We start from the raw sequence: 43,882 nt of genomic DNA on the forward strand, positions 1-43,882 counted from the left end.
TTTTGGTCGATTTGCTGTCTTACCTGGAGCCTCGCACCCATCGATCAGCACCCCCTGCCTACCGGAGCTGACCTGCAAGATCAGGTTGGAAAAGGCTCACTCTGGTGTCGGAGCTGAGCGGCAGCCCGAAGCCGGCCTGGTCGGTGCCGCGCAGAGTCACCTCACCGAGGTCGCGTCCACGGTTGCCGGGCGCAGGAAGCCGGATCCGGGCATCGCGGCAACGGCGGCGCCGCGTCAGCATCGCTGACCTGGAACCAAGGGTCCCCGTGGCAGCCGGCGCGGTCCAGAGCGACCAGGACATCGGCGACGGTGGGCAGAGGCACGGGGGTGGGCAGCGTGCTGGGGAATCCTCGTGAATGAGTGGCTGCTGCCTCCCATTCCATGACGCCGTCGTGGGCCGCCTGGTGCAGGGGGATCACGAACAAGGACCAGCTCACCGCTGGAGTCCGTCATCGTCCAGCAGGTCGAGCCATTCCTGTGGCAGGTCGCCGGTGCGCCACAGGTCGATGGTGAACTCTTCGGTGTGCGGCTCGTCGGTCGGCTGTGAGGGGGACTCTGCGCGGTCTGGAGGCTGCCGTCGGCGCGCTACTCGTACCGAATAGGTGCCGGCTCCCTCGGGCAGGGGCTCGGGCAGGCTTTGGGAGGGATCTGGAGCGGACTCGACGTAAAGGCGCGCGGACGGGCATTCCAGCCGCAAGATTTCGGTGTGCCGGAAATCCTGAACCGGGGATCGAAGGCCGGGGTCTGCGTTCCACACCGCGACATTCACCAGCGCCGTCCGCACTGACCAGCAGTACATGAGCAGCTCGCGGCCGTTCGACACGGCTACCGCGTCCTTGCCGGAAATCAGCAGCTGGTGGGTCTCGTGCGGAGGTTCCTCCACCAGCTCGTCGCGCATCGCGAGGTTGGAGTAGGAGATCGGCTGGCGGAAATCGTGGTTCAGAAGTCGAGTAGCCACCTCGACGGCGGCGACGGTCAGGACCAAGGGGAACTCCTTGTCCATCTGGCCGAGGAGCAGCGTGATGATGCGCCCCTCGTGCCGCCAAGCCGGAAACGGCTCGCCGCTGGTGAACATGGCGAGGTCGTATTCGAGGCTGGAGACGCTCTCGTCACCGGCCACCACGCGTTCGTATTCGGCATGGAACGAGTGCGGCTCCGGCGGCCGCCATCTCGTCGTCAACGCCGCGACGACGTCGCGCCGAAACTGCTCGAAGCTCTGGTACGCCTCGTCCAGCAGCCGCCACGCCGTCCCGTCATGGTCGGCGGTCGTTTCGTGGAGGCTCGCGAAGACCGCGATCGGCACGAAATGGGCCTGCGACCCGCTCTGCGCCGCGCCCTCCAGCCAGTCGCTGGAGTCCGCCGATCCGTCCAGAAACGGTCGCGCCAGCAGTTCCTCCGCCGCCGCGACCACGCCGCCGATATCCACGGCCGGATCGTAGCGGCCACCTACGCGACTCGTCCGGCTGGTGAGCGCGCTGAGCCAGGATCGCTCCAGCAGCCGGGACTGGCGGTGGCTCCGCGTTTCTTCTATTCGGGAGTGCAACTGCTGGCCCAGCCGTCCTGGCCCTGGCCGTTCACCTCCAGGATGTAGTTGGTGGATTCTGAGCCGGACGACGGAATGGCGAAGTGGACGAACTGGCCGTCCATTTTCGTGAAGTAGCAGTTGATGCCGGTGGCCGCTCTCGTCGTCCCAGGGGGAACCGCGGAGTTGGGTCTCGCCTGCCATCCGTCCCGCACCAGCGCGGCCTCGTAGAAGGCGACGATCTCGGTGCGAGCAAGCGGGCTGCGATAACTCCGGTTCGCGTAGGCCTGACCGTTCGAAGCGTCACAACCGCTGCCGCTCTTCGTGGGAGTGGCCGACTCGGGACGCGCATCCAGGATCGGCAGGTCGTTCAGCTGTTCGGCGAGCTGGCCGTCGCGCTTCGAACAGATGTCAGAGCTGTCGTCCTCGGCCGCGCAACCGGCGAGAGCACCCACGAAGAGCGACGCTGACACGGCAATCCGGGCCATGCGGTTCACATGTCGGCCGGAAAGAACGGCTCGGTGTTCGCCGTCAGCCAGTCGGTCAACGGGTCGCCGGCCGGGCGGAGTACCACCGTGTCGACCGGGAACGGCGAGGTGACGCGGGCGGTCACCTCGCGCACCGCGGCGAAGACCTGATCCATGTCCTCCTCGGCGCGCAGCCGCACCCCGATCAGCAGCGCCGGGGGCTGGTCGCCGACCTTGCCGAGCGCCAGCCTGGCCTCGAGCACGGCGGGCAGCACAGCGAACGCGCCGGCCAGAGCGGCGAGCAGCTCGTGCGGCTCCTCGACGGGCAGGCCGAGGCGCATCCGGGAACCGGCGGCGACCCGCCTCTCCCCGCCCCGGATCTCGTCGACGCCGGACGCCCGGATGGGCAGGCCGATCGCGCCGCCGGGGTTGACCGCGAGGCCGAGCTCGGGCGACAGCAGGGCGGCCAGTTCCCGGCCGGGCAGCACCATGTGCGCCTCCCCGGCCGCGGCCAGCCCGAACTGCTCGGCGGAGGTGAACACCGCCACGTACGGCCCGTCCGGCAGGGTCATGATCGGCAGGGCGGTGTCGCCGCCGGGCTGCGCTCCGGCGGGCAGCGGCACCCACAGGTCGTTCTCGCGCAGGGCGTGCAGCAGCTGCTCACCGGTCGCCGTCCCGGCGCGGGTGTCGGCGAGCACCGACTCGAGAGTGTTGGCCGGGAAAGTCATGCCGGGATGCTATCCGTGCGCGGAATCGGGCCCGAACGGCACGTCACGCACCAGTCATCGGTGGCCTTGCAGGAAGGCGGCGATGTCGGCGCGGGTCGGGTAGTCCGGCAGCGGGGCGGGTTGGTCGGCGAGGAACGCGGTGATGACGGCGGCGGCGCGCTGGTTGTTGTCGTCGAGGCCGTTCCACATGTGGTGGCCGACCCCGGGCAGGTACTGGGTGCGCCGGATGGCGGGATCGGCCGCCAGCACCGCGGTCTGCCACTGACGGACCTGCGCGGAACATTCCGCGATCATCAACATCGCGGGGGTACGGGAGCGGCTCAGCTGCGGTGCGATCGAGGGGGAGTCGATGAGCGTCTCCTGTACGCGGAGGCTGGCGGCGGCGTTGAAGGAGAAGTTCTGCGGGCTGTCCTCGACGGGGATGCGGAGCGCGTCGCGGGCGCAGTAGGCGGACGCGGTGTCGCTGCCGAGGTCGGCGGCGGTGAACGCGTTGACTCCTTCGGCTTGGCCGATCAGGCCGTTGTCGAGCTTGAGCAGGCCGAGGCGCATGAGGCCGAAGGTCACGCCGTAGCGGGGCAGGTACGTGGACCTGGCGCCCGGCGGTGCCGCAGCGGAGTCGCGGGCGGACGGCCGGCCCGCGGGACCGTCGATCCGGCTGGTGGGGCCGTCCATCGGGCCCGGCTCGGCGATGATCGCGCGGTGCACGCGGGCGGCCACGCCGGGGTCGGTCAGGGCGCGGGTGAGCACGATCGCGCCGGAGGAGAATCCGAGCACGTCGACCGGCCCCCGGCCCAGGTGATCGATGAACGCGCCGAGGTCGGTGGTCAGCCGGTCGACGGTGTACTGCGGCATGGGCAGCAGGTCGCTGCGTCCGCCGCCGGCCTGCTCGTACGAATAAACGTCGTAGCCCTGACCGGCGAGCTGTCGCAGGAACGTGTGGTCGAGCAGCGCGATGCCGCGGATCGGGCCGCCGTGGAGATAGACCAGGGGCGTCGCGCGGTGCGGGGCGCCGGCGGCGGGCGGGTAGTGGTAGACCGCGACCCGGCTTCCGGTGGCGAGGCGCCAGTGCTGTGTGACGACGAACGGCAGGTCAGCGGGGTAGCGCCGCTCGGCGGGGACGGTGGGAATGCACACCGTGACGGTCAGCGCGGCGGCGGTCGCGACCGCCAGCAGCCGGCCTCGCCTGCGTTTTCGGCTGTATCGGAGCGTGGCGGCGGTGGCCAGCAGGAAGGTCGTCAGCCAGGCGACGAGGCCGCGTCCGGCGCCGCCGGTGGCGACGATCAGTGCGAGGAAGCCGAGGATCGATCCGGTGGCGGTGGCGAGGTTTCTGCCCATCGGCATTCCTTCCGATCAGTTTCAGAACATCGTTTCAAAACACTGTACCAAAACCGGTCCGCCCGGCGGGCCAAGCGGGGCGAGCAGGGCTTTAGGCTGGACATCGTGGGCAGACCGAGAACCAACGACGACGCGGTGAAGGACCGGCTGGTGCAGACCGCGACCGAGATGCTGGCGACCCGGCCCCGCGAGTCGCTCAGCATCCGCGCCCTCGCCGCGGCCGCCGGGACCGCGACCGCGGCGGTCTACACGTTGTTCGGCAGTAAGGACGCATTGATCGGCGAGGTGCGCACCAGGGCGGTCAGTGGGTTGTTCGCGTTCTTGTCCGCGGTTCCGGCCAGCAGTGATCCGCTCGCCGACGTCTCCGCGCTGGCGGAGGGATACCGGCGGTGGGCCCTCGGGCACCCGCACCTGTACGCGGTCCTGTTCGGCGGCCTCCAGTCGTTCGACCCGTCGGGGACGGCCGGAACGGGTGACCCGATCGGCCTGCTCCTCGACGCGATCAACCGGGGGCGGGTGGCGTCGGTCCTCGCCGGCGACCCGGCGGACATCGCGCTGTCGCTCTGGGTCGCGTTGCACGGGCTCGTGACGTTGGAACTGGCCGGGGCGCTCGACAGCGCCACCGCCGACCGCACGTTCGCCTCAACCGTGCCCGCGACGCTGCGCGGCTGGGCGTGCTCAGAGGTCTGACACGTTGTGCGAGTGGAGACCATGCCCGTCGGCGTTGGCCCTCGCCTCGAAGCTGCGCCGGCGGGCGTCCGAAGACAAACCACAACCAAGGATTTGTACGATGTGAGCTGCGCGCGTCCAGCGTGGCGACCGCCTCCCGCTCCTGCGCGACGTCGTCCTGCGCCCCGCCGGCCGCCCGGTACAACACCTTGACCCGGCCAGGGCGAGCGCCAGGACCAGGGCTGTCGCGACCGCTCTCAACGCATCTCCAGGCGCTAGTTGACCGCCGCGAAGTGCTGGCGCTCGACGGTGAGATCCTGCCCTGGCTTGCAGGTGAGTTCGGTGGTGGCGTTGCGGTAGCGGACGCGGGTGGTTGTGGCCGTGTCGGAGAGGATCCGGGCGGCCAAAAGCTCGCCGTCCCGCCAGGTCAGGTCGACCGTGAAGCCGCCGCGCGCACGTAGCCCGCGCACCGACCCGTCCCGCCACGTCGACGGCAGCGCCGGGAGCAGCTCGATCTCCTCCCCGTCCGACTGCAGCAGCATCTCGGCGATCGCGCCGGTCCCGCCCGCGTTGCCGTCGAACGAGTAGATGTTCTGCGGGGCGCCGGCGATCCCCCCGGCCGAGTAGCTGAGCAGGTTCGCCTCGCTGGTGTCGGCGATCAGCCGGGTGACGTGCACCAGGGCCTGGTCGCCGTCGAGCAGGCGGGCGTGGAAGGCGGCGAAGTTGGCCTCCACCCACTCGGTCTGCTCCCAGCCGGGCGCTTGCTGGCGGCGTTCCAGGGTGACCGCGGCGGCGCGGGCCAGCTCCGGGGTACGGCGCGGGCTGATCTGCCGTTCCGGGAAGACCGCGACCAGGTGGGCGGTGTGCCGGTGTGCCGGGTCCGCCTCGTCGAAGTCGTCCAGCCACTCCTGTAGCTGGCCGTGCCGTCCGATCCGGAACTCGGAGAGCCGCTCACGGGCCGCCGAGATCCGGTCGCGCAGGTCGGCGTCGACGCCGAGGATGGTGGCGGCCTGCGCGCAGATCCGCAGGATCGCCTCGGTCAGGACCCGGTCGGAGGTGGCGCCCATCGCGACCGAGCACGGCGTGCCGTCCGGCGCCAGATACCAGTTCTCCGGTGACTCGGCGGGTCCGGGCACCAACCAGCCGTGGGTCGGCTCGGGCGTCAGATAGGAGAGCAGGAACAGCGCGGCGTCGCGCAGGACCGGGTACGCCTCGTCGCGCAGGTAGTCCTCGTCCGGCTGGTATTCGTAGTGCTCCCACAGCTGCAGGGCGATCCAGGCCCCGCCGGTGACGTTCATACCCCAGCCGATGCCGCTGCCGGGTGCGGTGTAGCCCCAGGCATTGGTGACGGTGTGCGCGACCCAGCCGTCCGCGTCGTACATTTCTCGCGCGGTGCGACGACCGGCGGAGGCGAGGCGCTGGACGAATCGGATCAGCGGAGCGTGGCACTCGGCGAGGTTCGTCGACTCGGTGGCCCAGTAGTTCTGCTGGGTGTTGATGTCGAGGTGGAAGTCGTTGCTCCAGCCCATGCTGCTGGCGAACCCGTCGTTCCACACGCCCTGCAACGCGAGCGGCAGCGGCGAGTCCTCGCGGGAGCCCGCGATGGTCAGGTAGCGGCCGTACTGGAAGTACAAAGCGATCAGGTCGTCGTCGCGGTGGCCCTCGGCGAGGCGGTTCCGGCGTACGTCGGTGGGCAGCGCGACCGGCTCACCGAGGTCGATCGACACCCGCCGCATCAGCCGCTGATGGTCCGCGATGTGCGCGGAGCGCAGCACGTCGTAGCCGGCTGCGGGGAACACCAGCTGCGCGGAACCTGCCCAGTCGGTGCCGGCGGCGATCAGCACCACGACCGCGTCCGCGCCGGTGACCGTGATCGTGTCGCCGTCACGGGACAGCGTGCCGCCGTCGAGCTGGAACCGGGCGCGGATCTCCACGGCGACGCCGTCGCGTCCGTTGCTGTGCAGCGATTCCACCGCCCGGCCGCTGAACGCGAGGCCGTCCTCGGTGGTCGTGGTCGCGCCCGGCAGCACGGTGTCGTCGAGCGTTGCGGAGAAGCTGATGGCGGCCGGTCGGCTCGAGCTCAGCCGCATGGCGATCACGCCGTGCGGGTGCGAGGCGAAGACCTCCCGTACAAAATGGCCGATTTTGATCGTGGCGAGGCCGGTGTCGAGGTCGAGGGAACGCCGGTAGTCACCGGCCGCGTGCTCGGCGAAGTCCAGGCGCAGCCGGGGGAGGGGGACGTTGGTGCCGAAGTTGGTCGGCCGGCCGGGCAGGTGCTCGGTGGCCAGCTGCTGGGCCTCGGCGAACTTTCCGTCGAAGAGCAGCCGGCGGATGGCCGGGAGTTCACGCAGCGCGGTCGGGCTCACGTCACCGTCGGTGGGTGCGCCGGACCACGCGGTCGACTCGGAGAGCCGGATGATCTCGGTGCCGATCCCGCCGTGGACCATGCCGCCGAGCCGGCCGTTGCCGATCGGCAGCGCCTCGAACCAGCGTTCCGCCGGCCGGTCGTAGTACAGAACGCTGGAAGACATGGCGTGATCCTTTTCAGGTGAGCTGGTCGCGGAGCCAGGGGAGCTGCACCGGGGCTTGCTGGCTGCCGCCGCCCTCGTGCCGGTTGTAGGGCCAGACCTGGATCGTCTTGGGTCCCGCGTAGTGGTTGTAGGCGGCGAACACCGTCGACGGCGGGCACACGTCGTCCATCAGACCGACCGAGTACAACGCCGGCGCCGTGCCCCGCGCGGCCAGGTGCACGCCGTCGAAGTAACCCAGCGTCGCGAAGGCGTCGGCGATCCGGTCACGGTTGGTGGCGAGGAAAACCGAGATCTCCTGGTACGGATACGAGTCGGTGATCTCGGTGGCCCGCCGGAACCAGGTCAGGAACGGCACGTCGATCAGCGCCGCCCGGACCCTGCGATGCAGCCCCGCCACGGCCTGCGCGATGCCGCCACCCTGGCTCGCCCCGGCCACCACGATCCGGTCGGCATCGACGTCGTCCAGCGTGGCCGCCAGGTCCACGGCCCGCACCGCGTCGGTGAACAGCCGCCGGTAGTAGTACAGCTCGGGGTCGAGGATGCCGCGGGTCATCAGCCCCGAGTGGTGCGGCGTGGTGTCGCCGGCCAGGTCGGGGGTGTCGCCGTCACCCTGCCCGCGCGAGTCCATCACCAGCACGGCGTATCCGGCGGCCGGCCACAGCAGCCACTCGTGCGGGCGGCCGCGCCCGCCGCCGTACCCGATGAACTGCACCACGCACGGCACCGGCCCGCTGCGCACCGTGGGCAGAATCAGCCACGCGGCGACCGGCTGGCCGCCGTAACCGCGGAACCGCACGTCGAAGACCTGCACGCCGGGCAGCAGCGCGTCGTACGGTGTGAGGCTCGCCGCCAGGTCGTGCTCGCGGGCCTCGGTCAGCGTGCGGGCCCAGAACGCGTCGAAGTCGGCGGGTTCGTCGAGCGCCGGGCGGTAGTCGTGCAGGGCGGCGAGCGGAAGGTCGAACATGGCCATCGGGGTCAGCCTTTCGCGGCGATGCGGGTGAGGTGGACCAGCACGCTGGCGTGGTCCCCGCGGGGCAGGGTGAGCGGGAGTCCGGCGTGCCGCAGCACGGCGCCGGAGTGCACGGTGCCGGTGTCCTGCTCGCGGTAGTGCGCGTCAGGATCAAGAGCGGTCAGTCGCAGCGGCGCGGGCTCGTGGCCGAACGGCCGCGACGGGCACCAGGCGAGCACCACGAACTGGTCCTCGTGCGCGTAGCCGACCGCGCTCAGCGTGCCGTCGCCGGCCAGCCGGTACGCGGTCCCGTGCTGCACCGCCGGCCGGATCCGCTTGTACGTGGCGATCAGCTCGGCCGCGTCCTTCAGCTCGTCCTCGCTCCAGGTGGCGAGGTCGCCGCCGATCCCGAGCGCGCCGGCCATCGCGACGTGGAACCGGAAGCGCAGCGGCGTTCGCCGGCCGGTGGCGACGTTCGGGTTGTCGGTCACCCACGCCCCCATCACCTGCGCGGGGAACAGCTGGCTGAAGCCGTGCTGGATGCCGATCCGGTCGACGGGGTCGGTGTTGTCCGACGTCCACACCTGGTCGGTGCGGGCCAGGATGCCCAGGTCGGCGCGCCCGCCGCCACCGGAGCAGGCCTCGATGCGCAGCCGCGGATGGTCGGCGCGCAGCCGGTCCATGATCTGGTAGACCGCGCGGGTGTGCTCGAGCCACACCCGGTCCGGGTCGGCGTTGCCGGGCCAACCCGCCTCGGTGAACGGCCGGTTCGCGTCCCACTTGAGGAAGTCGATGTCGTGCTCCTCGACCAGCCGGTCCAGCCAGGCGTGGGTCCAGGCCGCGACGTCGGTCCGAGCCAGATTGAGTACGAGTTGCTGGCGCATCTGCGTACGACCACGGTGCGGCATGTGCAGCACCCAGTCGGGATGTGACCGGTAGAGGTCACTGTCGGGGTTGACCATCTCGGGCTCCACCCACAGGCCGAAGAGCATGCCGAGCCGGTGCACCTCGGCGGCGAGCGGCCGCAGCCCGTGCGGGAAGCGCGCCGGGTTCGGCGTCCAGTCGCCGAGCCCCGCGTGGTCGCTGACCCGCTCGCCGAACCAGCCGTCGTCGACCACGAACAGCTCGACACCGAGCCGGGCGGCGCGGGCGGCCAGCGCGGTCTGCCCGGCCTCGTCGACGGCGAACCCGGTCGCCTCCCACGAGTTGTAGAGCACCGGGCGCAGCTCGCCGGGGTGCGCGAGCACGTGCCCGCTGACGTACGCGTGCCAGGCCCGGCTGGCGGCGCCGAACCCGCCGGAGGTGAACAGGCCGGCGTACACCGGGGTCTCCAGCGTCTCGCCGGGTTCCAGGGACCAGGTGAGCCCCTCGTGCCCGTGCCCGCCGGTCCACCCGACCCGGCCGACCGGGTCGCGGTGCAGGGTGATCCGCCAGCTGCCGCTCCAGGCCAGCGCGGTGCTCCACACCTCGCCGCGGTCCTCGCCGGCGGTGCCGTCGTCCAGCGCCAGCCACGGGTTGGCCTGGTGGCTGGTCATCCCGCGCCGGCTGGTGAAGACCGTCTCGGCGGCCGGCACCTCGCCGCGGCGCAGCTGGAACTCGCTGTTCCAGCCGCCGACCAGGTGACTCATCCGGTAGCCGTCGCGGTGCGGCAGCGTCCAGGCCGCGCTGTCGCAGCGCGACACGGTGATCGGGAGCTGGTCGTCGCGGTTCTCGACGCTGGTCCAGCGCTCGATCACGTCGCTGTCCTGATGAACCCGGTAGTGCAGGGTGACGCGCAGCGGATAATGCCGGTCATGCAGGTGGATGCGCAGGTGCCCCTGGTCGGTGTCGTGCCCGGCGTAGCGCCACTCGACGCCGCGGCTCCCGTCGGCGAACCGCACCTGCAGCCCGGCCGGCCCGAACCGCGTACCACCCTCGGCGGCCAGCTCCGGCACCCCGCCCGCGTCGTCGAAGCTGCTGCCCGCCGCGGGCCGGCGCTCGGCCAGCTCCCGGGCCTGCGCCGGGGACAGTCTCGCCCCCCAGTGCACGTGCTGCACGACGTCGTTCTCGTCGAGCCGGATGGCGTACGACGTCGACGGGGTGTGCAGCAGCCACAGGCGCTGGTCCGGCTGGAACTGCAGGTCGGGCATCTGGATCCTCGAGGTGATCGTCGGAAAGCTTCGGCCGATGAGTGCGGCGAGCGTAGGACCGCCGTCGCGGCTAAATCAATACTTGACGAAGGAAATTATTAAGGGTAGATTTTCATCATGTTTCCCTACGGCGAGGCCGTGGCGCCCGCGGTCACGTCCGTGTTCACCGCGGTGCTGACCGAGGGCCCGATCAGCCGCGTGGCGCTCGCCCGCCGGCTCGACCTGTCCTCGGCCGCCGTCACCAAGGCGGCCCGCCCGCTCATCGAGATGGGCTACCTGGAGGAGCTGGCCGCCACCGAGCGCACCGGCCCCGGTGCCGGCCGCCCGGCCAGCCCCCTGGCGATCCGCGCCGACCGCGAGTTCTTCGTCGGCGTGAAGATCACCCGCGATGAGCTGATCGGCGTGGTCTGCGATCTGCGCGCCGAGGTCCGGGCGTCGGCGCACCGGCGACTGGCCGCCACCGACGTCGACCACGTGCTCACCGAGCTCGGCGAGCTGGTCGACGACCTGCTGGACGGGCCCGGCGACTACCGTTCGCGGACCCGCCGGCTCGGTGTGGCGATCTCCGGGGACGTCGACCACTCCACCGCCCAGGTGCGCTACTCGCCGTTCCTGCGGTGGCGCGACGTGCCGCTGGGGGAGCGCGCCGGGAAGATCACCGGACTGACGACCTCGGTCGAGAACGACGTGAAGGCGCTGACCACCGCCGAGCAGTGGTTCGGCGAGGGGGTGGGCGTCGACTCGTTCGCCCTGGTCACGGTGGGCGCCGGTATCGGCTGCGGCCTGATCGTCAACGGCCGGCTGGTGTCCGGGTCGCACGGCGTGGCCGGGGAGATCGGCCACATCGGCTTCGACGTCGACGGCCCGGAGTGCCACTGCGGCAGTCGCGGCTGCGTCGAGGCGGTCGCGGGGGCGGATGCGATCGTGCGCCAGGCCCGGGAAGGCACCGGCCGCCCGGAGCTCACGTTCGAGGACGCGGTGACGCTGGCCCGCTCCGGCGACGCCGCGGTGGGCGCGGTGTTCGCCCGCGCCGGGACGGCGATCGGCGCGGGCATCGCCGCGGTCGCCAACCTGGTCGGCCCGGCCCGGATCGTGGTCTCCGGCGAGGGCCTGTCGGCGTATGACCTGTTCGAGCCGCACATCCGGGCCAGCTTCCAGCGGCAGGCGTTCGGCGCGGCGGCCGACTGCCCGCTGTCGATCCGCGCGCTGCCGTTCGAGCAGTGGGCCCGCGGCGCGGCCACGGTCAGCATCAAGGACCTGGTCGGTTCCTGACCCGCGGGCGATCGGCGACCTGACGACGGCTGGCCGCGGGCCTGGTCGACGAGGTGCGGATGGACGTCGTCCCCGTGGTGTTCGGGTCCGGCAGGCGCTACTTCGGGTCGGTCGACGCGCAGCACCTGCTGGCGGATCCGGACGTGGTGATCCAGGGCAACCGGGTGCTTCACCTGCGCTACCCGGTGCGCCGCTGACCGGGCTCGGCCGCGACGCGCGGCCGCGGCCGTGAGACACCGTGGTGTCGCGGTGGCCTCACGGGCGGGACGTGGCTCGTAGCCTACGGACGAGCGCCCGGTATTCGTATCAGATGGGGTTGATGATGGCCTCGGCGGCCGCGCGGCCCATCCGCAGCGCACCGTCCACATGCTGGAAGCCCGCGCCGGCGATGTCCGAGCATGCCCAGTGGATCGGGCCGACCGGGGTGCGCACGTCGCTGCCGTAACGCGACAGGCCGCCCAGGTCGAAGCTGGCACCGTAGGCGCCGCGGGTCCATTCCTCGCTGCCCCAGTCCGACTCGTAGTAGACGACCGGTGCGAGGGCCTGGTCGCCGAGGAAGACCGCGATCGACTCCAGGATCCGGCGGCGGCGCTCCGCGGTGTCCAGGGCGAAGAGCTGGTCGGCCTTCTCGTCGGAGATGAAGCCGACCAGGGTGCCGCGGCTGTCGCCGTGGTTGGTGTTGTCGTAGACCTCCTGCACCAGCGAGCCCGAGCCGAAGCCGGTGCCGGACAGGCCGTCGGCGCGCCAGAACGGCGTGTCGTAGACCGCGTGCACCTTGATCACCAGGCCCATCGACAGGTGCTGGTGCATCTGGTGCTGGCGGCGGGGCAGCGGCGGGTCGAAGCTGATCCGGGTGTAGAGCGGCGGCGGCACGGCCACCACGACGTGGCGGGCCCGCACGGTGACCCCGTCGGTGACGACCGTCACGCCGTCCGGTCCGGTTCTGATCGTACGAACGGGAGCACCGAGATGAACGTCCCCGCCGAGCGAAGCCGCGATCCGGAGTGACACCTCCTGCATGCCCCCGACGACGCGCCGGTCGAGGATGTAGTCCTCGTCGGTGAGGTGCGAGAACGACCCGGCGGACGCGGCCATCAGCACCGCCTGCAGGGTGGAGAAGCTGTGCGCGGGCTTGGTCAGCATGCCGCCCGCGATGAACAGGCCGACCGCGTTGCAGGCCTCCTCGTCGCCGGACTGCTGCCGCAGCCAGCTGTGGAACGAGACGGTGTCCAGCTCGCGCGCGAGCGGGTGCGCCCACGGCCGGTCCGCGCCGATCTCGGCGACCAGGCCGTCGAGGATGCCGGTGAGCCGCTCGATCTCGCTGATCGTCTTCTCGCCGGCCGGGAAGACCGACCCGTCGTAGCGGATCCGGGTGCCGTCCGGGGTGAGGTAGACCGAGTCGCCGTCGCGGTGCCGCGGGTACGTCTCCAGGCCCAGCTCGTCGAGCAGGTCGCGCAGCACGTCCTGGTCGGGGGAGACCCACTGGCCGCCGATCTCCAGGAACGCGCCGTCGATGACGTCGCTCCAGGTACGGCCGCCGACGCGGTCGCGGGCCTCCAGGACGGCGACGGTGCGGCCCGCTGCCCGCAGCGTGCGTGCGGCCATGAGTCCGGCCGGTCCGGCGCCGACGATGGCGACGTCCCGGTCGATGATGGTGCTCATTAAAAGTCTCCGTTACTGCGGCCGTGTGCCGACGGTGCGCTGCGTGCGATCTTGGCGGCAGGGTAGAGGATGGTGGTCAACGCCGCCACCTTCCCGCCCTGGTCCGGGCCTCGATCTCGATCTTGAACGTCGATGAAACCGGGGTACCGCCGTTACGTCAATGTGTTGACATAAGCCGGTCGGGTAAGAATCACGGTATGTATGTGATCAGAGAGCGGTTCTTCGCGTTCGGTGACGACTTCGACGTGCTGGACGAGCACGGCACGAAGCTGTACCACGTGGACGGCAAGGTGCTGAGCGTCCGCGACAAGGTGGTCATCGAGGACACCGCCGGTGACGAGGTCGCGAGCGTGCACCGGCAGCTGGTGGCGCTGCGCCAGACGTACGAGATCCGGATCGCCGGGGAGAAGGCGGCCGAGGTCCGCAAGAACCTGTTCACCCCGTTCCGCGACAAGTTCACCATCGACGTGCCCGGCCCGGACGACCTGGAGATGAAGGGCAACCTGCTCGACCACGAGTACGTGATCGAGCAGGGCGGCGACGAGGTCGCCGCGGTCTCCAAGCGCTGGCTGACCATCCGCGACACGTACGCGGTCCGGGTGGCCGAGGGCGTCAACCCGCTGCTGATCATCGGCAGCGTGCTCGCCCTCGACCTGGCCCTGGAGCGCGCCGAGGACAAGAAGGGCAAGGACGACTAGCCGCTGACCAGCTTCTCCAGCGCGGGCACCACGGACTCCGGTGCGGGCATGGCGGCGATCTCGGCCGCCACCTCCCGGGTCGCGGCGTGCAGCGCGGGGTCGGTGAGCAGCCGGTTCAGGTCGGCCGCGGTGATCGCCTTGGCCGGCACGGCAAGACCCGCGCCACGGCGCGCCAACAGGTCCGCGTTGTGCTTGCGGTCCCCGGCACCCGGCGTCGTCATCTGGGGTACGCCCGCAGCCAGGCCCCCGAGCACGCTGCCCGCCCCGGCATGGTGGACGAAACCGGCGGCGTGCGTCAGCGCCCGGTCGAGCGGGATCCGGCCGACGACCCGCACGTTCGGCGGCAACGTCCCGCGTTTCCTGCCCCGGACCAGCACGAACTCGGCGTCCACCGCGTCGGCGGCGGTGATCACGGCGGCGCTCGGGTCGCCGGTGTCCGGCCCGTTCAGGGTGCTGTGGCTGACCAGCACCCGGGGCCGGTCGCCGGGGGCGCCCAGCCAGTCCGGCAGCTCGCCGCCGCCGGAGCAGGGGACCGCCCGCATCATCACCACGTGCTCGGCGCCGATCGGCTCGCGCAGGCTCGGCGGGCACACCGCGATGGTCAGCTCGGGCGCCGGGATGTCCGTGCCGGCCAGCACCGAGCTGGTCGTCACCGACCGGAACAGCTCGGTGGCCGGCCACAGCGTGTTCTCCTGCAGCACCGACGGGATCGACAGCCGCCCGGCCACGATCGCACCTGCCTCGCTGAGCGGCTCGTACACGATCAGATCCGGACGTTCCCGCTCGGCCAGCGCCAGCAGCGGTGCGACGAGGGCCAGGTTGGCCCGGCCGAAGATCTCGCCGACGAAGCTGGTGCCGGCGCCGCCGCGCATCTCGGCGCGGGCCAGGCGCGGGTGCCGCAGCACCGCCCGCAGCGCGCTGCGCTCCAGGCTGAACCGGGCACCGATGTCAGCGGTGCGCAGCCCGAGCACGTCGGGCGGGAACCCGCCACTGGCCAGGATCACCTCGTGCCCGGCGTCCCGGCAGGCGGCGGCGAGGGGGATCAGCGGCATGAGATGGCCCTGCAGCGGGGCCGCCACGAACATGATGCGCATGCACCGCGTTCTATCACGGCGCGGCTGTGTCGCGGCTGAGCCGTGTCGTCAGGGCAGCTTGCCGGGGCGGGCCAGGTGGTAGCCCTGGCCGTACTCGATGCCGATCCCGGTGAGCCGGTCGAGCTCACCGGCGGTCTCGATGCCCTCGGCGATCAGGCTCGCGCCGATCTGGCCGGCGAAGTCGTTCAGGCTGCGGGCCAGGGCCGCCTTGACCACGTCGGTGTCCACGTCGCGGACCAGGCTGATGTCGAGTTTGATCAGGTCGGGGCGCAGCTGCAGGATGTGCTGCAGGCTGGCGTACCCGGCGCCGGCGTCGTCGACGCTCAGCCGGATGCCGGCCCGGCGCAGCGAGTCGAGCGCGCCGGTGAGCGAGGGGTAGTCGCCGACCTGGGTGTGCTCGGTGACCTCGATGGTCAGGCGCGGGCTCGCGTGGGCGAGCAGCGTGTCAAGTACCTCGGCTTCCAGCAGGGCCTCGGCGGACAGGTTGACCGCGAGCCCGAGGTGGCCGGGCAGGTCGGGCAGCCGTTCCAGGGCCTGCCGGACGGCGAGGAGCTCCAGCGGCACGCCGAGCCCGCAGAGCGAGGCCGCGGCAAACGCCCGGTCCGGCCCGGCGAACGCGCCCGGATCGAAGCGGGCCAGCGCCTCGTAACCGACGGTGGCCCGGTCCCGCAGCCGGACGATCGGCTGGAACACCATCCGGACGTCCCGGGCCTCCAGGACCGCCTGCACGGCGCGGCGCGCGGTCGCGACGCTGTGCCGCTGCAGGGCGAGGGGTCCGCCCATGTGGTCGGCGAGCAGGTCGGCGATCAGGGTCAGGTACTGCACCGACCGCTGGTCGAGCGACGGGTCGGGATGCTGGCTGGCGCAGCACAGCAGGCCGGTCGTGAGGCCGTCCGGCGAGCGCCACGGCACACCGGCGTACGAGCCGATCCGCAGCTCACGGGTCACCTCGAGGTCACGGGTGACCGGGTGGCGGCGGGCGTCGTGCACGATGTCCGGCAGGGTCCCGGCCAGGATCCGGGTGCAGAACGAGCCGATCAGGTCCCGGTCACCCAGCTCGAGGTTCATCGCCCGGGTCGCGCCGGTGGCCGCCCAGACGGTCAGCGCGTCCGAGCCCACCGTCGAGATCCAGGCCACCTCTACACCCAGCTGGTCGCGCACCTTGTCGAGCAGCCGCTCGATCTCGGCCAGGCCGGCCTCGTCCGGCCGCGCCGGCGGCGTCCCGGTCGCGAGTTCCGCTGAGACTGTTCGCACGTTCGTTCTCCTTGCCCGGCACGTCACCGCCACCACTGGAGAACTTCGGCGCAACCGTCCCGCCCTTGAGCAAAACGCCGGGATGGTCGCTCCCGGTCAGTGCACGTGGTGCGGGAGATCCTCGCTGAGCCGGGCGACCACCTGGTCGGAGATGGTGGCCAGGGCGGCGAGCTGCTCGGCGGAGAGCACGTCGCCGAAATACCGCCGGACGGCCGCCTCGTGGCAGTCGCGGGCCGCCGCGATCTGCTCCCGGCCCCGGTCGGTCAGGTGGATCACCGCGCCCGGGGCCTTCTCGATCAGGCCGCGCTGCTCCATCCGGCGCAGCTGATGTGACAAGCGTGACTTCTCCCAGGCCAGCCCGCACCGCAGGGCGACCGAGCGCACACTCGTCTCGGCGGACTGCTCGAGGAAGAACAGGATGTCGTAATCGGCCTCCGACAGCCCGGTGGACCGGCCCAGCTCCCGGTTGATCTGGGAGTTCAGGAGCACCCGCATGCGCTGATACGCCTGCCAGGTGGTGAAGACGTCGGGGGTCACGCGTCGAATCCTACGTCGGCCGGTTTGCAGATCAGACGATGGTTGATGTATCAACGAGTTGACACATCAACCCATGGCTGGCCTGGAGGCCGCGATGAAGCATCGGCTGCGATTCGGCGCACTCGTCACCTCGGTGGCCGAGGCGCGCCGGGCCGAGGAACTGGGCTACGACCTGGTCGCGGTCTCGTCGGACGAACTGGACCCGTGGACGCTGCTGAGCTGGATCGCCGGGCACACCGAGCGGGTCGGGCTCGCCGTCACCGGTCTCGCCGCCGCCGACCGCGAGCCGACCGTTCTCGGTCGCGCGGCCGCCAGCCTCGACCTGCTCTCCGGCGGCTGGCTCAGTCTGGCGCTGACCGGCGAGCACCTCGGCGAGGTGACCGATATCGTCCGGGGCGTGCTGGACGCCGACCAGGCCGGTCCGCTGCGCTACCCGGGCGAGCACCACCGGGTCCCGAAGGCGCAGCGCGGTCCGCTGCCCGCTCACCGTATCCCGATCTGGCTGACCGGGACCGATCCCGCGTCGCTGGCACTGGCCGGTCGCACCGCTGACGGGTGGATTGCCGACCTCGAGCAGGTCAGCGCGGATGAGCTGGCCACGGCGTACAAAATCATCGAAACGGCCGCGAGTGAAGCGGACCGGGACGCTGACGAGATCCGCCGGATTCTGATCGTCGATCCGGACCGCTCCGCGGCCGAACTCTCCGCGCTGGGCGCGGACACCTTCCTGTTCCGCGCCGCCGTGCTCCCGGATCTGACCGCGTGGGAGACGCTGCGGGACTCCTCCGGGCCGTCCGTTTTTCGACCGGCTTCGGTACGGTCCAAGCGCCGCGAAGGTATCGCCTACGACGAGCTCCCGGCGAGTCTCGCCGCGACCGCGGTCGAACCCGGTGACCTGGACTACGCGCGGGTCCGCTCGACCTACATGCGCGGCGGCGCGCCCGGCCTGGTGCTGCGGCCCACCACCACTGCGGAAGTCGTCGAGGCCCTGGCGGTCGCCCGCGCGCACCCGGAGCTGCCGTTCGGCCTGCGCAGCGCCGGGCACGGGGTGAGCGGCCGGTCCACGAACGACGGCGGCATCGTGGTCAGCCTGGCCGCGCTGAACACCATCGAGATCCTCGACGAGGCGCGGCGCCTGATCAGAGTCGGTCCCGGCGCCCGCTGGATGGACGTCGCCCACGCCCTGCGCCCGTACGGCTGGGCGCTCAGCTCGGGCGACTACGGCGGTGTCGGCGTCGGCGGGCTGGCCACCGCGGGCGGGGTCGGCTGGCTGGCCCGCAAACACGGTCTCACCATCGACCACCTGCACGCCGTCGAGATGGTCCTGGCCGACGGCAGCGTGGTGCGTGCCTCGGCGACCGAGAACGCCGACCTGTTCTGGGCGGTCCGCGGCGCCGGCGCCAACTTCGGCGCGGTCACCTCGTTCGAGTTCGAGGCGTACGAGGTCGGCGACGTCGGTTTCGCCCAGCTCGTGGTGGCCGCCGACGACCCGGCCGACCTGCTGGTGAAGTGGGGCCGGTCGATCGAGGCCGCGCCCCGTGACCTCAGCGGCCAGCTGATCATGGGGCCGCCGCGGGCCGGTCAGCCGGCGTACGCGCAGCTCATGGCGGTCGTCGACAGCGACGATCCGGAGACCATCATCGAGCAGGTGCAGCCGATCGCCGCGATCGCGCCGCTGTACCAGCAGGAGGTGGTGCTCACGCCGTACGCGGGGGTGATCTCCAACGCCGCCGACGGTGGCTATCACCAGGCTGTCGGTGAGCCGACCTCGCGCTCCGGCCTGATCGAGCACCTGACGCCGGCCTTCGCCCGCGCCGTGGTGAAGCTGCTCGCCAGTGGTGCGGTGCACTGGTTCCAGATCCGCACGGTGGGTGGCGCGGTCGCCGACGTGCCCGCCGATGAGACCGCTTATGCCCACCGTTCCGCGAACTTCTCGGTGATCGTGATGGGCTCGTCGAAGCAGCGGGTCGACGCCGGGTGGGCCGATCTTGCCGAGCACTTCGACGGCCTCTACCTGAGCTTCGAAACCGATCAGAGCCCGGAACGTGTCGCGGACGCGTTCCCGCCGGCCACCCTGGCCCGGCTGCGCGAGCTGAAACTCCGCTACGACCCGGACAACCTCTTCCGCGACAACTTCAACATCAAGGTGGCGGCGCTATGACCGACTACGGCCAGGACCTGCTCTTCGGTACGTTCATCACGCCCACCGCCCAGCCGGTGCACCAGGCGGTCGAGCTGGCCGTCGTCGCCGACCGGGCCGGCCTGGACCTGGCGACGTTCCAGGACCACCCGTACCTGCCGAAGTTCCACGACACGTGGACCCTCATCTCGTACGCCGCGGCGCGCACCACCCGGATCCGCCTCAGCGGCAACGTGCTGAGTCTCCCGCTGCGCCAGCCCGCCGTGCTGGCCCGCAGCCACGCGAGCCTGGACCAGCTGACCGGCGGCCGGATCGAGCTGGGCCTGGGCGCGGGCGCGTTCTGGGACGGCATCGAGGCGATGGGCGCGCGCCGGCTGACCCCGGGCCAGGCGGTCACCGCGCTGGGCGAGGCCATCGAGATCATCCGCGCGGTCTGGTCCTCCGAGCCGGGCCCGGTGCGGGTGAACGGTGAGTTCTACCAGGCCGACGGCGTGAAGCGCGGTCCGGCGCCGGCCCACGACATGAGCATCTGGGTGGGCGCCTACAAGCCGCGGATGCTGCGCCTGATCGGCCGCGCGGCGGACGGGGTGCTGCCGTCGCTGTCATACCTGGGAGGCGGCCCGGCGGACTACGCGGTGATCAACCAGCACATCGACGACAGCGCGGTCGCGGCCGGCCGGGACCCGGCCCGGATCCGTCGCATGCTCAACATCAACGGAACGTTCAGCGGCTTCGGCAAGTCCTTCCTGAACGGCCCGGCCGAGCAGTGGGCGGAGGATCTGGCGGGGGTCGCTCTGGAACACGGCGTGAGCAGTTTCATCCTGGCCAGCGACGACCCGGCGGCGATCGAGGAGTTCGCGGGGGAGGTCGCCCCGGCGGTGCGAGAGCTGGTGGCAGCCGAGCGAGCCCACTGACCCACCGCGATCCGCCACACCCCGGCGCCGCGGCCCTGCCCGCGCGGCCCGGCCGAATCTGGCCCGGCCGAAGCCCTGCCGCGGCCCGGGATCGACCCCGGAACGATAGTTGATCATGATCGCACGGTGTGCCGGTTCAGATACGACACCGGTGTCATGGCGCGAACGAGCGTGGTTCGGGATAACCTAGCGGTATATGGCTACCTTCCGCAGCGCCTCAGTCCTTCTCTCCTCCGACGGCACCCGGACTCCCGGCACCGCCGCGCTCTTCGCCGAGCCGGCCCGCAAGGGTGGTGTCCCGCCGTGGGCGGGGGATTTCCGGCCCGCCAACAGCGCCGGTAACGGCCCCAAGAGCCCGATCGGGAAGACCTTCACGCTGGAGCTGCCCGACGGCAGCACCGGCAAGGTCGTCGTCCAGGGCCTGAAGAGTGGGAAGGGCGGCGTCGTGCTGGCGCTGATGGGCGAGGACGCGCCCCCCTTCTGACCGATTCTGATCGCTCACCGGTTGGCGACTGCCGGTGAGCGTTCTTGACGATGAGCGTGCGCTGCGCCTTCCGTCCCGGCTCTGGCCTGGGCAGCAGGCCGCGCACGGTTCGCATCGGGTCGGCCGTCCAGCGAGGCGAGCACACCCCGAGCACGACAAGCCACACCCCTGGAATACGCCGCCGTGCACCGATCCGGCTGGTTGCCAGGGGTGTCTCGGGTGCTTCGACACACCCCTGACAACCAGCCGGGAACCCGGTTCCGCGCAGCGCTCCAGGGTGGTCACTGGCCTCGCGTGACCCGACGTTCCGGCCGAGCGCGGATTGCGTGACCCGCCGCCCCACGGCGGAGTGCGCACGCTGCCACCGGACGACCGCGGGACCACCCACTCCACGCTGCATCAGTGCGCTACCGCCGCGCACTCGAGGGCGGGACCCGTGCCGGTGTGCTCCCCGGCGTACCGGAAAGGTGATCGGAAGCGGATGCCTGCCTGGGGGTGACAGCGGTCCGGGGGTGGGTTTGGCCCGCTGGCCGGGTCAGATGATGTGGCGGAGGGGGTGGCGGGGGACGCCCGCGGCGGTCAGGGTGTCGGCCAGGGCCATCGACGAGTGGTCGAGGAAGACCGCCACCTGGTGGTCGTCGCCGATCTGGCACGCCGCGACCAGGGTGCCGAGGTTGATCGGGTCGAGTTCGCGGACCTCGGCCAGGTCGAGGACCAGGCGTAACGGGCGGGTCTGGCGGATGGCCTGTACCAGCGTGCGGCGCAGGGCGACCGCGTCCCCGGCGTCCAGGATGCCCCGCGGGTGGATGACGAGAGTGCCGTCGGCGCTCGTGTTGACGTCGACCGTGCTGGCCGTCATCGATTTACCTTCCGTTGCCCGGACCTTCTCTGAACGGTTGAGATTAGGGACCGTTCGGGAGCAGGTCGAGGGTCGCCGGGAAAAGTTCACCAGGTCACGAATCGGTCACCGGCCGCGGCGCGGTCCGGTGCGGCGAGGCGCGTTCCGGCTGGTTCGCAGGGGTGTCTCGCGGGTGCGGAGGCACCCCCGAGAGCCAGCCGAGGGCCGCGAGCCGCGGCACGGTCGGGGGTGGCGGGTGCCTGGCGCGCCCGGCCGGCCCGCGGGCCGACCGGGCCAGAACGGGGTCAGGGGAGGGACTGGGCCAGGTAGACCAGGGCCAGGGTGACGGCGAGCGTGCCGAGCAGTAAGCGGAGCGCGGTCTCCGGGAGATGGGGCTGCAGACGGGCGCCCAGATAGCCGCCGACCAGGCCGCCGGCGCCGCAGAGCACGCCGAGCACCCAGTGCGGGGCGATGTCGCCGCTCGTGGTCAGGGCCAGCACGCCATACGTGGCGGCGCCCGCGATCGAGGTGACGAACGTCGAGGCCAGCGCGGCCGGGGCGATCTCGGCCATCGGCGTGCCGCGCCCGGCCAGGATCGGTCCGAGAATGGACCCGCCGCCGATGCCGTAGACGCCGCCGACCGTCCCGGTGGCGAGACTCAGCCCGAGGACCGTGCGCCGGGACAGCGGCGGCCGATCGGCAACGGCCGGCCGCAGGGCGCGCAGGCACAGCCAGACGCCGAGCGGGAACAGGATCGCGGCGGCGACGAGCCGGAACACCCGGGGGCCGGGGATGGCGAAGACCCGGATCACCGCGCCGAGTGCGACGCCGGGCACGGTACCGGTGATCAGCAGCCGGGCCAGCGGTCCGGTGAGCTGGCCGTTGCGGCGGTAGCGGAGCAGCGCGCCGGGCCCGGCGACCACGTTGAACAGCAGGTTCGTCGGGGTGACCGCCGGGTTCGGCACATGCAGGACGCTGAGCTGGACCGGCAGCAGGAACACCGCACCGGACACGCCGACCGGTGCGGTGACGATCGAGATCACCAGGCCGGCCAGGAACCCGGTCAGGCCGGTCTGCCAGCTCATGGCGGACAGACTAGTAGCGCGCTCTGCCGAGCCCGGTGGTGCGGTGGGCGGCGCGGGCGGCGGCGAGCGCACCGACCAGGCCCGCGAGGATGATCAGCGGACGGCCGGGACCGACGCTGACCTGGGCCATCAGGGCCTGCCCCGAGTGCAGGCCGACGAAGTTCACGACACCGGTGCCGGCCAACGCAATCGCGCAGAGCACGGCCATCGCGGACAGCAGCACGGACACCGCGCCCCGCAGGCGTAACGCCCCGTATCCCAGCACGGCGGCGCCCGGGGCGACGGTGATCCAGCCGTCGCCGCCGTCGGTCCCGGACACCGCGACGCCCGGCGCTGCCGCCGGCGGCTGGTGGTAGGCGGGCATCGCGGTCGGCTGCCGGTAGCCCGCCGGCCCAACGCCTGCTGCCAGGGACTCTGCTCCCCGTGCGGATGGGACGACATCGGCAACTTTCACACCCCAAGGCCTGACGTATCCGTCGGGGGAAAGATCGGTCGCTGTCGCCCTCAGCTGAGCCTGGAACCGACTCATCCCCGGTACGGCGGAGCCACGCCCCAGCCCCAGTGCGGCACGGGTGCCTGGGGCGCCGGCTCGGCACCCGGCTGGGAGTTGGCCTGGGCGAGCCGGGTGCCCCACTCCAGGTAGCCCATGAACGCGGCCCGGAACTCCGGGTCGCCGGGCAGCCCCACCTCGTCGGCCGCGTCGGCGAGCAGGCTCACCCAGCGACGGCGCTGCGGCTCGGTGATCGCCCGGTTCAGGTGCTTGCCGAGCATGTGGGCGTACCCGCCGCGGCCGTGGGTGTAGTCGGCCGGGCCGCCGAAGACCTCGGCCAGCCACATCGCGACGTACCGGGGGTGTCCCGGATCCATGTGCGCGAACATCGGCCCGATCAGCTCGTCGGCCGTGACCGTGTCGTAGAACCGCTCGGTGAGCCGCTCGAACGCGGCCGTACCGCCGGCCCACTCGTAGAGGGTCGGCACCGCGCCGCCGGTGCCGCTCACCGCGGTCGGCCGGTAGTGCCGCATCTCCTCGATGGACTCGATGTAGGGCCGGATCTCGGCCAGGAACACCGGGAACAGCTCGCCGCCGCGGAAGCCGCGCAGGTGGTCGTCGGCCGAGGTCCAGGTGATCCGCAGAACGTACGCGGCGGGGTCGTCGACGCAGCGGCTGAGCTCGTAGTCTCCACACTGCGGCGCCTTGGCCAGCTGCTCGGCGGCTCGGGCGTAGGCCTTCTCGAACTCCCCGTCACGCCCCTCGGGGATGCGGTAGCGGATGTACTCCACGATCACGACGATCCTCCGTAGCCCAGTAACTGTGTAATCAAGTAAGCACTGTAGACGACCGTACGGTATCGCGGTGTTGACGGTACTTCGGATAGCGCAGTACTGTGCCGTGCGTGGATACCACACAGCTCCTCAAAGGAGTGCTGGATCTCGCGGTCCTCGCCGCGCTCCGGGACGGGGACGGCTACGGCTATGACATCCTGCGCCGGCTCCGTGCCGCCGGCCTGCAGGACGTCGGCGACGCCTCCGTCTACGGCACGCTGCGCCGGCTGTTCGCCAACGGCTTCCTGAACACCTACGTGGTTCCCAGTGACGAGGGGCCGCACCGCAAGTACTACGCGCTGAACGCCGCCGGACGGGCCGAACTGGACCGGACCGGCAAGACCTGGCGCGACTTCGCTTCGACGATGGACGACCTGCTTCAGGACCGGGGGACCGTGTGAACGACGTGGTAGCGGACGAGATCACCGGGTACGTCGCCCAGGTGCGGCTGGCGCTCGGCGGCCTGCCGGAGAAGACCCGTGAGGAGCTGCTCGAGGACCTCCCCGAGCACCTGGCCGAGGTCCGCGCCGAGGGCACCGGCACGCTCGTCGAGCGGCTGGGCGAGCCGGCGGCGTATGCGGCCGAGCTGCTCGCCGCGGCCGAGGTCCCCGACGTCAAGGCCGAGAAACCGGACCGCTACGCCGAGCTGAAGGCGGTTCGCGACCAGGTCGTCCGGGGTTTGCGAGAAGCAGACGTACGGGTGGGTCCGGTCCTGGGCTACGCCAAGGCCAGTGAGTTCCTGGCCCTGCTGCGCCCGGCCTGGTGGGTGCTGCGCGGTTACCTGGCCGCCATGGTGCTGGTCTACCTGTTCGACAGCATCGACGCGCGGATCGGCCTGCTGCCCCGGATCGGCGGGAGTGTGCTGCTCGGCCTGGTCCTGCTCGGCGCGTGCGTCGTCGGCTCGATCTGGCTGGGCCGCCGTGGCACGCCGACCGGGTACTGGCCCCGGTACGCGTACTGGTCCGGGACGGCCCTGCTGGTCCTGATCGCGATGATCGGGTTCGTGACCGTCGACGGCCGGTCCCAGGAGACCCCGTCCTACCTGGACGCCACCTACAGCGGCAACTCCGGCTACGAGAACGTCCGGGACGTGTTCGTCTACGACGGTCAGGGCCACCCGGTGGAGAACGCCCAGCTCTACGACCAGAACGGCCAGCCGATCCAGCTCGGCAGCCAGTGGTGCGACGACCCGGACACCGGGGAGTCCGTGCAGAGCTGGCAGCGCGGCTACCCGCGCTGTCCGAAACTGAACCCGTTCGTGGCGCCGAGCCCGACCCCGATGGAGAACGACGAGTGGCCGACCCCCGACCCGCCGGCGCCGTCATCGGTGCCGCCGTCCCTGACGCCTTCGGTGACGCCTTCGGTGACGCCTTCGGCGAAGCCGATCCCGTCCTCCAGCAAATAGCTCAGGAGATCTCCAGCAGGCCCATCCCGGCGGCCGCGTCGACGTCCAGCCCCGCGGCGTCGCCGAGGTCGCCGGAGCGGATCACCGCGCCGGGCGCGGTGCCGCCCTTGTGCCGGCCGTAGATCGCGATGTCCCCGGCGCCGTCACCGACCTCGACCAGGACCGGCACCTCCCGATCGGTCCGGATGTGCCACTGGCTCACGCCGCCGGCCATCCGGATCGGCAGGGTCCGGGTCAGCCGGCCCAGCGTGATGTCGATGGTCTCGGCGCCACCGTCCAGGTCGATCCGGCTGATCGTGGCGCCGGCCAGGTCGAACGTGGCGGTCTTGACCCCGCCGGCCATCCGCAGGCCCCAGACGATCCGGTCACTGAGCTGCACCTCGACCGGGCTGCCGCCACCGGCCGGGGTCACCCGCAGCACCCCGTCGGTGAACGTCGGCTCACCGCCGCGGACCCGGAAGTCCACGTCGTCCAGGGTGGCGCTGCGGACCACGAAGTCGGTGATGCCGGAGACCAGCTCGAACCGGGCGGTGCGGATCCGGGCCGGTGGCGTGGTGGTGGTGATGGCCGAGGTCGGCAGCGGCGGGCGCGGCGCGACGGTGGTCGCGGCCGGGGACGGCGCCGTGGTGGTCGGTGCGGGGCCGACGACCGCCGGGGACTCGGACGGGAGCGCCGGCACGGGGGTGATCGCGCGCTGCCGGATGTCCGCGTCGGTCAGCGGCCGGGCCAGCACCACCGTGCCGCCGATCACGAGCAGGGCCAGCACCCCGGTGAGGATGACCGGACGATGGGGGCGACGGGATGACGGCACTTCCGTCGTACCGGAAAAATCTGGCGAAGCCGGCAGGAATGCCCGCCAACCCGCGGCCCTGGCGGCGGCCTCGACCCGGTGCGGTGCGTCCGGCCAATAATCCGCGATGTTGGGAAGCATCGTCCCCGGCGGGGTGCGGACCGGCTGCGGCCGTGGTGCCGGATCGTCCAGGTAACGGGCGATCCGCAGGGCTGGGGGAGACTCGCGGTCGTCCTCACGGTCCATGGGTGCTCACCTCGCCGATGCTCAACGAACCCGGCCGACGATCGCGTTGAACGCCACGTCCTCGACCGACGGACGCGGCTGCGACGCCTGCTCCGGCCACCAGCGCGACACCGACTGCACGCCCGGCTCGATCAGGTCCAGCCGGCGGAACAGGTGCTCGAGCTGCGCGCCGGTCCGCGCCCGGAACCGCCCGTCGGCGTTCGCGGCCTCCAGCGCCTCGATCGCCCCGGCCGGCAGGTATTCCCAGGTGGAGTGGGAGGCCACCACAAAACTGCCGGGCGGCAGCGCGTCCAGGATGGTGTCGACCACGCCCTGCGGGTCCTCGTCGTCGCGGATGAAGTGCAGGACCGCGACCAGCATCACCGCCATCGGCTTGGTGAAGTCCAGCGTCGCGCGCAGCTCGGGGTCGTCCAGGATGGTGCGCGGCTCGCGCAGGTCCGCGTCGATGTACGCGGTGACACCCTCCGGCGTGCTGGTCAGCAGCGCCCGCGCGTGGGTGAGCACGATCGGGTCGTTGTCGACGTAGACGATCCGGGCCGCCGGGTCGATCCGCTGCGCCACCTGGTGGGTGTTGTCCGCGGTCGGGATGCCGGTGCCGATGTCGAGGAACTGCCGGATGCCCTGCTGCGCCAGGAAGTCCACCGCACGCTGCAGGAACGCGCGGTTCTCCAGGGCGGCGAGCCGGATCGTCGGCATGGCCCGCTCGATCGCCTCGGCCGAGGCACGGTCGGCGGCGAAGTTGTCCTTGCCGCCGAGCAAGTAGTTGTACCGCCGGGCCGGGTGCGCCACCGTGGTGTCGATCCGGTCCAATGCATGCCGCCGGTCAGCCACCGACGCCTCCTCAGGTCGAAGATCCAGAGGCATCGTAGTACCCGCGCGGGAATCCGTTGTGGACGAGGCGTCAGCCGAACCGGGCGCGCAACTCCGTCACCAGATCGTCGGCGCGGCCGTCGAACGTCTCCAGCGCCGTGGAGAACGTGTCGCTCAGCGCCCGCGCCGGGTCCGGATTCGCCGTGTTGAAGATGGTGATCACTGCCATCGGCGCGCGGTCGATGCGTTCCCGCAGGTCGGCGCGCTGCTTCTCGGTGAGGCGATCACCGATCTGGTCCAGCGGCAGACCTGTCGTCGCGGTCACCAGCGCCGCCGCGGAGATCAGCCGGAACACCGCTCGCCGGTCCGGGAACGGCAGCGGATCGCCGCGGTCGAGGGCGTCCAGGGCCGGGCGAGCCCAGTCCAGCTTGTCCAGCCCGGCCATCTCGAACGCGCGCCGGGCCAGCCAGCGGGACACCTCGCGCTGCTTCTCCGGCTGCCACGACGCGAACTCCTTGGCCATCACCCCGGAGGCCGGATGGCTGCTCGCCGGAGCGGTGGTCGGCTCGGTGATCGGCGCGGGCTTTTCGACCGGCGGGGCGGACCTGCGGTCGGCGCTCAGGGCGCACCGGCGCAGCACGACGGCCTGCAGGCTGCGATCACTGTCCTGGATCGCATACGCGGTGCTGAACCGGTCGGAGAGATCCTCGCTGAACGCGGCCGCCGCCACGTCCTGCACCGCGTTCATCCCCTGCAGGTCGCCGGTGACGCGTTCGTGCAGCTCCCGCAGCTGGGCACGGAGCTCCGGCGCGGGCCGTCGGCCGTCCTCGAGCGCCTCCAGGATCGCCACGAGCACCGGTTCGCCGTCCAGGTGCGCGTCCTCGGCGATCAGCCGGGCCCGGAACGCCGCCATCGCCGGCACGTTCTCCATGGTCGGCGACGCCAGCATCCGCTGGACGAACGGGTGCTCCAGCGCGGCAAGACCGCGGCCACCCTCCGGCACAAGATCATCTGGTACGAGGGTCAGCACCACCCCGGGCAGATCCTGCTCCATCAGGTCGAACGGCAGTCGTACGCCGGTGATCCGCTCGGCCAGGGCGAACCCGGCGGCCTCGGGGATGGTGTCGTCCTCATATCCGAACGGCAGCCCGGCCAGCATCGGGTCGAGCAGCTTCGGGTCCTCGCCGGAGCGCCGTTCCGGCCGGATGTGGTCGATCACCGTCTGGGTCCGGTCCCCGCTCAGGTAGCTGAACTCGGAGCGCCCGCTGACGTCGCGGAACACGCTGAGCGCGACCCCGTCACCGGCCGCCGCGGCCCGGCGCAGCACCTCCGGGCGGCTCCCCTGGCAACCGTTGATCTCGATGGCGACCCGCCAGTCGCCGATCGTGGCGACGACCAGGGTGGCCGGCTCCTCGCCGTACCGGAAGCCGTCGAGCACCTGCGCGAGATCGGCCGGCGACCGCGCCCCGGCCGGGTCGCCGCCGAACGCGGCGATCAGCGCGGCGTCGTCGAGACCCCGGACGAAGGTGACACAGAAGGCCTCGCCCCACTCCGCGTCCACCAGCATCCGGTCGTAGTAATCCGCCGCCTCGTCACCCACCCGGTCACCGTACGATCTGCCGCCGCGCCCCGGAGTCGATTCGATCAGCCGTCGCCCGATAGCGTCGCGATCATGGTGTCGGCGCTCTCCGGATTCGTGCTGATCGGTGCGATCGTGCTGGCCGGCTGGGCGCTGCGCCGGTGGGGCGGGCTGCCGGAGAACGCCGAGGCGGTCCTGGCCCGGGTGGTCTGGCTGGTGCTCACCCCGTGCCTGCTGTTCACCGGGGTGGCCGCGAGTGACCTGACCGCCCTGTTCAGCGAGCCGCTGCTGGTGTCGGTGGGCGCCGCGCTGATCTGTTTCGGCCTGCACGCGCTGATCGTCCGCGGCGTCCGGCCGGGCCTGCCCGGCCTGTCTGGCTCGTCCGGTCTGCCCGGATCGCCTGGCTCGTCCGGCTCGGCTTTTCGTCGGGTCGGGTCCGGCGAGTTGGTGCTCGGCGCGCTCGGCGCCGGTTACGTCAACGCCAACTACATCGGCATCCCGGTCGCCACCTACGTCCTCGGCGACGCCACCCTGGTCATCCCGATCATCGTGCTCCAGCTGCTGATCATCACGCCGATCGCGCTCACCCTGCTGGAACTCGCCACCACCGGCCACGCCTCAGCCCGCGCCGCGGTGTCCGTCCCGCTGCGCAACCCCCTGGTCGTAGCCACCCTGCTCGGCGGGATCGTCGCGCTGACCGGCCTGCGACTGCCGTCGATCCTGCTCAACCCGCTGACCACGATCGGTCAGGCCGCCGTACCGATGGTCCTGATCGCCTTCGGCATGTCGCTCTCCGGCCGCCGCGTGCTCGCGCCCGGCCCGGAACGCGCCGGCACGGTCACCGCCGTCCTGCTCAAGACCGCCGCGATGCCGCTCATCGCGTTTCTGCTGGCTGCCGCGTGGCGGTTGACCCCACCCCAGACGTATGCGGTCACCGTCCTGGCCGGCCTGCCCACCGCGCAGAACATCTATCTGTACGCCCAGCGCTTCCGCACCGGCCAGATCCTGGTCCGCGACACGATCTTCCTGACCACCGTGTCGTGCGTCCCTGTCCTCCTGTCGGTGACACTTTTATTCCACCTTTGGTGAGTATGCTTCGGCGTCCCGGCATGGCAGCCTTCTCCGGTGACCGTTCGCCGGATGACGCTTGCCGAGGTGCTCGCCACCTACCGGCCTTCGGTGGGAGGGGACACCTGGAAGTCGGCGATCCCCGACCTGCTCGCCGACGCGGACAGCGCCCAGTGCGTCGAGCTGCTCCGCTCGGAGCTCGTGGTGAACGGCGGCTTCGCCCAGCCGATCCTGGTCGACCCGGAAGCCCGCGAGATCCTCGACGGCATGCACCGGATAGCCGCCGCCCTGAGGAACCGCCACGACTGGCTGAAGGTCGCGGACTCCCCGTCGGACCTCCCGGACCCTCGGCGCGTCCAGGCGACCCTGGGCGCCGCGGCGGTGACGTCGACCCTGGTGGACCGGCTGGCCCGGGTGCTGCGCTCGTTCCCGTTCCCCGGCGGCTGGACCAACTGCGACGGCCTGTTCCCAGGAGATGTGACCGTGACAGGCTGGTGGCAGTGCCCGGAGGGCTTCGACGCGGAACTGGCGTCCGAGCTGATCGCCCGTGCAGCCGCCGACGGCATAGAGCTGGTCCTGCTCTCCCTGACCCCCCTCGACGACCCCACCGCCCTGTAGCCCCCACAACCCCCGCGCACCGCCCGCCCTGGTCACGCCTTGTTACGCGGCTCGCGGCGTGGGTGGCCGGGGCCTTGCCGGGCGGAGGGGCTGCCGTTCCCGGCCCGGCGCGCTGGTCGCGCTGGTCGTGGTTTGTTGCGCGGCTTGGGGTTGGTGGTGGGGGCTCCCTTGCGGGAAGCTGCCGTTCCCGGCCCGGCGCGCTGGTCGCGGCTTGGGGTTGGTGGGTGGCTGGGGGCTTGCCAGGCGGGGTGGCTGCTGGTCGCGGCCCGATGCGCCGCCCGCGACCGCGGCCGTCCCAGAGGCTGGGCGGTGATCCCGGTAGGCGGGCAGCTCCCGGCCCAGCAGGCCCTCACGGCCGCCTACAGGCAGGCATAACGGCCGTCAGCCCCAGCCGGACCGTGCCAGCTGGCCGTGAGTGCCGTTATGACCCCTCCATAAGGGCGCCCAGCGCCAGCCGCCCTGTCCCGGCTGGTCGTGAGTGCCGTTATGACCCCTTCATAAGGGCGCCCAGCGCCAGCCGCCCTGTCCCGGCTGGTCGTGAGTGCCGTTATGACCCCTTCATAAGGGCGCTCAGCGCCAGCCGCGCGGTCCTGGCGAGCGGCAGTGGTTGTTCCGGGTCCGCGATAACCACCACCAGCGCTCGCCGAGTCCGGCTGGTGCTCATGGTGGTATCAGCGGCCGGGATACCGCCATGAGCACCAGCCGGGTTGCGCCGTGCCCAGCAGTTTGCCGGGATTGGGCGCATCGGACCGCGACCAACGGCCACCCCGCCTGGCAAGCCAGCCCCAGCCACCCACCGACCGCGACACACCAGCGACACCAGCCCGCAGCGCCCAGCCCACGACACCAGCCCGCAGTGCCCGGCCCGGCGGTGCCCGGACCGGCGGTGCCCGGACCGGCGGTGCCCGGCCCGGCGGTGCCCGGCCTCGCGGCGGCCGGCGCGGCGGTGCCTGGTGCGCCCGGAAGGGTGTGTCCGTTTTTGAACGGGTGCTGCGGGTGGCTACCATCACGCATGATCATCGGTGGAGTCAGCGGGACCGAGCCGGCCGGAAGCACCGCTGAGCGCCCGCTGCTCCTGGGTGGATACGCCGCCAAGACCTGTCCCCGTGCCGTCCACAACCGGCACGACCGGACCGTGCCGCGCCAGTTCGGGCCGGTGGCCCCGGAACTTCAGCAGCTCTTCGACCTGGGCAACACGTTCGAGTCCGAAGTCCTCGGTGCCTGGGCGGGGCTCAACCTGCCCGGCTACGCGGACCTCAGCGACCTCGACGACGACAAGCCGATGCACATCGGCGCGACCATCGGCGCCATGCGCGCGGGCGCCAGCGTGATCGTCGGCGGGCGGCTCCCCGACGATCTGCCCGGGCACCGTACCGGGAAGCCCGACCTGCTGATCCGGGCGGCCGAGGGCGGTTATCACCCGGCCGACATCAAGGCCCACCGGGTGCTGACCAAGGGGCTGGACGCCCGGGTCAGCCCGCTCCACGCCCCGTCCCTGGCCGCCGCGGTCAGGTTGGAGGACGCGCGGGAGCACGCCGACGAGCGGGACCTGCTCCAGCTCGCGCACTACTGGCGGATGCTGGCCGCGTGCGGTCACCAGGCCGCCGAGCCGTGGGGCGCGATCGTCGGCACCGACGGCGCGCAGCTCGTCTGGTACGACCTGCGCCTGCCCCGGTTCATCACGTTCTCCCGCACCTCGGGCAAGGCCAAGCGCAGTGCCCTGGAACGCTACGACCACGAGCACGACTTCCGGGTGCGGGTCGCCGCGGTGGCCCGGCAGCGGCGCGGACGGCCGGACGATCCGGAGCCCCTGGTCGAGCCGGTCGGGCACGCCGAGTGCACCACCTGCGAGTGGGCGCCGGTCTGCGTCGACGAACTGCCGCCGGCCGACCTCAGCGGGGAGCTGCGCGGGGCACTTAGCGTGCGGGAGTACCTGGCGTTGCGGGAGAGCGGTATTCGTACCATCGAAGGTCTTGCCTCCAGTGACCCGGACGACCTCCTGGCCGGAGCCTACGGTCGTGAGGTCGGGCATCTGCCGCAGCGGCGGCATCGGCTGCGGAAGGCGGCCGTGTCGGCGCAGCTGGCGCGCGACGGCCTGCTGCTGCGGATCAAGGACGGCCCGCTGCCGGTGGTGCCCCGTGCCGACGTGGAGATCGACATCGACGCGGAGTGGGGCGCCGACGACCGGGTCTACCTGTGGGGGCTGCTGGTGACCAGCGGGGGTGCCAGCCGGTACGAGGCGTTCTTCGAGCCGGCGGTGACCGACGAGGCGCGCCTGACAGGACACTGCCTGGCCCGGCTCGACGCGCTCGCCGCCGAGGCCGAGGAGCAGGGGCGCAGTCTGCTGGTCTACCACTACACGCACCCGGAGCGGACCCGGGCGGCCCGGTTCACCCCGGTGCCGCGGGGTGCCGCGCAGCCGGAGCGCTGGGTGGACCTGCACCGGCTGGTCAAGGACGGCGTCGAGTCCCGGGCCGGGCTGGGGCTGAAAGTGATCGCGGTGCACGGCGCCGGTTTCCACTGGCGGGACGACGATCCGGGCGGCCGGCAGTCGCAGGACTGGCATCGGGCGGCCCGCGAGGGTGATCAGCAGGCGGCGCGGCGGCTGCTGGACTACAACGAGGACGACGTACGGGCGAACCTGGCCGTCCGGGACTGGCTGACCGCGAGCTACCGGTGACGCGCGGCGGCCCGGCCCGGGCCGCCGCTCCAACAAAAGGTCAGAAGGGCGCTGGTCCGCGACCGGCGAGCGACATCAGGATCTGTGTCGCGAGCAACCGGCGGACGCCGGTGACGGACACCTCGCCGATCTGGTCATAAGGCAGTTCCAAAACAAGTCCTTCGGCTGCGTTACGTACGTCTGTGCTGATCTGGTCCGGTCGAAAGGTTCCGCCCCACCCGTCGATGCCGCCCCGCTGGTTAGTGCTGAGCGAAGCCATGCCGGATACGCGTGTGCCGTCGACGAGCGTGAGACGCGCCGGACCGGAGTAGGTGGTCATAGTCGTCAACCGTAACCGGCCCGGGTAGCGGGCGGCCCGCTAGGGCGCGCGGTGGCCTGCCTGCTCGTCGCACGGTCACGCATCGGTTACGCACCGCGAACCCTAGCCGATCTTGAGTCGTTCGCAAAGGGCTCGGAGCTCTGTTCCCCCGGCCATCCGCCGGGAACGGTCGAGCAGCGCCCGTGCGGTCTCCTGAACCATCGACGAGGTGTGCACGTGTTGCGGGGCGACCCGCTCGGCCACGATCAGGAAGCGGATCGCCTCGCGGTCCCGGTTCCGCAGCCGGGCCAGGGCGCGCGCGGTGTCGGTGTAGTAGAAGACCTGTCGGAAACCGATCGGCAGGGCGGCCGGGTCGGTGTCCCGGGCGATCTGCGCGGCGCGCCCCGGGTCGTCGCCGTCGATCTCGATGCCGATCCGCCAGATGTCGACGTTGGTGGGGCCGAAGTACAGCCCGAGCGTGCTGGTCTCCCCGGTCCGGCGGGCCAGCGCGGCGGCCTCGGTGGCCCAGGCCCGGCTGTCGTCCAGGCGTTTGGCGCCCCGGCTGGCGTATGCGCAGTTCAGCTGCAGTGAGCCGATCATCTCGGCGGCACCGGGCAGTGCGGCGTGCGGCCGTAGATCGTCGACGGCCTGCTCGGCCAGGGCGTAACCCCGGTCGTAGGACCCGCAGGCGTTGGCGGCGCTGGTCCGCGCGTAGGCGGCGTAGCCGCGCAGGACCGGGTCCTCGGTCGCGGCGGCGGCGTCCCGGCAGCGTTCCGCCCCCAGCCACGCGTCGGCCGGATGTCCGAGATTGCGCAGCACGGACGAGGCGATGAACGTGACGTCGCAGAGCAGGCGCAGCGCTGGTTTTTCGCTGGCAGAGGCATGCAGGCCGCGGAGCAGATCGGGGATCAACCGGCTCGCTCCGGCGTAGTCACAGGCCTGCCGCAGCGTGTCGAGGAGCGCCACGGTCCGTGCCAGCTCGGTCAGCGGTGGTGCCTCGAACGAGCCGGCCACGGACAGGTCGAGATCGACGAGGGCCTGCCGGACGGCGTGCACCGCGGCGTGCGCGGCCACCGCGTCCCGATCACCGGCCGGCACCGCGGTCCCGGCCAGCTCGGCCGGCGAACACTCCAGCGCGGCGGCCAGATCGGCCAGCACGAACCGGTTGTCGGCCGCCTGCAGTCCGCGTTCGATCCTGCTCCAGGTGGCGTGCGAGACCCCGGCCCGGCTCGCGGCGAACCGCATGCTCCAGCCGCGGCGCAGTCGGCGATCCCGGATACGGTCCCCGATCGTCGGGTCCGGCGTCGGTCGTGGCGTCATACCCCGACGCTAAGCCCGCCATCGATACCCGGCGGTACACGCCGGTACCACCACATTCAAAACCCTATTCGGTACGACTACGGAGCGCTCGTCCGCAGGCTACGAGCCGAGTCCCGCCCGTGAGGCCGGCGCGCGACCGCGGCCACTCCCGGCCGAGACGCGCCTCCCGATCCCGGCTGGTCCTCAGGGGTGTCTCCGCGACGCGGAGCCACCCCTGTAAGCCAGCTGGACAGGCCCCTAGTGCGGTCCGACCGCGACGATCTTGATGGCGGCGATGCCGGCCTCGTCGGACTCGGCCAGGTCGATGGTGGCGTCGATGCCCCAGTCGTGGTCGCCGGCCGGGTCCTCGAAGACCTGCCGGACCGTCCACACGGTCGGACCGGCGTCGATGTGCAGCAGCGCCGGGCCACGGGCCGCCGGGCCGGTGCCCATCTCGTCGTACTCGTCGAAGTACTCGTCGACGGCCTTGCGCCAGCGCTCCGCGGTCCAGCCGGACGCCTCCGAGTCCAGCTCGCCGAGCAGGTCGTAGCGGCCCAGCGCGGCCAGCTCCACCCGGCGGAACATGGCGTTGCGGACCAGGACCTTGAACGCGCGCACGTTGCGGGTGACCGCCGGCGGCTTGTCGTCGATCCGGACCTCCTCGATCACGGCGCCCGGGTTGCGCAGCCGCTCCCACTCGTCGAGCAGGCTGGAGTCGACCTGCCGGACCAGCTCGCCGAGCCACTCGATCAGGTCGCCGAGCTCCTCGGTGCGGGCGTCCTCGGGCACCGTCTGGCGCAGCGCGCGGAACGCGTCGGCCAGGTAGCGCAGCACCAGCCCCTCGGAGCGGGACAGGCCGTAGAACGAGATGTACTCGGTGAACGTCATGGCCCGCTCGTACATGTCGCGGACCACGGACTTCGGCTTCAGCTCGTAGTCGGCGACGTACGGGTGACCCTGCCGGTACGTCTCGTACGCGCCCTCGAGCAGTTCCAGCAGCGGCCGGGGCCAGGTCACGTCCTCGAGCAGCGTCATCCGCTCCTCGTACTCGATGCCCTCGGACTTCATCGCGTTGACCGCCTCGCCGCGCGCCTTCTGCCGCTGCGCGGAGAGCACCTGGCGCGGGTCCTCGAGGGTCGCCTCGATCACCGACACCACGTCGAGCGGGTACTCCGGCGCCTCCTTGTCCAGCAGTTCCAGACAGGCCAGGGCGAACGGCGACAGCGCCTGGTTCAGCGCGAAGTCCAGCTGCAGGTCGTCGACGAGCTTGTAGACACCGGCCTCGGAGCGCTCGATCACCCCGCCGGCGATCAGCGCCTTGGCGATGGCGATCGCCCGGCGGATGTGCCGGCGCTGGGCGGCCGGCTCCTCGTGGTTGTCGGTGAGCAGGTGCCGCATCGCCTCGAACGGGTCGGCGTCGCGGGCCAGCACGTTCAGCAGCATGGCGTGCGACACCTGGAACGACGAGGTCAGCGGCTCCGGGTCGGCGCCGACCAGCCGGTCGAAGGTCGGCCGGCTGTAGCCGATCTGCCCCTCCGGCGGCTTCTTGCGCACCACCTTGCGGCGCTTCTTCGGGTCGTCGCCGGCCTTGGCCAGGGCTCGCTCGTTGTCGATCACGTGGTCCGGGGCCTGCACGATCACGGTGCCCAGCGTGTCGAACCCGGCCCGGCCGGCCCGGCCCGCGATCTGGTGGAACTCGCGCGCCTTGAGCAGGCGGGTCTTCACCCCGTCGTACTTGGACAGGCCGGTGAACAGCACGGTGCGGATCGGCACGTTGATGCCGACGCCGAGGGTGTCCGTCCCGCAGATCACCTTGAGCAGCCCGGCCTGGGCCAGGGTCTCCACCAGCCGCCGGTACTTCGGCAGCATGCCCGCGTGGTGCACGCCGATGCCGTGCCGGACCAGGCGGGTCAACGTACGACCGAAGCCCGCGGTGAACCGGAAGCCGCCGATCGCCGCGGCGATCGCCTCCTTCTCGGCCTTGCTGCTCATGTTGATGCTCATCAGCGACTGGGCGCGTTCCAGGGCGGCGGCCTGGGTGAAGTGCACGATGTAGACCGGCGCCTGCTTGGTGGCGAGCAGCTCCTCGATCGTCTCGTGCAGCGGGGTCATCGCGTACTCGAACAGCAGCGGGACCGGCCGCTCGGTGTTGCTGACCACCGAGGTGGACCGGCCGGTGCGCCGGCTCAGGTCGTCGACGAACCGGGTGGTGTCGCCCAGGGTCGCCGACATCAGCAGGAACTGCGCCTGCGGCAGCTCGATCAGCGGCACCTGCCAGGCCCAGCCGCGGTCCGGCTCGGCGTAGAAGTGGAACTCGTCCATCACCACCTGGCCGACGTCGGCCTTCGCGCCCTCGCGCAGCGCGAGGTTGGCCAGGATCTCCGCGGTGCAGCAGATGATCGGCGCGTCCGCGTTGACGCTGGCGTCACCGGTCAGCATGCCCACGTTGTGCGCGCCGAAGATCGCGCAGAGGGAGAAGAACTTCTCGCTGACCAGGGCTTTGATCGGCGCGGTATAGAAGGTGGTGCGCCCGTCGGCCAGCGCGGCGAAGTGCGCGCCCGCCGCGACCAGGCTCTTTCCCGAGCCGGTCGGGGTGTTCAGGATGACGTTGGAGCCGGTCGCGATTTCGATAAGCGCCTCCTCCTGATGCGAGTACAGGGTCAGCCCCTGTTCCGACACCCAGGTCTGGAAAGCGTCGAAGACAGCGTCGGGCTCAGCGTTGCCGGGAAGGCGATCGGTCAGCGTCATGATCCTGCAAGTTTGTCAGCTCGCCCCGGACGCTGCGTAAAGGGGACCGCTGGATCGCCGGCCGGGGTCTGCGCGGGGGCACTTCCGGCGCCGGTTACTCGCTGAGCAGGTCGCGCAGCAGCTGCTCGTCGGTGGCGTCCAGGTTGCCGACGAAGCGGCGCAGCACCGACGCTCGATCCGCTTCGACGGCCAGCAGGCGGGTCATCCGGTCCGCGGTGAGACCGGCCGGGCCGTCCGGCGCTCCGTACCGGAAAGCTCGTCCCTCCCGATGCCGGGACGCCGAGCCTTTCTCATAGAGCCGGGTCAGCGTGGTGACCACGGTGCTGTAGGACAATTCGTTCGACGGATCCAGACGATCGCGCACCTCACCGGGGGTGAGTGGCCGGTCCGCGGCGCCCAGCACCGTCATGATCTCGGTCTCCAGCTGCCCGGGCCGGCGGCGGCCGGGTCGCTCGTCCCCGGGGGTGCGTGCGTCGTTCACCTTCTGACTCTATCGATCGACGGCGTCGTGCCGGGAATCCGGCTTGTTCCCAAGTCGCCTGACGCGGCCGGGTTATGTGGTTTGGTAACAGGGCAAGCGCGTATGCACGAGATCCTCGGGGGACGTCGCATGCCCTGGTTCGCGAACCTGTCGATACGGCTGAAGATCTGCGCGGCGGTGGGGCTCGCCGGTCTGGTGGCCGCCGGCGTCGGCGTGGTCGGCCTGCAGAAGATGTCGGCCATGGCGGACGCCGCCGAGTACCTCTACCACGACAACCTGGTGCCGGTCGCCCAGCTGGGCACGGTCCAGGCGGAGGTCCAGCGCTCCTGGATCGCCCTGCAGGACATGCTGGGCAGCCAGGGCAGCACCGCGATGGCCACCGACCGCACCACGATGGCCGACGCCGACACGAAGGCCGACGACACGTTCGCCGCCTACACGGCCACCGACATGACCGGCCGCGAGACGATGGTTTCGCAGTACACGACGGCGTTGAAGCAGCTCCGTGACCTCCGCGATCAGCAGCTGGTGCCGCTGGCCGAGGCCGACGACGTCGACGGGTTCAGCAAGATCCGGGACAGCACCGGCCGGACCGCGCTGACCAGCACGCTCACCGCGCTGAACGACCTGGTCACGATCGAGACGAAGGTCGCGGGGGAGAAGCGGACGCAGACCGCGGCCGACTACCGCACCGCCCGCACCATGATGATCACGTTGCTGCTGATCGGGCTGGCGATCACGCTGGGCTTGGCCCTGCTGGTGGTGCGCGGCATCATGAGCACCCTGACCTCGGTCGGGCGGGTGACGCACGGGCTGGCCACCGGCGACCTGACCGTGCTGGCCGGGGTCACCGGCCGCGACGAGCTCGGCCGGATGGCCACCGACCTGGACGCCGGCACCGCGGTCCTGCGCGGCAGCGTCGGCCGGATGTCCCAGGTCGCGATCACCCTGGCGGCGTCGTCGGAGGAGCTGTCCACGATCAGTGCTCAGCTGAAGGACGGCGCGGCCGACGCGTCGGCGCAGGCCGAGAGCGCGTCGCACGCCAGCGAGGAGGTCAGCGCCGGGGTGCAGACGATCGCGGCCGGCGCCGAGCAGATGAGCGCGTCGATCACCGAGATCGCCTCCAACGCCGGCCAGGCCGCCCACGTCGCGCAGCAGGCCATGGCGGTCGCCGCGCGCACCACCGTGCAGGTCGCCACGCTCGGCACCGCGACCGCCGAGATCGGCGACGTGGTCCGGCTGATCACCAGCATCGCGGAGCAGACGAACCTGCTCGCGCTCAACGCCACCATCGAGGCCGCCCGGGCGGGTGAGCTGGGCAAGGGGTTCGCCGTGGTGGCCGGGGAGGTCAAGGAGCTCGCCCAGCAGACCGCCAAGGCGACCGAGGAGATCACCGCCCGGATCGGCGCGATCCAGGCCTCCAGCAGCACGGCGGCCGAGGCGATCGGGGAGATCACCGCGGTGGTGCAGCAGATCGGCGACTACACCACCACGATCGCCTCCGCGGTGGAGGAGCAGACCGCGACGACCGCGGAGATGAGCCGCTCGGTGCAGGACGCCGCCACCAGTAGCGGCGACATGGCTCGTACGGTCTCCGGGGTGGCCCAGATCGCGACCGCGACCTTGGACGGCGCGGATTCGACGCAGCAGGCCGCGGCCGACCTGACCCGCCTGGCGAGCGAGCTGACGACGCTGGTCGGCAGCTTCCGGCACTGAGCGGGCTTGCCTGACGCGTAACCCAGTGGTTACGCTTTCCGGGTGGACGAGGTGGCGGCGGCGATCGCCGATCCGGTGCGGCGGGACATCCTGGTGATGTTGCGCGAGCAGCGGCTGCCCGCCGGGGAGATCGCCGACCGGTTCGCGATCAGCCGCCCCGCCGTCAGCCGGCACCTGCGGGTGCTCCGGGAGAGCGGCCTGGTCCGCGACACGCTCGTCGGCCGGCAACGCCTCTACGAGCTGGACCCGTCCCCGCTCACCGGCCTGGTCGAGTGGCTCGGCCAGTTCACCCGGGCCGACGCCTGGGAGCAGCGCCTCGACGCGCTGGAGACCGAGGTCTACCGCACCCGCCGCGAGCGCCGCCAGGGCGGGCGTGCGGATCAACGACAGGAGAACACGGCATGACCAGCTCACCCATCGGCCGGCTCTTTCCCGGCGCCACCGGCCCCGACCTCGTGCTGACCCGTACGTTCCGGGCGCCGATCGAGGACGTCTGGGCCAGCGTGACCGAATCCGACCGTACCGCTCGGTGGTTCGGACCGTGGGAGGGCGACGCCGCCCCCGGCCGTACGATCAAGATGCAGATGGCCTTCGAGGACCAGCAACCGTGGTTCGACGTCCGGGTCGACGCCTGCGACCCGCCGCGCCGGCTGTCCCTGTCGACGAGCGAGGAGTCCGGCGGCTGGCGTCTGGAGCTGGTGCTGTCCGAGGCCGGCGGCCGGACCGAACTCCGCTTCGTCCACCACCTGACCACCACCGAGGGTGTCGGCGAGATGGGCCCCGGCTGGGAGTACTACCTGGACATGCTGGTGGCGGCCCGCGACGGCCTGCCCGCACCCACCTTCGACGACTACTACCCGTCGATGAAGCCGTACTACGACGCACTCACCCCGAGCTCACCCCCGGGCGACGATTGATCGGCGAACGCCCGGGTACGTACGGCCCGTGCTCACACACCCGCCTGACCTGCCCCTTCCCGGCCACGGTGCCACCGCGGACCGTCTGCGCGGCCTGATCGGTCTCGGTCGCGCCGACCTGGTCGCCTGCCGGCTCAGTGAGGGCCACGCCGACGCCGTCGCGATCCGCGCCGAGCTCGGCGACGCCGATCCGGAAAACCATGCGTCCGGCGAACGGTGGGGCGTCTGGGCGGCGTCACCTTCTTCGGTACGAGCGGAGCACACCCCCGACGGCTGGACCCTGACCGGCGACCGCCCGTGGTGCTCGGGCGCCGGCTGGTGCACCGACGCGCTGGTGACGGCGGCCGCCGACGACGGCATCCGGCTGTTCGCGGTCCGCAACACGCTCCCGCACGCGCAGCCCCTCGACGGCACCTGGCCGGCGATCGGCATGGCCGGCAGCGACAGCCGGACGATCCGGTTCACCGCAGCACCGGCCCGCCCGATCGGGGCACCCGGCGCGTACGTGGACCGGCCCGGCTTCTGGCACGGCGGCATCGGTGTCGCCGCGTGCTGGTTCGGCGGTGCGCTGGGTGTCGCCGACGCACTCCTCGACGCGGCCCGCCGTAAGGATCTCGGCCCGCACGCGCTGGCCCACCTCGGCGCCGTCGACGTGGCGCTCGGCGCGGCCCGGGCGGTCCTGGACGACGCCGCCGCCCGGATCGACGCCGACCCGAAAGCCGACGCCCACCGCCTCGCCCTGCGGGTGCGCGCGACCGCGGAGGCCACCGCCACCGAGGTGATCGACCGGGTCGGCCGGGCTCTCGGCGCCGGCCCGCTCTGCCGCGACGCCGATCACGCCCAGCGCGTCGCCGACCTGACCGTCTACCTGCGCCAGAGCCACGCCGAGACCGACCTCGAACAACTCGGCCGCCTGCTGACCACCGAGGACTCCGCCGAGCTCGCCCGGGGCCCGCGGTGGTGAGGCCGATCGCGGGGGAGGGCACCACCGAGTGTGAGTGGCTGGCCTGGGACGCGGTGTGGTCCTGGCCGGCGCTGCCGCTCGACCTGCCCGGGTCACCGCTGGTCGTGGCACCGCACCCGGACGACGAGATCCTCGGTGTCGCCGGGCTGCTGTCCCTGCTTGGCAGCGCTGATCTGGCCGCGGTCACCGACGGTGAGGCGTCGCACCCGGGCTCGACAGTGCACAGCCGGGGCGAGCTGGCCGCGATCCGGCGTACCGAGACCGCGGACGCGCTGCGGGTTCTCGGGCTCGGCGGGTCGCGGGTGCACCGGCTCGGGCATCCGGACGGCGGCATCGACGAGGACACCCTCGCGGAGGAGCTGGCGGGGCTGCTCGGACCGGACCGGTGGTGCCTGGTGACCTGGCGGGGCGACGGGCACCCCGACCATGAGGCGACCGGCCGTGCCGCGGCTCGGGCCTGTGCCGAGACGGGTGCCCGGTTGCTGGAGTATCCGATCTGGGCGTGGCACTGGTCGTACCCCAATGATCCTGACGTGCCCTGGCATCGCGCCCGACGCATTGATCTGCCACCCGCGGCCCGGGCGGCGAAATCGGCCGCGATAGCGGCGTTCCCGAGTCAGATCGCGCCGCTCGGCCCGGCGCCGGAGGACGCCGCGATCCTGCCGCCACACGTGCTGGCCCGCTTCGCCCGACCGTTCGAGGTGATCTTCGAGTGAGTACGCCGATCAGCTACTTCGAGCGGATGTATGCCGCCGACCCGGACCCGTGGAGTTTCGAAACCCGCTGGTACGACGCCCGCAAACACGCGTTGACGGTCGACGCGTTGCCGGCCCGGCGGTACCGCTCCGGGTTCGAGCCGGGGTGCTCGACCGGTCTGCTCACCAGCCGGCTGGCCGCCCGGTGCGATCGACTGCTGGCCACGGACGCTGTCGGATCCGCCGTGCAGACCGCGGCCGCGCGACTCGCCGACCGTCCGCACGTGACGATCCGAACCGGTCAGCTCCCCAGGGACTGGCCGGACGAGACATTCGACCTGATCGTCCTCTCCGAACTCGCCTACTACTTCGACGACACCGACCTCGCCACTCTGCTCCACCACGCGGCAAACTCGCTCACCCCACCCGGCGATCTCGCGCCCAGCGGCCTCGCGCCCAACGGCCTCGCACCCAACGGCCTCGCGTCCGGCGATCTTGCGTCCGGCGGTCTTGTGCGAGGCGGTGACCTGGTTGCCGTGCACTGGCGGCATCCGGTCGCCGAGCACGCCCGCTCCGGCGACGAGGTCCACGCCGCACTGGCCGCGGTCCCCGGCCTGCATCGAATCTCCCGGCACGAGGAGGCCGACTTCCTGCTCGAGGTCTTCACCCGCGACCCGCTCGCAGCATCGGTCGCCCGCCGCGAGGGCCTGGTGTGACGATCCGCCGCATCGCGGTCGTCGTGCCCGCCCACAACGAGAGCCGCCTGCTCCCCGCCTGCCTGACCGCTTTGCATCACGCCATCGCGCGGTCGCCGGTCCCGGTCCTGACCGTCGTGGTCGCCGACGACTGCACCGACGGTACGGCGCGCCTCGCGCTCGCCGGCCACGCCGAGGTCATCGTGGTCGAGGAGCGCAACGTCGGCCGCGCCCGCGCCGCCGGAGTCGCCCACGCGCTGCGCGACGGCCCGGACGATCTCTGGCTGGCGTCCACCGACGCGGACAGCCGCGTGCCCCCGAACTGGCTACTCCGGCAGCTCCGGCACGCGGAACACGGCGCGGACCTGGTCACCGGCACTGTCGAAGTCGACGACTGGTCAGCCTGGCCGGACCCGCTTCCGTCCGCCTACGAGCGCCGGTACCGCGAAAGCGTCGCCGGAGCCCGGCACGGCCACATCCACGGCGCGAACCTCGGCGTCCGCGCCACCACCTATCTCGCGGCCGGCGGCTTCCCCGCGCTGACCTGCGACGAAGACCGCACCCTCGTCACCCGCGTCCGTGCCACCGGCGCCCGGGTGATCACCGACGCCCGCGACCCGGTCCGCACCAGCGCCCGCCCGGACGGCCGCGCCCCACACGGCTTCGCCGCCCACCTGCTCACCCTGTCCGCAGAATCCTGAAGGCAGTCCCCTTCTCCAGACCGTCATTTTCCGGTACGTATCGGGAGCACCCGCCCGTAGGCTACGAGCCAAGTCCCGCCCGTGAGGCCCCGCAACGCCCAGCCCACCCCAGACCGCTCCGCGCCCCAGACCCGGGCTGGTGCTGGCGGCTGTATCGAGGGCGGCGAGGCAGCCGTGAGCACCAGCCGAGGATGTCGAGCTGGCGCTTTCAGGGGCGTGCGGCCGCCGAAGACACCCTTGAGAGCCAGCCGCAATCCAACAGCGGCGTCGCTACAGTGCGTCGGCTGGTTGTGAGGGGTGTCTCCGGGCGCGCGACCCGACGCTGGAAGCCAGCCCGGGGTTGGTGGCGGTGCTGTTGCGGTGCGTCGGCTGGTTGTGAGGGGTGTCTCCGAGGGTTGGAGGCACCCCTCAGGACCAGCCGGGAATTGGTGGCTGGCGTGCAGGGGTGTGTCCGTGGGTTGGAGGCACCCCTCAGCGCCAGCCGGGGGTGGGGGCGGGCTGCGGTCTGGGGTGGGCTGGGCGTCGCGGGGCTGTGCGGGTG

The 43,882-nt window shown here is 71.7% G+C and carries 41 protein-coding genes and 1 pseudogene; 20 read left to right on the forward strand and 22 right to left on the reverse strand.

The annotated features are described in order from the left end of the window. Positions 1-247: hypothetical protein (locus ADL15_RS56170; protein ID WP_232344947.1), on the forward strand; the 247-nt coding region annotated here is incomplete at its 5' end. 186 nt (positions 248-433) lie between these two features. On the opposite strand, the gene ADL15_RS45205 is transcribed toward ADL15_RS56170, so the two are convergent. The 4 genes from ADL15_RS45205 to ADL15_RS45220 form a co-directional block, all read right to left on the reverse strand. After that, positions 434-1,426 (reverse strand): hypothetical protein, encoded by a 993-nt coding sequence (locus ADL15_RS45205; RefSeq protein WP_067705894.1) that lies wholly within the window; start codon positions 1,424-1,426, stop codon positions 434-436. A gap of 101 nt (positions 1,427-1,527) precedes the next feature. Further along, a complete protein-coding gene (locus ADL15_RS45210; protein ID WP_157441992.1) occupies positions 1,528-2,010 on the reverse strand; it encodes a hypothetical protein in 483 nt (160 codons plus the stop codon). A gap of 5 nt (positions 2,011-2,015) precedes the next feature. Next, a complete protein-coding gene (locus ADL15_RS45215; protein WP_067705898.1) occupies positions 2,016-2,717 on the reverse strand; it encodes an enhanced serine sensitivity protein SseB C-terminal domain-containing protein in 702 nt (233 codons plus the stop codon). A 54-nt stretch (positions 2,718-2,771) separates the two neighbouring features. After that, on the reverse strand, positions 2,772-4,052 hold the full coding sequence (locus ADL15_RS45220; protein WP_198171288.1) for an alpha/beta fold hydrolase: 1,281 nt from the start codon (positions 4,050-4,052) through the stop codon (positions 2,772-2,774). Between the two features lie 105 nt (positions 4,053-4,157). On the opposite strand from ADL15_RS45220, the gene ADL15_RS45225 reads away from it, so the two are divergent. Next, positions 4,158-4,742 carry a TetR/AcrR family transcriptional regulator gene (locus tag ADL15_RS45225; RefSeq protein WP_067705901.1) on the forward strand — a complete coding sequence of 195 codons (585 nt, stop codon included), beginning with the start codon at positions 4,158-4,160 and terminating at the stop codon, positions 4,740-4,742. Positions 4,743-4,996: 254 nt separating this feature from the next. Here ADL15_RS45225 and ADL15_RS45230 read toward each other — a convergent pair whose 3' ends face one another. Genes ADL15_RS45230 through ADL15_RS45240 form a run of 3 tightly spaced genes read right to left on the reverse strand, consistent with a single transcriptional unit; the run spans position 4,997 to position 10,330 of the window. Then, positions 4,997-7,252, reverse strand: a complete 2,256-nt coding sequence (locus ADL15_RS45230; RefSeq protein WP_067705903.1) for a glycoside hydrolase family 95 protein — start codon at positions 7,250-7,252, stop codon at positions 4,997-4,999. A 13-nt stretch (positions 7,253-7,265) separates the two neighbouring features. Next, positions 7,266-8,222, reverse strand: coding sequence for an acetylxylan esterase (locus ADL15_RS45235; RefSeq protein ID WP_067705904.1), 957 nt, complete (start codon positions 8,220-8,222; stop codon positions 7,266-7,268). Between the two features lie 5 nt (positions 8,223-8,227). Continuing rightward, positions 8,228-10,330, reverse strand: a complete 2,103-nt coding sequence (locus ADL15_RS45240) for an alpha-galactosidase (protein WP_067705906.1) — start codon at positions 10,328-10,330, stop codon at positions 8,228-8,230. A 117-nt stretch (positions 10,331-10,447) separates the two neighbouring features. Here ADL15_RS45240 and ADL15_RS45245 point away from each other — a divergent pair, with 117 nt between their 5' ends. Further along, a complete protein-coding gene (locus tag ADL15_RS45245) occupies positions 10,448-11,602 on the forward strand; it encodes an ROK family transcriptional regulator (RefSeq protein WP_157441993.1) in 1,155 nt (384 codons plus the stop codon). 29 nt (positions 11,603-11,631) lie between these two features. Continuing rightward, positions 11,632-11,799 (forward strand): annotated as a pseudogene (locus ADL15_RS52285) (dihydrofolate reductase); the annotation flags it as partial. A gap of 109 nt (positions 11,800-11,908) precedes the next feature. Here the strand turns inward: ADL15_RS52285 and ADL15_RS45250 are convergent. Beyond that, positions 11,909-13,264 carry a flavin monoamine oxidase family protein gene (locus tag ADL15_RS45250; protein WP_067705908.1) on the reverse strand — a complete coding sequence of 452 codons (1,356 nt, stop codon included), beginning with the start codon at positions 13,262-13,264 and terminating at the stop codon, positions 11,909-11,911. A 197-nt stretch (positions 13,265-13,461) separates the two neighbouring features. Between ADL15_RS45250 and ADL15_RS45255 the strand changes: the two genes are divergently transcribed. Then, positions 13,462-13,962, forward strand: a complete 501-nt coding sequence (locus tag ADL15_RS45255; RefSeq protein WP_067705910.1) for an LURP-one-related/scramblase family protein — start codon at positions 13,462-13,464, stop codon at positions 13,960-13,962. On the opposite strand, the gene ADL15_RS45260 is transcribed toward ADL15_RS45255, so the two are convergent. From ADL15_RS45260 to ADL15_RS45270, 3 genes are all read right to left on the reverse strand, one after another. Next, positions 13,959-15,056, reverse strand: coding sequence for a glycosyltransferase (locus ADL15_RS45260; RefSeq protein ID WP_067705911.1), 1,098 nt, complete (start codon positions 15,054-15,056; stop codon positions 13,959-13,961). The genes ADL15_RS45255 and ADL15_RS45260 overlap by 4 nt on opposite strands. Positions 15,057-15,104: 48 nt before the next feature. After that, positions 15,105-16,310 (reverse strand): sensor domain-containing phosphodiesterase, encoded by a 1,206-nt coding sequence (locus ADL15_RS56175; protein ID WP_232344948.1) that lies wholly within the window; start codon positions 16,308-16,310, stop codon positions 15,105-15,107. A 96-nt stretch (positions 16,311-16,406) separates the two neighbouring features. Beyond that, positions 16,407-16,847, reverse strand: coding sequence for a MarR family winged helix-turn-helix transcriptional regulator (locus tag ADL15_RS45270; RefSeq protein WP_083972534.1), 441 nt, complete (start codon positions 16,845-16,847; stop codon positions 16,407-16,409). A 73-nt stretch (positions 16,848-16,920) separates the two neighbouring features. Here ADL15_RS45270 and ADL15_RS45275 point away from each other — a divergent pair, with 73 nt between their 5' ends. From ADL15_RS45275 to ADL15_RS45285, 3 genes are all read left to right on the forward strand, one after another. After that, on the forward strand, positions 16,921-19,008 hold the full coding sequence (locus tag ADL15_RS45275; RefSeq protein ID WP_232344949.1) for an LLM class flavin-dependent oxidoreductase: 2,088 nt from the start codon (positions 16,921-16,923) through the stop codon (positions 19,006-19,008). After that, complete coding sequence (locus ADL15_RS45280; protein WP_067705913.1) at positions 19,005-19,901, forward strand: LLM class flavin-dependent oxidoreductase; 897 nt, start codon at positions 19,005-19,007, stop codon at positions 19,899-19,901. The genes ADL15_RS45275 and ADL15_RS45280 overlap by 4 nt, the downstream gene beginning before the upstream one ends. A gap of 196 nt (positions 19,902-20,097) precedes the next feature. Further along, positions 20,098-20,385, forward strand: a complete 288-nt coding sequence (locus ADL15_RS45285) for a hypothetical protein (protein ID WP_067705915.1) — start codon at positions 20,098-20,100, stop codon at positions 20,383-20,385. 535 nt (positions 20,386-20,920) lie between these two features. Here the strand turns inward: ADL15_RS45285 and ADL15_RS45290 are convergent. The 4 genes from ADL15_RS45290 to ADL15_RS45305 form a co-directional block, all read right to left on the reverse strand. After that, positions 20,921-21,244 (reverse strand): STAS domain-containing protein, encoded by a 324-nt coding sequence (locus ADL15_RS45290; RefSeq protein WP_067705917.1) that lies wholly within the window; start codon positions 21,242-21,244, stop codon positions 20,921-20,923. A 284-nt stretch (positions 21,245-21,528) separates the two neighbouring features. After that, positions 21,529-22,308: a sulfite exporter TauE/SafE family protein gene (locus ADL15_RS45295; RefSeq protein ID WP_067705919.1), complete on the reverse strand. Its 780-nt coding sequence runs from the start codon at positions 22,306-22,308 to the stop codon at positions 21,529-21,531. A gap of 10 nt (positions 22,309-22,318) precedes the next feature. Beyond that, entirely contained in the window at positions 22,319-22,672 is a 354-nt protein-coding gene (locus ADL15_RS45300) for a hypothetical protein (RefSeq protein ID WP_067705921.1), read from the reverse strand. A 161-nt stretch (positions 22,673-22,833) separates the two neighbouring features. After that, entirely contained in the window at positions 22,834-23,595 is a 762-nt protein-coding gene (locus ADL15_RS45305) for a globin domain-containing protein (protein WP_067705923.1), read from the reverse strand. 107 nt (positions 23,596-23,702) lie between these two features. Between ADL15_RS45305 and ADL15_RS45310 the strand changes: the two genes are divergently transcribed. Together ADL15_RS45310 and ADL15_RS45315 are read left to right on the forward strand one after the other, a co-directional pair. Further along, the gene (locus ADL15_RS45310; protein ID WP_067705925.1) at positions 23,703-24,032 is read left to right on the forward strand and encodes a PadR family transcriptional regulator; all 330 of its coding nucleotides are present in this window, start codon (positions 23,703-23,705) and stop codon (positions 24,030-24,032) included. Beyond that, the gene (locus ADL15_RS45315; RefSeq protein ID WP_083972535.1) at positions 24,029-25,036 is read left to right on the forward strand and encodes an HAAS signaling domain-containing protein; all 1,008 of its coding nucleotides are present in this window, start codon (positions 24,029-24,031) and stop codon (positions 25,034-25,036) included. Before ADL15_RS45310 ends, ADL15_RS45315 begins: the two co-directional genes overlap by 4 nt. 1 nt (position 25,037) lies before the next feature. Here the strand turns inward: ADL15_RS45315 and ADL15_RS45320 are convergent, their stop codons facing one another. The 3 genes from ADL15_RS45320 to ADL15_RS45330 all read right to left on the reverse strand — a co-directional run bounded on the left by ADL15_RS45320 (position 25,038) and on the right by ADL15_RS45330 (position 28,482). After that, entirely contained in the window at positions 25,038-26,072 is a 1,035-nt protein-coding gene (locus ADL15_RS45320) for a hypothetical protein (RefSeq protein ID WP_157441994.1), read from the reverse strand. Between the two features lie 21 nt (positions 26,073-26,093). Beyond that, entirely contained in the window at positions 26,094-26,903 is an 810-nt protein-coding gene (locus ADL15_RS45325) for an SAM-dependent methyltransferase (RefSeq protein WP_373873100.1), read from the reverse strand. Between the two features lie 70 nt (positions 26,904-26,973). Further along, positions 26,974-28,482: a DUF6461 domain-containing protein gene (locus ADL15_RS45330; protein ID WP_067705930.1), complete on the reverse strand. Its 1,509-nt coding sequence runs from the start codon at positions 28,480-28,482 to the stop codon at positions 26,974-26,976. A 72-nt stretch (positions 28,483-28,554) separates the two neighbouring features. Between ADL15_RS45330 and ADL15_RS45335 the strand changes: the two genes are divergently transcribed. From ADL15_RS45335 to ADL15_RS45345, 3 genes are all read left to right on the forward strand, one after another. Continuing rightward, positions 28,555-29,550, forward strand: a complete 996-nt coding sequence (locus tag ADL15_RS45335) for an AEC family transporter (RefSeq protein ID WP_067705932.1) — start codon at positions 28,555-28,557, stop codon at positions 29,548-29,550. Positions 29,551-29,601: 51 nt separating this feature from the next. After that, positions 29,602-30,147, forward strand: coding sequence for a ParB N-terminal domain-containing protein (locus tag ADL15_RS45340; RefSeq protein ID WP_067705934.1), 546 nt, complete (start codon positions 29,602-29,604; stop codon positions 30,145-30,147). 1,012 nt (positions 30,148-31,159) lie between these two features. Continuing rightward, the gene (locus ADL15_RS45345; RefSeq protein ID WP_067705936.1) at positions 31,160-32,827 is read left to right on the forward strand and encodes a TM0106 family RecB-like putative nuclease; all 1,668 of its coding nucleotides are present in this window, start codon (positions 31,160-31,162) and stop codon (positions 32,825-32,827) included. A gap of 40 nt (positions 32,828-32,867) precedes the next feature. Here ADL15_RS45345 and ADL15_RS45350 read toward each other — a convergent pair whose 3' ends face one another. From ADL15_RS45350 to ADL15_RS45365, 4 genes are all read right to left on the reverse strand, one after another. Beyond that, positions 32,868-33,146, reverse strand: coding sequence for a hypothetical protein (locus ADL15_RS45350; protein WP_067705938.1), 279 nt, complete (start codon positions 33,144-33,146; stop codon positions 32,868-32,870). 102 nt (positions 33,147-33,248) lie between these two features. After that, positions 33,249-34,445 (reverse strand): helix-turn-helix domain-containing protein, encoded by a 1,197-nt coding sequence (locus ADL15_RS45355; protein WP_067705941.1) that lies wholly within the window; start codon positions 34,443-34,445, stop codon positions 33,249-33,251. 237 nt (positions 34,446-34,682) lie between these two features. Beyond that, positions 34,683-37,172, reverse strand: a complete 2,490-nt coding sequence (locus tag ADL15_RS45360; RefSeq protein WP_067705943.1) for a DEAD/DEAH box helicase — start codon at positions 37,170-37,172, stop codon at positions 34,683-34,685. Positions 37,173-37,266: 94 nt separating this feature from the next. Then, complete coding sequence (locus ADL15_RS45365) at positions 37,267-37,653, reverse strand: BlaI/MecI/CopY family transcriptional regulator (protein WP_083972537.1); 387 nt, start codon at positions 37,651-37,653, stop codon at positions 37,267-37,269. A gap of 129 nt (positions 37,654-37,782) precedes the next feature. On the opposite strand from ADL15_RS45365, the gene ADL15_RS45370 reads away from it, so the two are divergent. Genes ADL15_RS45370 through ADL15_RS45400 form a run of 7 tightly spaced genes read left to right on the forward strand, consistent with a single transcriptional unit; the run spans position 37,783 to position 43,341 of the window. Further along, a complete protein-coding gene (locus ADL15_RS45370) occupies positions 37,783-39,369 on the forward strand; it encodes a methyl-accepting chemotaxis protein (RefSeq protein WP_232344950.1) in 1,587 nt (528 codons plus the stop codon). A 42-nt stretch (positions 39,370-39,411) separates the two neighbouring features. Beyond that, on the forward strand, positions 39,412-39,774 hold the full coding sequence (locus ADL15_RS45375; RefSeq protein ID WP_067705947.1) for a metalloregulator ArsR/SmtB family transcription factor: 363 nt from the start codon (positions 39,412-39,414) through the stop codon (positions 39,772-39,774). Beyond that, on the forward strand, positions 39,771-40,286 hold the full coding sequence (locus ADL15_RS45380; protein ID WP_067705948.1) for an SRPBCC family protein: 516 nt from the start codon (positions 39,771-39,773) through the stop codon (positions 40,284-40,286). The genes ADL15_RS45375 and ADL15_RS45380 overlap by 4 nt, the downstream gene beginning before the upstream one ends. 28 nt (positions 40,287-40,314) lie before the next feature. After that, positions 40,315-41,250, forward strand: a complete 936-nt coding sequence (locus ADL15_RS45385) for an acyl-CoA dehydrogenase (protein WP_198171289.1) — start codon at positions 40,315-40,317, stop codon at positions 41,248-41,250. Next, positions 41,244-41,966, forward strand: coding sequence for a PIG-L deacetylase family protein (locus tag ADL15_RS45390; RefSeq protein ID WP_067705955.1), 723 nt, complete (start codon positions 41,244-41,246; stop codon positions 41,964-41,966). The genes ADL15_RS45385 and ADL15_RS45390 overlap by 7 nt, the downstream gene beginning before the upstream one ends. Continuing rightward, complete coding sequence (locus ADL15_RS45395) at positions 41,963-42,661, forward strand: SAM-dependent methyltransferase (protein ID WP_067705956.1); 699 nt, start codon at positions 41,963-41,965, stop codon at positions 42,659-42,661. The genes ADL15_RS45390 and ADL15_RS45395 overlap by 4 nt, the downstream gene beginning before the upstream one ends. After that, positions 42,658-43,341: a glycosyltransferase gene (locus tag ADL15_RS45400; RefSeq protein ID WP_067705957.1), complete on the forward strand. Its 684-nt coding sequence runs from the start codon at positions 42,658-42,660 to the stop codon at positions 43,339-43,341. Before ADL15_RS45395 ends, ADL15_RS45400 begins: the two co-directional genes overlap by 4 nt. Positions 43,342-43,882: the final 541 nt, after the last annotated feature.

This window comes from Actinoplanes awajinensis subsp. mycoplanecinus, from assembly GCF_001509495.1.
Taxonomy (GTDB): domain Bacteria; phylum Actinomycetota; class Actinomycetes; order Mycobacteriales; family Micromonosporaceae; genus Actinoplanes; species Actinoplanes palleronii.

Coding starts and splice junctions, on each gene's coding strand:
- ADL15_RS45290 (WP_067705917.1), bottom strand. CDS start 21,244: ATGACGGCCAGCACGGTCGACGTCAACACGAGCGCCGACGGCACTCTC.
- ADL15_RS45350 (WP_067705938.1), bottom strand. CDS start 33,146: ATGACCACCTACTCCGGTCCGGCGCGTCTCACGCTCGTCGACGGCACA.
- ADL15_RS45235 (WP_067705904.1), bottom strand. CDS start 8,222: ATGGCCATGTTCGACCTTCCGCTCGCCGCCCTGCACGACTACCGCCCG.
- ADL15_RS45280 (WP_067705913.1), top strand. CDS start 19,005: ATGACCGACTACGGCCAGGACCTGCTCTTCGGTACGTTCATCACGCCC.
- ADL15_RS45230 (WP_067705903.1), bottom strand. CDS start 7,252: ATGTCTTCCAGCGTTCTGTACTACGACCGGCCGGCGGAACGCTGGTTC.
- ADL15_RS45340 (WP_067705934.1), top strand. CDS start 29,602: ATGACGCTTGCCGAGGTGCTCGCCACCTACCGGCCTTCGGTGGGAGGG.
- ADL15_RS45335 (WP_067705932.1), top strand. CDS start 28,555: ATGGTGTCGGCGCTCTCCGGATTCGTGCTGATCGGTGCGATCGTGCTG.
- ADL15_RS45255 (WP_067705910.1), top strand. CDS start 13,462: ATGTATGTGATCAGAGAGCGGTTCTTCGCGTTCGGTGACGACTTCGAC.
- ADL15_RS45215 (WP_067705898.1), bottom strand. CDS start 2,717: ATGACTTTCCCGGCCAACACTCTCGAGTCGGTGCTCGCCGACACCCGC.
- ADL15_RS45285 (WP_067705915.1), top strand. CDS start 20,098: ATGGCTACCTTCCGCAGCGCCTCAGTCCTTCTCTCCTCCGACGGCACC.
- ADL15_RS45370 (WP_232344950.1), top strand. CDS start 37,783: ATGCCCTGGTTCGCGAACCTGTCGATACGGCTGAAGATCTGCGCGGCG.
- ADL15_RS45345 (WP_067705936.1), top strand. CDS start 31,160: ATGATCATCGGTGGAGTCAGCGGGACCGAGCCGGCCGGAAGCACCGCT.
- ADL15_RS45240 (WP_067705906.1), bottom strand. CDS start 10,330: ATGCCCGACCTGCAGTTCCAGCCGGACCAGCGCCTGTGGCTGCTGCAC.
- ADL15_RS45295 (WP_067705919.1), bottom strand. CDS start 22,308: ATGAGCTGGCAGACCGGCCTGACCGGGTTCCTGGCCGGCCTGGTGATC.
- ADL15_RS45220 (WP_198171288.1), bottom strand. CDS start 4,052: ATGGGCAGAAACCTCGCCACCGCCACCGGATCGATCCTCGGCTTCCTC.
- ADL15_RS45250 (WP_067705908.1), bottom strand. CDS start 13,264: ATGAGCACCATCATCGACCGGGACGTCGCCATCGTCGGCGCCGGACCG.
- ADL15_RS45355 (WP_067705941.1), bottom strand. CDS start 34,445: ATGACGCCACGACCGACGCCGGACCCGACGATCGGGGACCGTATCCGG.
- ADL15_RS45210 (WP_157441992.1), bottom strand. CDS start 2,010: ATGGCCCGGATTGCCGTGTCAGCGTCGCTCTTCGTGGGTGCTCTCGCC.
- ADL15_RS45275 (WP_232344949.1), top strand. CDS start 16,921: ATGGCTGGCCTGGAGGCCGCGATGAAGCATCGGCTGCGATTCGGCGCA.
- ADL15_RS45245 (WP_157441993.1), top strand. CDS start 10,448: ATGTTTCCCTACGGCGAGGCCGTGGCGCCCGCGGTCACGTCCGTGTTC.
- ADL15_RS45380 (WP_067705948.1), top strand. CDS start 39,771: ATGACCAGCTCACCCATCGGCCGGCTCTTTCCCGGCGCCACCGGCCCC.
- ADL15_RS45300 (WP_067705921.1), bottom strand. CDS start 22,672: ATGCCCGCCTACCACCAGCCGCCGGCGGCAGCGCCGGGCGTCGCGGTG.
- ADL15_RS45360 (WP_067705943.1), bottom strand. CDS start 37,172: ATGACGCTGACCGATCGCCTTCCCGGCAACGCTGAGCCCGACGCTGTC.
- ADL15_RS45320 (WP_157441994.1), bottom strand. CDS start 26,072: ATGGACCGTGAGGACGACCGCGAGTCTCCCCCAGCCCTGCGGATCGCC.
- ADL15_RS45260 (WP_067705911.1), bottom strand. CDS start 15,056: ATGCGCATCATGTTCGTGGCGGCCCCGCTGCAGGGCCATCTCATGCCG.